General features: G+C 57.3%; 55 protein-coding genes (2 of these 55 running past the window's edge). 14 read left to right on the top strand and 41 right to left on the bottom strand.

Features of this window, described 5'->3' with window-relative positions:
- Together Q672_RS20630 and Q672_RS20625 are read right to left on the bottom strand one after the other, a co-directional pair.
- Positions 1-584, bottom strand: the beginning of a protein-coding gene (locus tag Q672_RS20630; RefSeq protein WP_022984318.1) for a cytochrome c/FTR1 family iron permease. Its footprint begins 1,327 nt before the window's first position; the window shows 584 of its 1,911 coding nt (coding positions 1-584); it begins with the start codon at positions 582-584; the stop codon falls past the left edge of the window.
- A 79-nt stretch (positions 585-663) separates the two neighbouring features.
- The gene (locus tag Q672_RS20625) at positions 664-1,332 is read right to left on the bottom strand and encodes a DNA-3-methyladenine glycosylase I (protein ID WP_022984317.1); all 669 of its coding nucleotides are present in this window, start codon (positions 1,330-1,332) and stop codon (positions 664-666) included.
- Between the two features lie 128 nt (positions 1,333-1,460).
- Here Q672_RS20625 and Q672_RS20620 point away from each other — a divergent pair, with 128 nt between their 5' ends.
- Together Q672_RS20620 and Q672_RS20615 are read left to right on the top strand one after the other, a co-directional pair.
- Positions 1,461-2,690 (top strand): pyridoxal phosphate-dependent aminotransferase, encoded by a 1,230-nt coding sequence (locus Q672_RS20620; RefSeq protein WP_022984316.1) that lies wholly within the window; start codon positions 1,461-1,463, stop codon positions 2,688-2,690.
- A gap of 45 nt (positions 2,691-2,735) precedes the next feature.
- A complete protein-coding gene (locus Q672_RS20615; RefSeq protein ID WP_022984315.1) occupies positions 2,736-3,242 on the top strand; it encodes a hypothetical protein in 507 nt (168 codons plus the stop codon).
- Between the two features lie 79 nt (positions 3,243-3,321).
- On the opposite strand, the gene Q672_RS20610 is transcribed toward Q672_RS20615, so the two are convergent.
- Positions 3,322-4,254, bottom strand: a complete 933-nt coding sequence (locus Q672_RS20610) for a class I SAM-dependent methyltransferase (protein WP_022984314.1) — start codon at positions 4,252-4,254, stop codon at positions 3,322-3,324.
- A 112-nt stretch (positions 4,255-4,366) separates the two neighbouring features.
- Between Q672_RS20610 and htpX the strand changes: the two genes are divergently transcribed.
- Positions 4,367-5,257 (top strand): protease HtpX, encoded by an 891-nt coding sequence (htpX, locus tag Q672_RS20605; RefSeq protein WP_022984313.1) that lies wholly within the window; start codon positions 4,367-4,369, stop codon positions 5,255-5,257.
- Between the two features lie 127 nt (positions 5,258-5,384).
- Here the strand turns inward: htpX and Q672_RS20600 are convergent, their stop codons facing one another.
- Positions 5,385-6,524 carry an ATP-NAD kinase family protein gene (locus Q672_RS20600; RefSeq protein ID WP_031225992.1) on the bottom strand — a complete coding sequence of 380 codons (1,140 nt, stop codon included), beginning with the start codon at positions 6,522-6,524 and terminating at the stop codon, positions 5,385-5,387.
- Here Q672_RS20600 and Q672_RS34445 point away from each other — a divergent pair.
- Positions 6,510-6,797, top strand: coding sequence for a PA1571 family protein (locus Q672_RS34445; RefSeq protein ID WP_442778107.1), 288 nt, complete (start codon positions 6,510-6,512; stop codon positions 6,795-6,797). The genes Q672_RS20600 and Q672_RS34445 overlap by 15 nt on opposite strands.
- Here the strand turns inward: Q672_RS34445 and Q672_RS20595 are convergent.
- A complete protein-coding gene (locus Q672_RS20595) occupies positions 6,766-7,872 on the bottom strand; it encodes a 4-phosphoerythronate dehydrogenase (RefSeq protein WP_022984310.1) in 1,107 nt (368 codons plus the stop codon). The two genes, Q672_RS34445 and Q672_RS20595, sit on opposite strands and share 32 nt — an antisense overlap.
- Before the next feature lie 551 nt (positions 7,873-8,423).
- Here Q672_RS20595 and Q672_RS20590 point away from each other — a divergent pair.
- The 9 genes from Q672_RS20590 to Q672_RS34115 all read left to right on the top strand — a co-directional run bounded on the left by Q672_RS20590 (position 8,424) and on the right by Q672_RS34115 (position 17,772).
- Positions 8,424-8,942: a hypothetical protein gene (locus Q672_RS20590; RefSeq protein WP_022984309.1), complete on the top strand. Its 519-nt coding sequence runs from the start codon at positions 8,424-8,426 to the stop codon at positions 8,940-8,942.
- Entirely contained in the window at positions 8,939-10,855 is a 1,917-nt protein-coding gene (locus Q672_RS20585) for a tetratricopeptide repeat protein (RefSeq protein WP_022984308.1), read from the top strand. The genes Q672_RS20590 and Q672_RS20585 overlap by 4 nt, the downstream gene beginning before the upstream one ends.
- Entirely contained in the window at positions 10,852-13,800 is a 2,949-nt protein-coding gene (locus Q672_RS20580; RefSeq protein ID WP_022984307.1) for a tetratricopeptide repeat protein, read from the top strand. The genes Q672_RS20585 and Q672_RS20580 overlap by 4 nt, the downstream gene beginning before the upstream one ends.
- A complete protein-coding gene (locus Q672_RS20575) occupies positions 13,781-14,539 on the top strand; it encodes a tetratricopeptide repeat protein (protein ID WP_022984306.1) in 759 nt (252 codons plus the stop codon). Before Q672_RS20580 ends, Q672_RS20575 begins: the two co-directional genes overlap by 20 nt.
- Positions 14,539-14,874, top strand: a complete 336-nt coding sequence (locus tag Q672_RS20570; RefSeq protein ID WP_022984305.1) for a hypothetical protein — start codon at positions 14,539-14,541, stop codon at positions 14,872-14,874. Before Q672_RS20575 ends, Q672_RS20570 begins: the two co-directional genes overlap by 1 nt.
- 150 nt (positions 14,875-15,024) lie before the next feature.
- Entirely contained in the window at positions 15,025-15,720 is a 696-nt protein-coding gene (locus Q672_RS20565; RefSeq protein ID WP_022984304.1) for a MotA/TolQ/ExbB proton channel family protein, read from the top strand.
- Between the two features lie 41 nt (positions 15,721-15,761).
- Positions 15,762-16,292 carry an ExbD/TolR family protein gene (locus tag Q672_RS20560; protein WP_022984303.1) on the top strand — a complete coding sequence of 177 codons (531 nt, stop codon included), beginning with the start codon at positions 15,762-15,764 and terminating at the stop codon, positions 16,290-16,292.
- Complete coding sequence (locus Q672_RS20555; RefSeq protein ID WP_022984302.1) at positions 16,289-16,789, top strand: ExbD/TolR family protein; 501 nt, start codon at positions 16,289-16,291, stop codon at positions 16,787-16,789. Before Q672_RS20560 ends, Q672_RS20555 begins: the two co-directional genes overlap by 4 nt.
- On the top strand, positions 16,786-17,772 hold the full coding sequence (locus Q672_RS34115) for an AgmX/PglI C-terminal domain-containing protein (protein ID WP_022984301.1): 987 nt from the start codon (positions 16,786-16,788) through the stop codon (positions 17,770-17,772). Before Q672_RS20555 ends, Q672_RS34115 begins: the two co-directional genes overlap by 4 nt.
- Positions 17,773-17,844: 72 nt before the next feature.
- On the opposite strand, the gene Q672_RS20545 is transcribed toward Q672_RS34115, so the two are convergent.
- From Q672_RS20545 to rpsB, 36 genes are all read right to left on the bottom strand, one after another.
- On the bottom strand, positions 17,845-18,276 hold the full coding sequence (locus Q672_RS20545) for an acyl-CoA thioesterase (RefSeq protein WP_022984300.1): 432 nt from the start codon (positions 18,274-18,276) through the stop codon (positions 17,845-17,847).
- Positions 18,276-19,433, bottom strand: a complete 1,158-nt coding sequence (locus Q672_RS20540) for an iron-containing alcohol dehydrogenase (protein WP_022984299.1) — start codon at positions 19,431-19,433, stop codon at positions 18,276-18,278. Before Q672_RS20540 ends, Q672_RS20545 begins: the two co-directional genes overlap by 1 nt.
- A gap of 382 nt (positions 19,434-19,815) precedes the next feature.
- Positions 19,816-21,414 carry an FAD-dependent oxidoreductase gene (locus Q672_RS20535; protein ID WP_031225986.1) on the bottom strand — a complete coding sequence of 533 codons (1,599 nt, stop codon included), beginning with the start codon at positions 21,412-21,414 and terminating at the stop codon, positions 19,816-19,818.
- An 11-nt stretch (positions 21,415-21,425) separates the two neighbouring features.
- The gene (locus tag Q672_RS20530; protein WP_022984297.1) at positions 21,426-22,022 is read right to left on the bottom strand and encodes a gluconate 2-dehydrogenase subunit 3 family protein; all 597 of its coding nucleotides are present in this window, start codon (positions 22,020-22,022) and stop codon (positions 21,426-21,428) included.
- Positions 22,023-22,177: 155 nt separating this feature from the next.
- Entirely contained in the window at positions 22,178-23,716 is a 1,539-nt protein-coding gene (locus Q672_RS20525) for a GMC family oxidoreductase (RefSeq protein ID WP_022984296.1), read from the bottom strand.
- On the bottom strand, positions 23,713-24,357 hold the full coding sequence (locus tag Q672_RS20520) for a hypothetical protein (protein WP_022984295.1): 645 nt from the start codon (positions 24,355-24,357) through the stop codon (positions 23,713-23,715). The genes Q672_RS20525 and Q672_RS20520 overlap by 4 nt, the downstream gene beginning before the upstream one ends.
- A gap of 129 nt (positions 24,358-24,486) precedes the next feature.
- Positions 24,487-25,392: a cation diffusion facilitator family transporter gene (locus tag Q672_RS20515; protein WP_022984294.1), complete on the bottom strand. Its 906-nt coding sequence runs from the start codon at positions 25,390-25,392 to the stop codon at positions 24,487-24,489.
- A gap of 20 nt (positions 25,393-25,412) precedes the next feature.
- Positions 25,413-26,198 (bottom strand): peptidoglycan DD-metalloendopeptidase family protein, encoded by a 786-nt coding sequence (locus Q672_RS20510; RefSeq protein WP_022984293.1) that lies wholly within the window; start codon positions 26,196-26,198, stop codon positions 25,413-25,415.
- Between the two features lie 19 nt (positions 26,199-26,217).
- The gene (locus Q672_RS20505) at positions 26,218-27,129 is read right to left on the bottom strand and encodes a DUF368 domain-containing protein (RefSeq protein WP_022984292.1); all 912 of its coding nucleotides are present in this window, start codon (positions 27,127-27,129) and stop codon (positions 26,218-26,220) included.
- A 228-nt stretch (positions 27,130-27,357) separates the two neighbouring features.
- Positions 27,358-28,020, bottom strand: a complete 663-nt coding sequence (locus Q672_RS20500) for a protein-L-isoaspartate(D-aspartate) O-methyltransferase (RefSeq protein ID WP_022984291.1) — start codon at positions 28,018-28,020, stop codon at positions 27,358-27,360.
- A gap of 14 nt (positions 28,021-28,034) precedes the next feature.
- A complete protein-coding gene (gene truD, locus Q672_RS20495; protein WP_022984290.1) occupies positions 28,035-29,063 on the bottom strand; it encodes a tRNA pseudouridine(13) synthase TruD in 1,029 nt (342 codons plus the stop codon).
- The gene (ispF, locus tag Q672_RS20490; protein ID WP_031225982.1) at positions 29,060-29,533 is read right to left on the bottom strand and encodes a 2-C-methyl-D-erythritol 2,4-cyclodiphosphate synthase; all 474 of its coding nucleotides are present in this window, start codon (positions 29,531-29,533) and stop codon (positions 29,060-29,062) included. Before ispF ends, truD begins: the two co-directional genes overlap by 4 nt.
- A 5-nt stretch (positions 29,534-29,538) precedes the next feature.
- Positions 29,539-30,246 (bottom strand): 2-C-methyl-D-erythritol 4-phosphate cytidylyltransferase, encoded by a 708-nt coding sequence (gene ispD, locus Q672_RS20485; protein ID WP_031225980.1) that lies wholly within the window; start codon positions 30,244-30,246, stop codon positions 29,539-29,541.
- Positions 30,243-30,605, bottom strand: a complete 363-nt coding sequence (locus tag Q672_RS20480) for an FtsB family cell division protein (protein ID WP_022984287.1) — start codon at positions 30,603-30,605, stop codon at positions 30,243-30,245. The genes ispD and Q672_RS20480 overlap by 4 nt, the downstream gene beginning before the upstream one ends.
- Before the next feature lie 6 nt (positions 30,606-30,611).
- On the bottom strand, positions 30,612-31,904 hold the full coding sequence (eno, locus tag Q672_RS20475; protein ID WP_022984286.1) for a phosphopyruvate hydratase: 1,293 nt from the start codon (positions 31,902-31,904) through the stop codon (positions 30,612-30,614).
- Between the two features lie 20 nt (positions 31,905-31,924).
- Positions 31,925-32,773, bottom strand: coding sequence for a 3-deoxy-8-phosphooctulonate synthase (gene kdsA, locus Q672_RS20470; RefSeq protein ID WP_022984285.1), 849 nt, complete (start codon positions 32,771-32,773; stop codon positions 31,925-31,927).
- A gap of 24 nt (positions 32,774-32,797) precedes the next feature.
- Positions 32,798-34,426: a CTP synthase gene (locus Q672_RS20465; RefSeq protein ID WP_022984284.1), complete on the bottom strand. Its 1,629-nt coding sequence runs from the start codon at positions 34,424-34,426 to the stop codon at positions 32,798-32,800.
- 285 nt (positions 34,427-34,711) lie between these two features.
- The gene (locus Q672_RS20460; protein ID WP_035481696.1) at positions 34,712-36,619 is read right to left on the bottom strand and encodes a RecQ family ATP-dependent DNA helicase; all 1,908 of its coding nucleotides are present in this window, start codon (positions 36,617-36,619) and stop codon (positions 34,712-34,714) included.
- A gap of 109 nt (positions 36,620-36,728) precedes the next feature.
- A complete protein-coding gene (tilS, locus tag Q672_RS20455; RefSeq protein ID WP_022984282.1) occupies positions 36,729-38,021 on the bottom strand; it encodes a tRNA lysidine(34) synthetase TilS in 1,293 nt (430 codons plus the stop codon).
- Between the two features lie 2 nt (positions 38,022-38,023).
- The gene (locus Q672_RS20450; RefSeq protein ID WP_022984281.1) at positions 38,024-38,995 is read right to left on the bottom strand and encodes an acetyl-CoA carboxylase carboxyltransferase subunit alpha; all 972 of its coding nucleotides are present in this window, start codon (positions 38,993-38,995) and stop codon (positions 38,024-38,026) included.
- Between the two features lie 286 nt (positions 38,996-39,281).
- Positions 39,282-42,800 (bottom strand): DNA polymerase III subunit alpha, encoded by a 3,519-nt coding sequence (dnaE, locus tag Q672_RS20445; protein WP_022984280.1) that lies wholly within the window; start codon positions 42,798-42,800, stop codon positions 39,282-39,284.
- Positions 42,797-43,441 carry a ribonuclease HII gene (gene rnhB, locus Q672_RS20440; protein ID WP_022984279.1) on the bottom strand — a complete coding sequence of 215 codons (645 nt, stop codon included), beginning with the start codon at positions 43,439-43,441 and terminating at the stop codon, positions 42,797-42,799. The genes dnaE and rnhB overlap by 4 nt, the downstream gene beginning before the upstream one ends.
- Positions 43,438-44,595: a lipid-A-disaccharide synthase gene (gene lpxB, locus Q672_RS20435; protein ID WP_022984278.1), complete on the bottom strand. Its 1,158-nt coding sequence runs from the start codon at positions 44,593-44,595 to the stop codon at positions 43,438-43,440. The genes rnhB and lpxB overlap by 4 nt, the downstream gene beginning before the upstream one ends.
- A 1-nt stretch (position 44,596) precedes the next feature.
- Entirely contained in the window at positions 44,597-45,364 is a 768-nt protein-coding gene (gene lpxA / locus Q672_RS20430; RefSeq protein ID WP_022984277.1) for an acyl-ACP--UDP-N-acetylglucosamine O-acyltransferase, read from the bottom strand.
- Positions 45,365-45,456: 92 nt separating this feature from the next.
- Complete coding sequence (fabZ, locus tag Q672_RS20425) at positions 45,457-45,897, bottom strand: 3-hydroxyacyl-ACP dehydratase FabZ (protein ID WP_022984276.1); 441 nt, start codon at positions 45,895-45,897, stop codon at positions 45,457-45,459.
- A gap of 36 nt (positions 45,898-45,933) precedes the next feature.
- Entirely contained in the window at positions 45,934-46,947 is a 1,014-nt protein-coding gene (gene lpxD, locus Q672_RS20420; protein WP_022984275.1) for a UDP-3-O-(3-hydroxymyristoyl)glucosamine N-acyltransferase, read from the bottom strand.
- Positions 46,947-47,447, bottom strand: a complete 501-nt coding sequence (locus Q672_RS20415; protein ID WP_022984274.1) for an OmpH family outer membrane protein — start codon at positions 47,445-47,447, stop codon at positions 46,947-46,949. The genes lpxD and Q672_RS20415 overlap by 1 nt, the downstream gene beginning before the upstream one ends.
- Before the next feature lie 10 nt (positions 47,448-47,457).
- Complete coding sequence (gene bamA / locus Q672_RS20410; protein WP_052017466.1) at positions 47,458-49,821, bottom strand: outer membrane protein assembly factor BamA; 2,364 nt, start codon at positions 49,819-49,821, stop codon at positions 47,458-47,460.
- On the bottom strand, positions 49,818-51,125 hold the full coding sequence (rseP, locus tag Q672_RS20405; RefSeq protein WP_022984272.1) for an RIP metalloprotease RseP: 1,308 nt from the start codon (positions 51,123-51,125) through the stop codon (positions 49,818-49,820). Before rseP ends, bamA begins: the two co-directional genes overlap by 4 nt.
- Positions 51,119-52,291, bottom strand: coding sequence for a 1-deoxy-D-xylulose-5-phosphate reductoisomerase (ispC, locus tag Q672_RS20400; RefSeq protein WP_022984271.1), 1,173 nt, complete (start codon positions 52,289-52,291; stop codon positions 51,119-51,121). The genes rseP and ispC overlap by 7 nt, the downstream gene beginning before the upstream one ends.
- Entirely contained in the window at positions 52,288-53,112 is an 825-nt protein-coding gene (locus tag Q672_RS20395; RefSeq protein ID WP_022984270.1) for a phosphatidate cytidylyltransferase, read from the bottom strand. Before Q672_RS20395 ends, ispC begins: the two co-directional genes overlap by 4 nt.
- Positions 53,112-53,894 carry a polyprenyl diphosphate synthase gene (uppS, locus tag Q672_RS20390; protein WP_022984269.1) on the bottom strand — a complete coding sequence of 261 codons (783 nt, stop codon included), beginning with the start codon at positions 53,892-53,894 and terminating at the stop codon, positions 53,112-53,114. Before uppS ends, Q672_RS20395 begins: the two co-directional genes overlap by 1 nt.
- Before the next feature lie 67 nt (positions 53,895-53,961).
- Complete coding sequence (gene frr, locus Q672_RS20385; protein ID WP_022984268.1) at positions 53,962-54,519, bottom strand: ribosome recycling factor; 558 nt, start codon at positions 54,517-54,519, stop codon at positions 53,962-53,964.
- Between the two features lie 31 nt (positions 54,520-54,550).
- Positions 54,551-55,288 carry a UMP kinase gene (gene pyrH / locus Q672_RS20380; protein ID WP_022984267.1) on the bottom strand — a complete coding sequence of 246 codons (738 nt, stop codon included), beginning with the start codon at positions 55,286-55,288 and terminating at the stop codon, positions 54,551-54,553.
- 210 nt (positions 55,289-55,498) lie between these two features.
- Positions 55,499-56,377, bottom strand: coding sequence for a translation elongation factor Ts (gene tsf / locus Q672_RS20375; RefSeq protein WP_031225973.1), 879 nt, complete (start codon positions 56,375-56,377; stop codon positions 55,499-55,501).
- A 62-nt stretch (positions 56,378-56,439) separates the two neighbouring features.
- A complete protein-coding gene (rpsB, locus tag Q672_RS20370; RefSeq protein ID WP_022984265.1) occupies positions 56,440-57,198 on the bottom strand; it encodes a 30S ribosomal protein S2 in 759 nt (252 codons plus the stop codon).
- 286 nt (positions 57,199-57,484) lie between these two features.
- Between rpsB and map the strand changes: the two genes are divergently transcribed.
- On the top strand, positions 57,485-57,671 hold the 5' end (the start) of the coding sequence (map, locus tag Q672_RS20365) for a type I methionyl aminopeptidase (protein ID WP_022984264.1). It continues 590 nt past the right edge of the window; the window shows 187 of its 777 coding nt (coding positions 1-187); its start codon is at positions 57,485-57,487; the stop codon falls past the right edge of the window.

Raw genomic sequence — 57,671 nt, 5'->3', positions numbered from 1 at the left:
GCCATACCGGTCCCTTCCACCCCCTGGGTGATGGTGGTGTGCAGACCCAGCAACGAGCGGCCGTTATAACGGGCGACCTCGGTGAAGTCCGTGGGGGCAGGCTCAAGGGCGGCACCCGCAGGGCCATCGCCCTTGCCCTGCGCCCCATGACAGGCCGCGCAGTGCGTCTGATACAGTGTTGCCGCGCGGGCGAGGTCCGGCGCGGCTTTAGGGGATACGGGGATACCGTAGACCGACACCAGGGTGCCACGGATAGATTGCGCCAGCGCCTTGATCTGCGGCTCAGCAGCCTTGTCCGTCACCGCCTGCTGCAGAGCATCCGCCTGCTGCTGAAGCGCGGCTTTGCCATCAGCCTCCGCAAGCGTCGCCACCCCCTCTGCCAGCAGCTCGGTGAACTCCGCCATTTCGGCATATTCTTCTTCGCTGACCACCTGGCCATCGACAACGGCATTGATGTAATCGGCCCCAACGTACTCGACCAGCTGGACAAGCGCGGTCTGGTTTGAGGCAAAGGCAGGGAGTGACAGTGACACTAAAGCGGCCAGGACGAGAAAAAGGCGCCCCGGGGAGTGTGTATGGGTCATATTGAACCTGATTCACAGTTAGAAAGGCGAGTCATTATCATTAAAGCACCCGCCCGCATCAAGACGCGCCTGCGGGGCATCAACCCACCGTAAACGCCAGCACCTTGCTGATGTGAGCCTGGGGCCAGCCACTTTCTGCCTGCCAGGTATTGAAGGCCGCCTGAGCCGCCCGCTGATCTCGCTGACTGGCCGGCGCCTTATCGAGAATGTTATGGGCTTTCAGCACCGCCACCACATCGTCGGTGGGGTACCAGGTATCCCGCCCGACCATGCGCAGAAAGGCCGCTCCGGAATTGCCGCCCAGTTGCTTGCCGCGTTTTTTGAGCAACTGCCACATACCAACCGTGTCATCCGTGGGCCAGACCGCCAACCACTCCCCTACGCTGCCGTATTCCTGGGCCAGATCGATGACGAACTGGGCATTGTGGCGGATCGCTTTCATCTTGCCCCAGTGCCGGATCAACCGCGTATCCTGCATGCGCTCGTCCAGCATGGGGTCGGGCATAAGCACCAGTTTTTCGGGGTCAAACCCAAAAAAGGCCTCTTCAAATGCGGGCCATTTATTATCGACCAGAGAATGTTTGAGCCCGGCGCGGAACACCCGTCGGGTCATGGCAGACAAATACCAGGCGTCATCACGGCTACGCAGAGTGGCCTGATCAGCTACCTCAGGGAGCTGGCTTTGCACCGCCTTCAGGCTGCCTTTACGGTTAACGGCCAGGGCCAGCAAATCCTTGAATGGGGTCACGCTCTTCTCCGTATTTCGTTTTGGTGCTTGGCGAAGCGACATTGTAGAATTGATCCCTTGCGCAACAGAACCCTGGGCGCTTCTTATTTCACGGCCGACCAACGCCGACACAGACAAACAGGACCGGCATGACCATCGACAGTTATCACGTCAACAAATCCGACAAGCTCAAAGGCGTATGTTATGACATCCGCGGCCCGGTGCTGCGTGAAGCGCATCGACTTGAAGACGAAGGGCACCGTGTGATCAAACTGAACATCGGCAACCCTGCCCCGTTCGGTTTCGAAGCCCCCGAAGAGCTGCTTCAGGACGTGATCAGCAACCTGCCCGAGTCCACTGGCTACTGCCATTCCAAAGGCCTGTTCCCGGCGCGCAAAGCCGTCATGCAATACACCCAGACCAAGGGCATCGAAGGGGTTACCGTTGATGATGTGATCATCGGCAATGGGGTCTCCGAACTGATCGTCATGGCCATGCAGGCACTCCTGAACAGCGGTGACGAGGTTCTGCTGCCCGCCCCTGACTACCCACTGTGGACGGCCTCTGTCCGCCTGTCCGGTGGCACCCCTGTGCACTACCTGTGCGACGAGCAACAGGACTGGCAACCGTCTCTGGAAGATATTCGTGCCAAGGTAAACAAGAACACCAAGGCTCTGGTCATCATCAACCCCAACAACCCGACCGGGGCCAACTACGAGCCGGCCATGCTGCAGGAACTGCTGCAGATAGCCCGCGAAAACAACCTGATCGTGTTCGCCGACGAGATCTACGACAAGATCCTGTACGACGGTGAAGAACACACCTCCATTGCTTCCATGGCCGATGACCTGCTGTTCATCACCTTCAATGGGTTGTCCAAGAATTACCGTGCTGCGGGCTTTCGTGCCGGCTGGATGGTCATTTCCGGCGCCAAACACCGCGCCGAAAGCTATATCGAAGGCCTGGATATGCTGGCCAGCATGCGGCTGTGTGCCAACGTCCCCAGCCAGCACGCCATCCAGACGGCCCTTGGGGGTTACCAGAGCATCAATGATTTGGTGCTGCCCACCGGCAGACTCGGTCGCCAGCGGGATCTGGCCTGGGACATGCTTGAATCCATTCCCGGGGTCAGCTGCGTTAAACCCAAATCCGCCCTGTACCTGTTCCCGAAACTGGACCCGAAAGTCTTCCCGTTCCAGGACGATGAAGCCTTCGCACTGGATCTGCTTCGCGAAGAGAAAGTGCTGATCGTGCAAGGCACCGCCTTCAACTGGCCGGATCCCGATCACTTCCGCGTGGTATTCCTGCCACGAGTGGATGATCTCGAAGATTCCATCGGGCGCATTGCCCGGTATCTGGATCGGGTGCGAAAAAAATAGCGTTTATCGCTGTTAACTATTCACTGTTAACTGTTAGCTGCCTTTATGTCTCATCTGCACATCGACGATTTCAGCCATGATGTGGCCCGCATACTGATGCAGGCCTACATGACCTTCCCTCGCCCCGGCGCGCTGTATGTGGAAGATGTCATCGGCCCGACGGAAGTCGATGATGTGGGCCTGCACAGCGCCCGGCATATGGCCTGCCTTGGAGCGATGCTGTGGCTGGCGGAGGAAGGTTACCTGCGCTATCAAGCCACCATCTTTGAAGAGGGGCTTGAGCAGGCGGTGTTGACCAACAAGGCTTTTGTGCTGCTCACCGCGCTGAGTGAGCTGCGTTTTGACTCTACCGACCCGCAACTGCCTGCCACCGTGCAGCATGAGCGCGCCACCCTGGCCGAACAATTCCTGCGGGCAATACGCAGCCAGGATTCAGTGCGCACCACTGCGGTCGTTCGTTACCTGCTGTCAAGACAACCAAGCCCGGTACAGGCAGAAGAATTCAGTGATCTGATACCCAACTTACCGGCCGACGCACCCTCCCTGCTTTAGCACGAATCGCGAAGATTGCTATAGCCAGCTTGCTTCGAAACTGGGTATTTCACCGTGCTTGACCTTCGCCCAACGCAGATCAGGCTTGATCCAGCTCCACCGGCCGACGATAGCGATAATGCAAGGTTTTCAGTGCCGGCTCTTCGGCTTCGTCGAATCCTGCCGTGCCGGGTAGCCGTGCAATGCGCTCAGCGCCAGGCAGATTCTCTGCAACGCAGTTCTCCAACCAGGCATAATCGAGCCAGGGCGCATTCACACACGCCAGAATCTCGGCATCATGGGCCAGCAATTTGTGCAGCTTACGAAGGACTTTCGGATAGTCCTTCTCCACCATGAAGCTACCCTTCTGGGCGCTGGGCGGGTCGATCACGATAATGTCGTAGCGGCCCAGGCTGTGAAGCTTTTTCCAGCTACGGAAGATGTTGTGTGGCAGGTAATGCACTCTGGCATCCTGGAACCCATTGAGCGCGTGGTTCTGCTTGCCCAGCGTCAGAGCCGCATCTGAGAGGTCGATATTGACCACCGACTCGGCCCCACCCGCCAAGGCCGCCACAGAGAAACTGCAGGTAAAGCTAAACAGGTTCAGTACTTTCTTGCCTTCTGCCCGCCCCCGAATCCAGCGACGCCCTTCAGCCATGTCGGCGAAAAAACCCAGATTCTGACCTCGCTGAAAATCCAGCTTGTAGCGCAGGCCATCTTCTTCTGCCACTGGCAGCTCGGGCAATTCACCACAGACGAGCTCGTTGTCGGCCTTGCCATCGTAGCGGTGCTGTATCACAACGGATGTGCACGCCAGAGAGACCATCACCGTTCGCAGCATATCTCGCAGTTCGCCAAGAACCGTCTCGTCCTGCTCCCGAAACACGGTAGCCACCAGCACCGGGGCAAAGCAATCCACCGTCAGCCATTCCAGTTCTGGTACGGTTTTCCCACGGCCATGGAAATAACGGATTTTCGGCTGGGACGATGGAACCAGATATGAAACAAGCAGGTCAGAGAGAGAGACAGGCATTGGGGGTCATTTCAGTCACATAAACAGGGGGTGCGAAGTATCGCATACCTTGTATCAGGACGCCCCGCCCCCATTGATAGTTTTACCCCTACATTGACGGAGAACCACGACGATGATGCGCATTGCGCTTTATCTGCTGACCAACCTGGCGGTGATCGTAGTCGCCAGCATTACCCTGAGCCTGCTCGGGGTGAACACGTATTTCGCGCAGAGCGGCGGTGGGCTGGACCTGGGCAGTTTGCTGATTTTCAGTGCCGTGTTCGGTTTCGCCGGCTCCCTGATTTCGCTGTTTATCTCCAAGCCCATGGCCAAATGGTCTGCACGGGTCAAGATCATCGAGCAGCCCGACAACCAGGCAGAGCGCTGGTTACTGGATACCGTGAAGGAGCTGTCTGACAAGGCCGGAATCAAAATGCCGGAGGTTGGCATCTTCCCTGCCCAGCAATCCAATGCCTTTGCCACCGGCTGGAACCGCAATGACGCCCTGGTGGCGGTATCCCAGGGGCTGATGCACCGTTTCCGCCCCGAAGAAGTCCGTGCCGTACTGGCGCACGAGATTGGGCACGTGGCCAACGGCGACATGGTTACCCTGAGTCTGATCCAGGGGGTGGTCAACACCTTCGTGATCTTTGCCGCCCGTGTGGTCGGGTCGGTCGTGGACAGCTTCCTTCGCCGCGATGATGGCTCCGGCGGGCTGGGCTTCGGTTACTACATCGTAGTGTTCATCGCGGAAATTATCTTTGGTATTGCTGCCAGCGCCATTGTCATGTGGTTCTCCCGTTTCCGAGAGTACCGCGCCGATGAGGCGGGTGCTGAACTGGCGGACCGAAACAGCATGATCGCTGCGCTTCAGCGACTGAAAGCCGAATCCGAGGTGCCAAACCAGATGCCCGACACCCTGGTGGCCTTCGGCATCAATTCCGGATTCAAGCAGGGCCTGAAGGCCATGTTTTCGTCCCACCCACCGCTGGACGACCGGATTCGCGCGCTGCAGAAGCTGTGAACAATGAATAGTTAACAGCGACGCAACCCAGGCGTGCTGTTCACTCAAACAATGAGGCCGCGCCCATAGTCTGGATGCGGCCTCTTTCGTTTAAACACAGTCCAATTCAAGACCGTGCCACTGTTCACTATTCACTGCCCCCATCCGCCGCTACCCGATACAAGATCTGATCTTCATAACCCGTGGTAACAGGCCACAACCCGCACAATGCCCGATCCAGTAACGGATCGCCGGTATCCACCACAAGCGGGCGCCCTTCCAGGGTTTGTAATTTTGTACGTGTGGCCAGAATCTGGATATTGTCCTTGCCAAGACGGCGAATCAGCGCCGGGCTGAACTGCTGGTTTCCTCGCCCAAACAAGTGCCCCTGCCCCCCAATGACGGTAATGACCGCTTTGGCTGGCTGATCACCAATGAGTGCGAGCAACTCACTGGCACTTGCATCCGACCTGACGACTTCATGATTGTAAACGACATCCACACCCAGCAGCGTGTTCTCCAGCCCCAACTGCTCCATAACGACCGCCACTGTGGACCCGGACCCCATCAGATACCAGGTATCAGCCTCGAGTGAATCAGCCACCCACGCGGCAGCCTCGGTGACCACCAGGTCCTCGACCTCACGCCCTCCACATTTGACCTGCTGCAGATAACGCGCTTCCGCCGGCACCTGTAATTCCCCATAGTGACGGGCACGTACGACCCCGTCCCGGAAAGCGACTTCATCAATATCCCGCACTTCTGCGGGCTGCAACGCCACCAGCTCCCCGGCAGCCAGTTTCGCCAACAGCGCGCCGGCGGCTTCAGGATTGATAGCGTAGACCGCAGAATGCATCTTGCACCCTGCTGGCACACCCAGCACCGGTAGTCGCGTACCCAGGGCATCCACAAGATCCCTTGCTGTGCCGTCACCGCCTGCGAACAGGATCAGTTCTGCGCCTGCCTTCTCAAGGGCCGTTGCCGCATGACAGGTATCCTCGGGGGAACTGGGCATGATCGATTGGCCCACCACCTCACAGGCAACACCCGCTATCTGACAACTGCTTTCCCCCATATCCCCGGCCCAGGTCAGGACGCGAAGTTCGCCTACCTCTTTCAAGGCGCTCAACGCCCGCGCCATGCGCGCCGGCGCCTGGGCAATGGCACCGCGACGCAGCGCTTCCTCTCTGGTCGCTATGCCATCACTCCCTTTCAGCGCCACACTGCCACCCAGTCCGGCATAAGGGTTCACCAGTACTCCCAGACAAAGACCATGCTCAGCTTTCATAAAAGGGTCATATCCCGATACAAAAATGACGTTGCCGGCAGCAGGCTGCCACGTATACATTTTAAGAGATTACGCACCAGGGGATTCGCCATGAACTTGCAACAGCCACACCCTGAAAGCACCTTTAATGGCGCCGCAATCATTGATGATAACGACTGTGAAGTGCCCATCACCGAGGCCATGATCCAGCAGGCTTGCAAACGCCTGGAGCACCTCGGCCATTACCCTGCCGATGATAACCTCAAGCGGTTACAAACAAGCGGGACAAGATAGGCTGCCATTGCGGATCTACCGCGCCGCGAGGCTGCCAGTGATGCAATTCGTGCCGCAACGGATAGTCTTTGCGTAAACGATCGAAGGCTGCCGCGGGATCCGCCTGTTCAAGGCTATCCCCCAGGCGCCGGTGATCTTCGCGCAGGTCGTAGGCAGCCTGAAGCAGAGATAGTAAGTCGTCCTCGCTGCTCACTGGCAGGTCCATAAAAGGCTTTGACAGCACGTTGGCTCGCGCCGCAGGTGCTACCTGCAACCAGTCACAAAGGGCCCCATGAAGCATCTCGGTGCCCTTGAGCTTACCTTCCACGCTGTAACCCGCGATATGCGGTGATCCGTACTGCACTTGTCGATACAGTGCCTCGGGCACAACAGGCTCACTTTCCCAGACATCCAGAATCGTCATGGGACCTTTGCCCTGCTCAAGCAAAGCAAGCAATGCCTGATTATCAACAACGGCACCACGACATGTGTTGATCAACATCTGGTTGTTGCGCATGGCCCTCAGCCGTTTGCTATCCAGCAAATGTACCGTCGCGTCTTCACCCGCTTCTGTAAGGGGGACATGCAACGTGACGACATCACACTCCAGCACCTCGTCGATCGTACCAAGCCCAGCCACACCTTTTCTTGCCAACAGAGGGTCGCAAACCCGTATCGTCATACCCAGTGCGCGAAGCCAGTCGACCACTCGCCCGCCAACATTGCCCATTCCCACAATCCCGGCACTCAGACCCACAGGGCTGCACTGGCGTTTCTTGCACAGTAATAGCACCGATTGGAGCACATACTCTGCTACCGCCCTGGCGTTACAGCCCGGAGCATGGGCAAACATAATGCCTTGAGATGCCAGCCACGCCTGATCAATATGGTCTGTGCCTATCGTGGCTGACCCCACAAAACGCACCCGGGTATCAGATAACAGGGCCTGATCAACACGAGTAACAGATCGAACCAGCAAGACATCCGCATCCACCAGTTGCTCTCGCCGCAGCCGCCTCCCCTCGTGTTGTTCGACACGCCCAAGCGCCTCAAAGGGCTCAAGCCCGGGCATATTGGCATCTGCAATGATCTTCATTGTTTCCCCAAAGCGTCCGTCCCTCTCAAAAGTGCATTGGCATGACGGTCGCGAAACAGTTTGAACTTGGCAAGGACACCTGGACAGGCCTTTGCCCCTCTCGCAGTGAACGACGAAACTCACGAAGAGATAATGGCAACCAGGTAACATCGTAGCGCCGCTGCGCCGCAGCATGATAACAGTCCGTGGCAAACAGCGCCGGCTGCGCACTTTTCGCAACCCGGCTCCTGTGATGCCGAGAACCCCTGTTTCAGTGCCAGCTCCAGCCTGATTAACCATTCTCGGCGCAGCCAGAGGCACCAGGACGATACCCAGCAATTCACCCTGGATATCGAATTTTAAGCTCATTTAGAACCAATATCGCCACATTTAGTCAGGTTTTCGCATCCCCGAGCCCCTCCAGCTTGACAATAGAAGCCAGCAAATATTGCTTGAAGGCCAATAATGACCGACGTTCGTCCTTGATTTAAGCCATTCTTCTGATTACAACTATCGGTATAGCTGCCGAAGAAATCCCGGCTAATAACAACAAATGAAGCGATAGCTATCCCATGAAAGCATTCCTGCCTTTTTGCGGCGCCCTGGTTCTGGGTCTGTCTTCCTTTGCCGTGGCCAATAATGACGAGGGTCTTTCCGAGCAAATCCGCCAGCTCAAAAATGAAGCGCTGGACCTCAATCGGGACCTGACACTACTGGAAAGGGAGCTGGTTTACGCGTCTCCGCAAACCAATATTTTTGTTTCGGTGGATGTGGGCACCCCTATCCGACTGGTCGATATCAATCTCACCATTGATGGTGACCATGTGGGTTACCACTTTTACACGGATCAGGAATTTGAGGCCCTGACTAAAGGCGGCATCCAGCGCCTCTACACCGGCAATCTGGCCAGTGGTCGTCATGTACTGGAAGCCACCATCACCGGCTACGACCCACTCGGCAAGGACTACCAGAAAACCACCAGCTATACCTTCACCAAGGGCGCCGGTCGCAAGATGGTCGAAATGCAGGTGGTGGACGACCTCAACAAGCAGCAACACAAATTTGAATTCCGTGAGTGGAATCAGCAATGATCCCTCGATTTTTGCGTCCCTGCTTGCTGGCTGTTTGCGTTGCTGCCGGCGCCTCGTCTTCCCACGCTGCCAAGGTCGAATTCTTTGACGACATCGACATGGGTCCCATTCCGCTTGGCGTAGAAGAGCATCGCTACCTGGCTTTCGGTGAAGTCATGTTTGATTTCTATCGGCATGCCAACTTTGACGCCATCAACAAGTTGTTGGTCAATCAGCACCAGGAACTGTTCAACGAAGACACCGATTACGCAGAATTGCTACTGGGCGATCTGTACGTGACGTACGGCCTGCCGGGCAACGCCGAAATCATTTTCAACCGTTTGCTCAAGAAAGACATTCTCAGCCGGACCCGCGCTCAGACCTGGCTTCACAAGGCGGCACTCCACTACCGCGAAGGCAATCTTGATGAAGCTGCCATGATCCTTGATGGGGACAACATCAAGGGACTGGAAGCTGCTGACGAAGCCCGCCGCCGACTCATGCTCGCCAACATCCTGATGGCTGAACAGGATTTCATTGGCGCCATGGACTACCTGAACACCGTCCCCGTCGATACGGATGAGGGCCGCTACGCCACTTATAACATGGGCGTCGCGATGATTCGTGCCGGTCATGGTGACGACGGATTGAAGCTACTCAAATCACTCCTCAATGCTGGCGGTAATTCGGATCAGGCGCTGGCCTTGCGTGATCGGGCAGCACTGGCAGCGGGATTGACAGAGATCCGCAACGGCAATCTGGAGAGTGCCCGCAGCGATCTGCGCAAGGTTCGCAGTGATGGCCCCTTCTCTGAAGATGCCTTGCTTGCGCTGGGATTGGCGAATTACCGAGCTGGTGACATAAAAAAGGCGCTCCCGCTGTGGCTAGAGGCGGTGCGAAGAAACAGCAACCACCCCTCCGTGCAAGAGGCCCTGATGCTTGCCCCAAGAGCGTATGAAGAACTTGGCGGCATGCCTCAGGCGCTGGCGGGCTATCAGTACGCGGCCAGCCAGTATCGTGAATCCATGAAAGACATCCAGCGAGCCATCAATCGCATTCAGGAAAGTGGCTGGGCCGAAAATTTGTTGCCTGAAGATGTCAACGAAATGGGCTTTCTGCCGGCCAATAGCGACGACATGGCTGCTGGTGGAGAGTTGTCGTATCTATACAAACTGTTTTCCAGCAACGCGTTCTCTCAACGCTTTGAACATTATCGGCAAATCCACCAGATCAAGAACATGGTCGAGCACTGGCAACGGTCGCTTCCCGCCATGCAGGAAAGCTACGCGATTCAGCAGAGCAGCCTCAACAAATACCTGCCTCACGTCCGCCAGTCTGTTTCTGAACAGATTCGCCGGCAGGAACGACTTTCCGTAGCGACAGACCAACTGGCCAGCGACATTCCCAACTATGTCGACATGAGTGAGCCACAGCATGTTGCCACCCCTGAACAGGCGATCATGTGGAGCAAAGTTGATGGGCTGGCCCGTCAATTCGGGACCATTTCCGGCTCCAGCCACCAAAATGCCCTGCGTCTGCGCCGGGTACGAGGCCTTTTATTGTGGGATATTGCCCACCAGTCGGTAGAACAAAGGGAAAAACAGATTCAAGATGCTGCCACACTCCAAGACCAGAATCAGGTACTTGCAGAGCGCGTCGCTGCCGTCAAACAGCAAATACGGGATGCCACCCTGCGTACCCGTGACGATCTGGGCGCACGCCTGGCGTCACAAAACCAACGGATCGAACGGATCCGTGTAGAAACGATAAAAACGCTCGAGGCACTGGAAAAAAGCATGCAGAACGATGCCCTGAAGTTACTGCAATCCAACCAGAAAAAGCTGGCTGACCAATTAGCCGAAGCGCATCTGTCCATTGCTCGCATCCAGGATACATCTGTCTCTGGCGACAAGAATCAGAGGACTTCATCGTGAACCGTTTTCGTCTGCACGGTCTCGCAGCTGCCATCATCACCCTATCCGGCTGTGCCAGCGCGCCTACAAGCGGCACTCTTGAACAGCAGGCACAGTTCGGCGGAACCACTCTGGGTGATTTGGAAAGCACAGATATCATTATCGAAGAGCAGCAACTCGATAATGCTACCACGCAGGATGCGCTGGACAGCTATCGGCAGGCAGCTGAACTTTTTGACGACCCTGAGCGCCGCGCCAAAACCCTGAGGCGAATGGCTGACCTGGCTCTTTCATCAGCCACGGAGCAGGATCTCCATGCTGCAGAAGAAGAAAATGCTCGCCTAGAACAACAGATAGACCAGATGGTGTATGACAACACCATGGCACAGGTAAACACAACCCAGGACACCGAACGAAAACTGGCCTTGCTTGACGTTGCCGGCAGCATGGCCCCATCGGTTCCTGACGAAAATGTCGATTACAGCACAGCCATCTCCCTGTACCAGGAACTCTTGAGCAACACCAATGATCCAGAGCAACGGGCCGAAGCTTACTACCTTCTCTCCAAAGCCTATGCAATGGACGGAGATCTGGACCGGGCACGGGAAAGTCTTGATTCTCTGGTAAGCCAATACCCGAACAGCGAGTGGGCACTGGAATCCCAGTTCCGTCGTGGTGAATTACTCTTCTCTGAAGGTGATTTCGAATACGCTGAGAAGGCGTATGCCGATGTTATCCGTCGCGGCAAGAACAACGAATTCTACAACCAGGCTCTCTATAAAAACGGCTGGAGCCACTACAAACTTGGCGACTACAAAGACGCACAAAACAGCTTTTTCACCCTGCTGGATAACCTGAATGGTCATGTCGCACTGGACGATGACACCAGTATGGAAGGCAAGCTGTTCAAGGACACCCAGCGAGTCGTCAGCCTGGCCTTCAGCAACCAGGACGGAGCCGAATCGGTACGCAAATGGTTTGCTCGCAACGGCAGCCGGGACTACGAGCCTGAAATCTATCGCACACTGGGTCAGGTATACCTGAATCAGGAGCGTTTCCGCGATGCCGCGGAAACCTTCGATATGTACGTGAATGTCTATCCCGATTCTGAGCTGGCCCCTGAATTTTCCAGCTTGCAGATCGATTCGTACCAAAAGGGGGGGTTCCCCACTCTGGTCCTCCCAGCCAAAGAAAAATACGTTCAGCACTATGGCATCACCAGCGACTACTGGAACCGCCATCCGGACATTCGCGAACAGTATGTTGACTTGCTGAAAGGCCACATTCTCGATCTGGCGCAATACCACCATGTACTGGCACAAAAGGCCGGCAAACCTGATGCCTACCTGGAACCGGCGCAGTGGTACAAACAGTACCTGGAGACTCCGCCCGTCAGCACCAACCAGGGTGACGTGAATCACCGCTATGCCGATGTGCTTTATGCAGCCAACCAGTACCCAGCAGCCATCACCGAGTTTGAACGCACGGCGTACAGCTATCCTGACTATGCCGAATCTGGCAACGCTGCGTTCTCCGCCCTGATCGCCTATCAGCAGATACTGTCCAGTGAGCAGCTTCAGGAAGAAGAAAAAGCGCCATGGCGCCAGCAGAAGATCGCCAGTTCTCAAAAGTTTGGCCAAACCTTCCCTCAGCACCCGGAAGTCCCCAACGTCCTGCAGAACATCGCCGAGGACCAGCTGGCTCTGGGCGATGTTGAAGGCGCCGTCAAAACCGCAGGCATTCTGGTTAGCCGCCAGCCGCCACCTTCCAGTGCTCACCTGATGTATGGCTGGGCCACTATAGCCAACGGCGAGTTTGATCTGGCCAACTACAAGGTATCAGAGCTTGCCTATGGCAAGCTGCTGGCACTGGAACTGACTCCGGAAGACCGAGCCCAATATCGAGAAAAACTGGCGATCAGCATTTATCGTCAGGCGGAACAGGCGCAGCAGGCTGGCAACATGGATCTTGCCGCCGCCACTTTCCTTCGTGTCGGTCAGACTGTCCCTGAAGCCGCAGTGCGAAAGAACGCCGATTTCGATGCTGCCACCGTGTTCATCGCCCAAGGCAAAAGTGCAGATGCGATCCCGGTACTGGAATCGTTCCGTCAACGCTACCCTGGTGACGCGCTGACCGACACCATTCCCGACAAGCTGGCAGTCGCTTATGAGCAGCAGGGTAATTACACCGCCGCCGCAGGTGAGCTGGCACTGATTGCATCGAACTACAAAGCAGAGAATGCTGAACTATCACGCCAGGCACTGTGGAAGGCTGCAGAGATGCAAGACCGCGCCAACCAGCCGGACGCATCCATTGCCCTCTATAAACAGTACCTTCAGGAATGGCCGGAACCCTACGACTTCCGCTCAGAAGCCCAGTTCCGACTGGTTGAGCTGAACCGCAAAACCGGCAACAGCGAGCGGGAAAATTACTGGCTGAGACAACTGATCGCGAGCTATCGCGAGGCCGGCAGCAATGCTTCAGATCGGGTCGCATGGCTCGCCGCTTATGCCAGCTTTACGCTTGCGGAACCAAACTTCCAGAAGTTCAACAACATTAAACTTGAGCAGCCGTTGAAAGCATCGCTTGCTGCCAAGACTGGTGTCATGAAAACCGCCCTGGCAGATTATCAGGCTGTAGCGGACATTGGCGTGGCGGAGTATGCCACTGCCGCCAACTACAAGATCGGTGAAATGTATCGGGTACTGGCCAAGGATCTGATCGAATCTGAACGCCCCAACGGCCTGGATGAACTTGAGCTTGAAGAGTACACCATGCTGTTGGAAGACAAGGCACTACCCTACGAGGATCAGGCCATCGATATTTTGATTGCCAATGCGGATCTGGTCACCGACAAGATCTACGACCAATGGGTGAAGAAAAGTTTTGGCGCCCTCGCCGAACTGATCCCTGGCCGTTATGCGAAGTTTGAACAGGTTGAGGACCATGTGGACATTATTTACTGATCACGGCAAATCACTGCTGACAGCATCAGGGCTGACTGCTGCGCTGTTGCTTTCTGGCTGTGCAACTACCGGCGGTGGTCTGGACGGTGAAACTGCCCAGGGAAATACCAGCAGATATGAAGGCCAAAAAGCCGGTGGTGCCGCTTCGGATAGTGATGCAGTGCATATTCCTCCGGTGCCTCACGATCCTGCCGTGGAAAAAGTCGCTCAGCAAGCCATGGGCGAATATGCACGGGCCCTTCAGACTCGAATGGCGGGTAATGACCAACAGGCGCTGGTGATGTTCCAGTCCCTCGCAGAACGCTACCCACAACTTTCGGGTCCCAGACTGAATGTCGCGCTGATTTACATGCAGAAGGAAGATTGGGAAAAAGCTGACCAGGCCTTCCGTGATTGCCTGACGGTGAATGATGCGAACCCCTACTGCCATAACGGCCTGGGGCTTGCCTTGCGTGAACAGGGAAAGTTTGACGACTCACGAATGCATTATCAGCGAGCGCTGTCCCTGGACCCCAAATACGCCAGGGCACACTTCAATCTCGCCGTACTCGGAGAGCTCTACCTTCAGGATCTGAATCTTGCCCTCACACACTTCCAGGCCTATCAGAATCTGCAAAAGCAACCCGACACCAATGTTGCCAACTGGATTGCGGACCTGAAAAATCGGGCTCCGGACGCCCCTTCCGCTCAACCTGTCGCCGGTAATGGTGCAGGTCAGCACAATGGAGACGTGAACTGATGAAATCAATCATTACAGCTTCTGGTATCCCCAAAGTAGCGGGTTTGGCAGCGCTGTTTGCCGTTGCCAGTTTCAGCACTCTGCCCTCCTATGCTGCCGATGCAAGTGAAAACCAGGGAGCCTCTACCAATGTTATCGGCACCCAGGAAGCACCCACAGTGCTGAACGTCGTGCCGTGGAAAGACCGTGAAGTGAAACTGGAAAAGAAAGATCCCACCTCCAGTTTGCTTAATCGTGTACTGGAACCCCTCGACCAGGAAGTACTGATGCGCGAAATCGAATACCACCAACTCCTGACGCAGGAGCCGGATAATGATGGTCTGTTCCTCGACTAGTCGACACTTCAGCCAAAGTTACCAGATGCAGACAAGCATTTTTTCTGATAAATATTAGCCCTTTGGGGAAGGCGTCAGCACCAACTCTCTGGATACACTGCTGTTCGCCATTTACAACAACACATCCAAGGAACACCGCAGGAGAAGTCCATGCCCACCACTGCCACTGCTGCCGCACAGAATTCTGGCATTATCGAAACCTCCATCCAGTTTATTCAGGATGGTGGCTTTTTCATGTATCCCATCCTGATCGTGCTGGCACTGGGTGTTGCCCTGTCTCTGGAGCGTATCATTTACCTTCAGGCCACCAAGGCCAAGAACCAGAAAACCTGGAAAGACGTTTATCCATTGATTGCCAAAGGTCAGTTCCGTCAGGCGCTGGACGTGGTCAGCAGCAGCAATACCGGTATGGCCAAGGTCATCGGCTATGGCCTGGAGCGCGCCAAAACCGCACGCCGTCATGATGATATCGAGCTGGCCATGGAAGAAGGGCTAATGGAGATCATTCCACGCCTGGAGACCCGCACCCCATATATCGCCACTTTCGCCAACATCGCTACTCTTCTTGGCCTGCTAGGTACCATCCTTGGTCTGATCAGCGCCTTTACCGCCGTCGCCAGTGCCGACCCGGCGCAAAAGGCAGACCTGCTCTCCGCGTCCATTTCCGTTGCCATGAACACCACCGCCTTCGGTCTGATCGCTGCGATCCCGATGCTGCTGGCGTTCGCCTTCATTAACTCCATGACCGGCAAGCTGGTCGACAGCATGGAAATGGCCTCGGTGAAATTCGTTAACGTCTTCCGCCAGGTATCTGCCCAGCAAGAGCGCAAGAACGACGGCCAATAAGCCGAGTTCCTGTATTCGCCAACCTGGTGTAAGGATCTGGTATGCGATTTCGCAGACGACGTTCGCACGACACCGAGGTGGAACTGAACATCACTGCCTTTTTGAACCTGATGGTAGTGCTGATTCCTTTTCTGCTGATCAACGCGGTCTTCGCGCAGGTTTCCATCCTGCAGCTCGACCTGCCCGCGGTGAACGAAAGCAGTACCCCCTCGGAAGACGACGACAAAGACAAGCTGGTACTGGAAGTACTGATTTACGGTGACCGCTATGAAGTGGTAGACCGCAAGAGCAGTGCGGTACTGAAAATCGTGCAAAACAAGGGCGAAGAACATGATGCGTCCGGCCTGCATGACTATCTGGTTCAGCTGAAGAAAAAATTCCCGTCCGAGACGGCCATTACCCTGCTCTGTGAGGATGACACGCCCTACGAGGTGATGATTCACACCATGGATGCAGTGCGGCTATACAACGAAAAAATGAACGGGCAAACCATCAAGAAGGAACTGTTCCCTAGCATCAGCATTGGTTCAGCTCCCGCCGACAAGGCTGGCCAGAAAGGAGGTGACGCGTGAAGAAGTCTGCCCGCGCCCGCCGTATGGCTCGCCATCATGGCAAGCACAAGACGGTCGCAACACTGAACCTGACCTCGTTGATGGATATTTTCACCATCCTGTTGATCTTTTTGCTGGTGAACAATAACAACGCGGCCAAGCTTCCGGACAATCAGGACATCCAGCTCCCGGAGTCCATTGCCCAGGAACTGCCTAGTGAGGTATTGACGATTCAGGTAAGTCCCAACGATGTCATCGTAGAGGGGCAGCGAATCGCTGACACCGAAGCAGTAAAAGCTCAGCAAGAACGCACCGTCAAAACACTGGTTGATGAGCTGAACTTTCGCGCCTCTCAGAGCTTGGGAGCTGGCGCCGACGAAGAACGGGAAGTCATGATTCTGGCTGACCGTGAAGTCCCCTACGCCGTCATCAAGAAGTTGATGCGTAGCTGTATGGAAACCCCCTATACCAAGGTGGCCTTCGCTGTCCTCAAAGTGGCAGAGGAGGAAGATGAATGACGCAGAATAACAAGAACATGCTGCGCATCCTCATTGATGGCACCCTGCCTTGGGACAAACAAGAGGGGGAAAACCGGCGGCTGTACGGCATCGTACTGGTCCTGTTGATTCTGGCCCTGTTCCTGATGATTCTGGTGGAATCTGTCACTATCGAGAAGCCGGATCGTCGCGAGCAGCAGAAGATTCCAGAGCGGCTCGCCCAGTTGGTGATGGAGAAGAAAAAAGAACCACCACCTCCTGAACCTGAGCCCGAACCCGAACCCGAGCCAGAGGAAAAACCGGAAGAACCCGAGCCGGAAGAACCCAAGCCTGAGCCTAAGCCAGAGCCGAAGCCGGAACCCAAACCTGATACCACACCCAAGGAGCGTGATCAGGCCAGGGAAACCGCCCGCGCCAAGCTCGAAGAGGACCTCGGTGACTCCCTCGCCGGCCTGGATGATATTGGCCCTCTGGTTACCACGGGTTCCGACCTCAGAACCGGGGGCGACAGCGAAGCCAAGGCTGAACGCGACTTGATCGGCAAACGTGCCGGCAGTGGCTCTGGGGGCGTTGCCGTGGCCAAAGCCTCGAGCGGTGGTGGCGGTGGCGGCACCTTGTCCTCAGGTACGGTCGGCAGCGGCGCCAAGGTTGACAGCAAGATCGCGCAATCCGGCCAGGTGGCCAGCACTACCCGCAAGGGAAGCGATGGCAAGAGCCGACGTACCCAGGAACAACTGCGCCGGGTATTTGACCGTTATGCGGGCAAATTCAACAGCCAGTACCAGCGCGCCCTACGCAGCAACCCTGCCCTGCAAGGCACCGTGGTACTGCACCTCGTGATTGCGCCGAGTGGTGAAGTTACCGATGTGAAAATAAAATCCAGTCAGCTTAATGACGCGAAATTAGAACGTCGTATTCTGCTGGTCGCCAAAGGCATGGACTTCGGCGCCATGAATGTGGAGGTCTGGAAGGGAGACTACAAGCTCAACTTCTTCCCCAACTGATCCTGCTTTCATGAAAACCAAAACGCCCTGCAATGCAGGGCGTTTTGGTTTGGGTTCAACAACCCGACTGATTCAGCTCAAGGCCGTCAGCGCATCGCGTAACGGTCCAGGAATTGGCACCGGCCTGCCGCTCTCACGGTTTACAAACACGTGAACAACAAAACCGGTGGCCTTTGCCACGCCTTCGTTGCCAAACAGAGCCAATCCATAGCGCACAGAACTGTTGCCCAGTTTGTCCACTTTCAGCCCCACCACCAACGGTTCCGGGTAGGCGGCCGCCTCCAGGTAATCACACCCGGAGCTCACCACGTAAGCGATATGCTCGCCTTGGTGAATATCCAGCCCGCCTTCATCGATCAGATAGCGGTTGATGGTGGAGTCAAAATAGCTGTAATACACCACATTGTTGATGTGTCCATAAATATCGTTATCGCTCCAGCGGGAATCCACCGGACACAGATAGCCATATTCCTCTCGGGCCGGACGTGACTGCTTGTCTGTCATTAATAGACTGCCTTGTAGATAGCGAGGGCATCTGCCTCGGTGACTTCGCGAGGATTATTGACCAGCAAACGTTGCTGCAGCATGGCGTCGGAGGCCAAGGTTTCCAGACTCTCTTCGGTGACCCCGGCATCACGTAGCCGAACCGGCAGCCCGACCGCTGCAATCAACGATTCCAGCGCAGCAATCAGCACCCCTGCCCCGTCTTCATGATCGGCAAATGGCCGATCACTGAGAATTGGCGCCAGCTCTGCATACAGCGGCGCCGCAGTCATGGCGTTGAATTTGAGCACCTCTGGCAACACCAGGGAATTGCTCAAGCCATGGGGAATATGGAAATGCCCACCCAGCGGATAGGCCAGTGCATGCACTGCCGCCACCGGCGCATTGGCAAAGGCCTGCCCGGCCATCATGGCACCCAAAAGGCATGCTTCACGAGCAGGGAGATTGCTGCCATCTTTCACCGCGGTAACCAGATTGGCTCCGAGCAAGCGCAGGGCTTCCCGTGCCAGCATATCGGAATAGGGATTCTTTTTGTGGGCGCTGGTGTAGGCCTCAATGGCATGCACCATGGCATCCACACCGGTGGCAGCGGTCACATGCGGCGGCAGGCCGAGCGTCAGCTCCGCATCCAGTACTGCCAGATCCGGAAGCAGCGAGGGAGCAACCACCCCGGCCTTGGTGGTTTCTCCAGTGGTAACGATGGCCACCGGCGTAACCTCTGAGCCCGTGCCAGCAGTGGTTGGCACCTGAAACAAGGGAAGCCGTGGGCCTGTCGCCAGTCCCACGCCGTAGATGTCTGCCAGCGACTGAGTAGCATCCGGGTGAGCTAACAGGGCCACAAGCTTGGCCACGTCCATGGACGAACCACCGCCAAAGCCGATCACCAGATCGGCGCCATTATCCCGCGCGCAGTCTGTAGCATCCCGCACGATACTATCAGCCGGGTCAGCACTCACCTCATCGTAGATGAACAGCGGCATCCCCGCCCTGGCAAAACTCTCTTCTACCGGGTCTAGCAATGGCGTGCTGCGGATACCGGGATCGGTCACCAGCAGCACGCGGGACGCGCCTTTCTCAGCACACAGTTGTGGCAAACGGCCTGCCGCACCAGCCTCGACAAGAACCCGGTGTGTTGTGGCGAATTCGAAGCCCATCATGACGCATAACTCCCTGAAAGATGGATGCCATATGCTAGCACAGCCCTACGGGGCAAATGTCGCCACCATGGCGGCGGATCACGTCATTTGAGGGAATGGTGACGCTGGTGTCACAGGCATCGCCACCCCCCGTTCGGTTTTGGACATCCGCAAAGAGAATCATCACTGAGATCGCAGAACACACAGCGGTTAAACCGTCTTTTCCTCAATACCCAATGGGGTACGCGCCGCCAGCGACGCTCCTACGGGTTGGTGGAGGGAGAGAAGAGGATCGCGGGTTAGGGGTAGGACGCCGGACAGCCAGCTGCCCCCTAACCCGTGATGAAGCAAAAAAAAAGCGAACCCCACGGTTCGCCTTTTCCAGACAAAACACCAAGACCTGTCAGCCAATAAAATAATTGGCGGCGTTGTCGTTGATCTGGTCACTCACGTATTTCGCCAGAGCCTGAACCGTCCACTGGATTGGTGCACTGATTGACTCCGGAATCAGACTGGAATCGGCCACAAATAGCCCCGGGGTATCATGCAGTTCGCCGGTAGGGGACACCACTGACTGATAGGGGTCTGCCCCCATACGGCAAGTGCCATGGGGGCTAAAGCTATTACTGCGGAAGGTATATAACCCCTTGATCCCGTAATCCACCTCATCCATCTTGGCATCCAGCTCAAACACCGAATTCGCCTCCAGGCTTTGAAAGGTCGGTAAGAAAACTTTTTCCGCCCCCCCGGAAAAGAAAATCCGGGCCGCCAATGCGGCTGAAGCCTTCATGTTTTCGAACTCTTCGCGGCTGGGGTTCCAGTGAATGGTCTTGTCACCGGTGTAAGGGTCACCGTCCCATTGCACGTACCCCTGCCCCAAATCCCGGCTAAAGGCATTCACGCCAGCGTAGTACTTGTAGTCTTTCATGAACTCCATGTGCGCTTTACCCGCCTTCATATCTCCCTGTGCCAACAGGGATTCAGGCTCGGCAAGACCGGAAAAAATGGTATAGCCATCAGTGTGGGTAAATTCATCGACCTGCACCCCTACCAGAGCACCACGGAAACCATAAAGGGGTTCCTTGAACTTGCCCAGCACCTGGGTAAAGGGTTGAATCGCCAGGTTACGGCCCAGCTGGCCACTACGGTCCTTGACCTGACTACGCTGCAAAATCAAAGGGGTATGAATAGCACCGGCTGCGAGCACGACCATGTCGGCATCGACATTCATGGTCGCCACTTCCGCACCACTATCAGGATCCGTAATGCGAGCCTCCACGCCACGGGCGCGACCATCCAGCATCCGTACCCGCACCACTTCGGTATCCGAGAAAATTCTGGCGCCGTAGGCTGCCGCCCAGGGCAGATGAGTCACCAGGGAGCTCATCTTCCGGTCCGAAGGACAGCCAGCGAGGCAATGTCCTGTCAGCGCACATTGTTTGACATTGCGCTGGGCAGGCTTCCAGGAAAACTGCATTTTCTCGCAGCCCTGAATCACCTTGTGGGCGCAGGCATTGATTTCATGAGCTTCGTTGGTATGAATCTGTAACTGATCCGCTACGGTATCAAGATAGGGTCGAAAATTTTTGGCAGACAGGTTTTCAAGCCCGTATTTCTCCGCCCAACCATCCAGAACCTTATCACCCGGTTCTTCCATCACGCAGGCGCCAATCACGGTGGAACCACCGACACAGGCACCCTGTACAAAAATGATATCTGCAGTGGTGTTTACCTGACCGACCTGATCCTGGTAGATCTTGGTCATGGTGTCGCCAAGGTGCTCGGTAAACTGGGAGCTGGGATAGTAACGGCCTGACTCCAGCACCAACACATCCCGACCGGCCTTGGCCATTTCATAAGCCACTGTCGCCCCAGCCGCGCCGGACCCCACAACCACCACATCGGTTTTCAGGGTGAACTGTTTACCAAGGCTGGCATCCAGTGCCACATCTTTTGCCTGGGTAACCGGCACACCATCCCTAGGAACGCGTACAAAAGCCATAAATCCCCCTCTCAGGCTCGCGGCAAGGGCGCATTGCCCAATCGACGAACACCCCACATCTCGGTTACCGGGCCGTGATACTCCAGGCCAGGCCAAGTGCGCTCATCACGCCAGTAGTTCAACGCCACCAGCGCCTTGAGGGTGGTCATCAAGCCACGCTCAAAGAAGGTGCCTTCCTGCATTGCATCGACGTATGCCAGGGCTTTTTCGTCCGACAGAGAAGTGAATTTGCTGAACTTGAAGCTGACCATGGGCCGATTGTTGAACACCCAGATGCCAAGCCCCATCAGGTCCCGGGTCTGCTTGGGTAGACGTTGGGCCATCATGTCGATGTTTTCGACCGTGGGAACCACCGTCGTGCTGGAAGGCAGCCCATAGCTTTCCGCGGGAAGCATGACTTCCGTGAGGCGGGTAATTACCTCGACTTCATCCGGAGTCAGGCTATGGTACTGGAGGGTCTCAGGCGCCTCTCGGCGACCGAACAGGCTGGAACAGCCGCTGGACAAGGCCGCACCGGCAAGCACCGAAGTGCGCAGAAAACCACGACGGCTTAGTGGCTCGAGACCGGCCAGGTAGCCGGGCATACGCGCACGGTTATTGTTCTTCATCAACACCCTCTCCTGGGCAGGCCATCATCCGGGCCCTTGTTGTTATTGGTGGAGCGGTAACAGATTCAGAGTCTATAACAAACCGTAACAAACGCCAAAGCCCGCAATGACGCTACCGCCAACGCGGCAGGTCATTTGGGTCCGGCCTTGAGGAATCAGGCCATATGGCGGGCAATCCGGGTAGCCAGGGCGTATACCGTTATCTGGGGATTGACGATGATCGAGGTCGGCAGCAGGCTGGCATCGGCCACATAGAGCCCTCTCACGTCATGGGTCTCACCGTTGGCCTTGACCACGCTCTGCTCAGGGTCTGCCCCCATCCGACAGGTCCCCTGCGGGTGGTAACTCACCATTCTCAGGTGCTGTGGCAGGTTTTCGAGCCCGCCCACTTCCCTGTCGATATCGCCCTCATTACGAATCACACGTTTGTCGCTGGCCGGCACATAGACTTCCGTGGCGCCGGATGCCAGATGCAGGCGCGCCGCGGCCTTGATAGCACGCTGCATGGACGGAAAGTCCATGTCACTGAGCTGGTAATCAATTTTCTTTTTCTCGCCATCCCATTCGATACGGCCAACATTGTGATCATGAATCAGGGTAACCAAGCCGGCCAGATATTTGGCATTGGCCATGTAATCCATGAATGGCGCCCCACTGCCCGGCTCGGCCAGCATCGACATTTCCACCAGCCCGAAACCACCATCCTCCAGGACAAAGCCCCCCTTGTCAGGGTGCTCAAACTCATCCACATAGACCCCGAGCAAGGCCCCACGCCAGGGGTGGACAGGTTCTGGATAACGGGCAGCGACCAGCAAGGACGGGTGGCAGGCAAAATTTCGTCCCACCATGTCTGAACGGTTGGCCAGCCCGCTCTTGAGCAGCAGGATCGGTGACTGCACAGCCCCCGCCGCCAGTACCACGCGAGGTGCCGTCACCCGCAGGGTGGCAGCCTGACTGCCATCATGACGGGTAATGACCGCCTCCACTCCCGTCGCCTCGCCGCCTTCCGCCAGAATGCGTTCGACCCGGGTATCGGCATAGATCTTCGCACCATGGGCAACCGCCCACGGGAGATAGGTGACCAGCATCGATTGCTTGCGCTCTGTCTTGCAGCCAGACAGGCAATGCCCCGTCAGGCCACACTCGCGAATATTGCGTTTCAACGGTTTGACCGACCAGCCAAGCTTGTTCGCGCCGGCACGGATCAACCAGCCATGGCGGGCTATCTCGTGGGGGCCGTTGTCGTGCACCGACAGATTCTTCTCGACCTCATCGAAATAAGGCGCCAGTTCGTCCCGCGTCAGCTCATCGAGCCCGAAGTCCCGCTGCCAGTCCTCCAGGATGAAATCCGGGGTGCGAAAGCATACGCAACCATTCACCACCGTAGAGCCGCCCACACAGGCACCCTGCAGCACCAACAGGTCACCGCTGCTGTTGGTCTGACCACCATGGTCTTGATAAAGGGTTTCCAGGCTGTTGGTGAATTTTTCAGTAAAGTCCTGTGAGGGCACGTAGGGGCCTGCTTCCAGCACGATGACCTTCTTGCCTTTACGTGCCAGCTCATAGGCGGCCACCGCCCCTCCGGCGCCCGAGCCCACCACCACCACATCGGCCTGTAACTCAAGATGCGATTCCGTCACGTCGCTGGCTTCGTGGACCTTCAGGCCCGAGGCCTGCCACTTCACTTCACTCATGCGTTATCCCCCTCAGACAGCGTTGAGGCCATGTTGGGTGACTCAGGCATAGGCGCATTGCCCAGATAAGGCAGCCCCCAGCGGTCACTGACCGGACCATCGAACTCAACCGGCGCCCAAGTGGCCTCCTCCTGCCAGTAGGCGCTGTAGACCAGCTGTTTGATGACCGTCGCCAGAGTTCGCTGAATGACACTGCCCTCCCCCCAACGGTCGAAAAATTCACAGGCCTGAGCGTCGTCAAGATCCACAAAACGACAGCCATGACTGAACACTGCCGCGTTATCGAAAAGTCCCAGGCCGGTGCCCAGTTCCTTGCGGGTTACAGGATCAAGATAGCTGAGGGTCTGTTGAACGTTCTGCACTACCGGTACCTTGTCGCTGTGAACAAGGGCGGTGCCAGTCACCGGCAGCAAGGCCTGGCGAGCACGTTCGAACAGATGAAATTCGGCAGCGGACAAGCCGGTGGCCCACGGGGGGACTGGCTGGTCGTCCAGGGGAGAACGGCGCAGTAGCGCAAAGCCACCCGCCGCCACAGCAGCCACACCTGCAACCCCGAAAAGACCGAGTTTCAGAAAACGGCGGCGGGCCATTCCCTGCTGCCAGACGGCAGAAATTCGGCGTGACTGAAGGTGACTGTTCATGGCATTTCCCGAGCTGACAGCATTCCGGCCAAGCTAAAGAAAAGCCCACTTGAATACAATATGTTTACCTGACACTGCGAGTTGACCGCACAGCACAACATTCGCACAGAGCGTGTCTACTGCTGTGGATCAGTCCCCTTCCACAGGGACCCGATCCCCTACGGCGACAGGGTCCTGGTGGATAATCACATCAGCATTCGGAAACGCACTGACGATATCGTCCTGTATCTGGCAAACCAGCGTATGGGCCTGCCTCAGGGTCAGGGTTTCATCCAGGTCAACGTGCAGCTGAATAAAACTGGTTCGACCGGACTGCCGGGTACGCAAGTCGTGAAATCCCAATGCCTGCGGATGAGAGGACACAATGGCAGCAATCCGGGTACGGACATCATCGGGCATTTCCCGATCCAGCAATAACTGGCACGCATCCCAGGCGATACGCCATGCGCTGAACAGGATAAAAATCGCGATTACAAGCCCAACCGATCCGTCCAGCCACAACCAGCCAAGCTGGCTCAGGGCCAGCACCGCAATGATCCCCACATTGACCGCCAGGTCTGACAGATAGTGCAGCGAATCTGCCTCAATCGCCGTAGAGCCCGTCTCGCGGACCACATATTTCTGGATCAGCAGAAGCCCGAATGTCAGCACGATGGAGAACACCATCACCGCAATGCCAACGCCGCTCTGTTCTATCGGAGAGGGTTCGAGGAGCTTCAGTACTGATTGATGGATCAGAAACAGCGACGATGCCGCAATAAACAGCGCTTGCCCCAGCCCGGCAAGCGCTTCCGCCTTACCATGACCGAAACGGTGTTCGTTATCCGCAGGCACCAGGGAATAGCGGATCGCAAAGAAATTGATCAAGGACGCCAGCGAGTCCATGACAGAGTCCACCAGTGAGGCCAGCAGACTTACCGAACCTGTCAACAACCAGGCCACCGTTTTCGCAGCAATCAACATCAGTGCGGTCAGCACCGAGGCAGCCGCGGCCATATGCAACAAGCGGTGCTCGCGGGGAGTATCCTTGGCCATTTCCTTGGACTCGGGTCGGGTTATTGTTTTGGAAGATACTGCATGGGATCCACCGGCTTGCCGTCCTTGCGGATTTCGAAATGCAGCTGGGTACGGAAAGTCCCACTGGAGCCCATGGTCGCCACCTGCTGTCCCGCTTTTACCGTATCGCCTTCCTTCACCAGCATCTTGTCGTTGTGTGCATAGGCACTCAACCAGCGCTCACTGTGTTTGATAATCAGCAGATTGCCATAACCGGTCAGGCCACTGCCCCGGTAAACAACACGCCCATCGGCGGCGGCAACCACCGGACTGTTATGGCGTCCTGAAATGGCAATGCCCTTTCGACCGGAGCTGGCATTGGAAAACCGCTCAACGACACTGCCGCTGGCAGGCCAGCGCCAGGTAACCGGGCCAGCCACTGGTGTACCTGAAGATGGCGCCGGGGAAGCCGTCGATGACGGTTTCGGGGCGGGTTTGACCGCCGGAGAAGGCTTGGCAGCCGGTGCGGGCTTGCTGGCTGATGACGGTTTGCTCGACGTCACCGGGGCCGTGGCTGACGATGACGCCAGCGCCAATGAAATACGCTGCCCCGGATAAATGGTATAGGGCGCCGGGATGCGGTTGGCCTTGGCCAGCTCCCGATAATCCCAACCATAGCGCCAGGCAATGGAATACAGGGTCTCACCTTCACGCACATGGTGAGTCCCGGAAGTGACCTTGCGCTGCCTGGCATCCTGCCCATAGATATCGACCACAGGCGCAAAATTCTTCGCGCTGCAGCCGCTCATCAGGACCAGAAACAGGATTGCCGCAATACCACGCATCAGTTCGGGAAGATGTCCTCTATTGCCGACGGGAATCCGCATTGTGCAGCGGTGCCAGCCGGTGCAGTAATGCAACCAGAATGATCGCGATCACTGCGGTACACAACGATAACAGCAGCCGGGCGTCTTCACCGGTCGCTGCCGCATAACCCGCCGGGCTGAACCACTGGTCGTTCAATCCGCTGGCATCCGCGACCCGCCACGGCCACAGCTTTACCAGGGAGCCAGCCATAAAACCCGCCAATAACGCCATCACGGTGTCATGGAAGCGCTGCAGAGTCCATTTGAGCACATGGACAAAACTCAACAAGCCCAGACCACACCCGACAAGGAACGCAGCCAGCAACGCCCACTGCCCATTCTTTACAGCTTCAAGGACCGGCTGGTACATGCCCAGTAAAAGAAGGATAAAACTGCCCGAAATGCCGGGCAGAATCATGGCGCAGATCGCTAACATACCGCTCAAGAAGAACACGGTAGCGCCAGCACCATCGGCCGATACCCCCGGTGCAAGCGCAATCAGCACCGCAATGGCCGTGCCGGCACAAAAGGCCGCAATCTGCACAGGGCCACGTTGCGTTAGCGGGTACAGCACCAGGAAGATACTGGCAACGATCAACCCGCTGAAAAACGCCCATACAGGAACAGGGTGTGCTTCAAGCAACCAGGTAATGACCCGTGCCAACAAGGCAATGCTGGTAAAAATGCCGGCCAGCAGCGTCAGCAAAAACGTGAAATTACCCTGCTGCCAGGCTGCCACGAAGCCTTCCCGTCGCCACACACCCAACAGACGTGGGGTGATTCCCCCCAGGGTATTGATCAGCTCTTCGTAGATGCCAGTGATCAGCGCCAGCGTGCCACCGGATACGCCGGGCACCACATCCGCGGCCCCCATGGCCATGCCACGAAAGAAAATACCGGGTCGAATCATCACTGTCCTCTTACATAACGCGGCATGCTGCAGCGGCTTAACACTGCTTTTTATTGTCAAACGGCTTTGACCTCAACGAGGCGATTTGGTTGAAAGTTCAAAGTTGAAATGCGCATAACACCAATCGTGTTCTGGAACGTCTTATCCGCGCTTCACGGATTCGGACGTTGAGTTAACCTGGCAGGTCACGACAAGCAAACTCGCGCTTTTCAATTTTTAACTTTCAACTCATCTCATCACACCACGCTGGAAGGGGACAAAGCGCACCGCATCCAGTGACTGGCGATGAAACTCGTCGCCGTCACGATCCACGACCGTCAGAATCTGCTTGCGATCGTCCCCGACCGGCATGACCAAACGACCGCCGTCGGCCAGTTGATCGAGTAACTCCCGGGGGATATCGGCCCGTGCACAGGCCGCCAGAATGCCATCAAACGGGGCCTCGCTTTTCCAGCCGAAGCCCCCATCGGCGTGCTTAAGCTGTACCTTGGCAAGCCCCAGTCGCAACAAGCGCTTGCGTGCCTGATCCTGTAAGGGTCGGATACGCTCAACGGAATAAAGTTCATCACAATACGGTGCCAGAACCGCAGTTTGATAACCGCAACCGGTACCGATTTCGAGAATTTTGCGACGTCGATCACCGGCCATCAACAACTCGGTCATCCGTGCGACGACCCAGGGCTGGGAAATGGTTTGCCCGTGGCCAATGGGCAGGGCGGTATCGTCATAAGCCTGATGTGCCAGGGCTTCTTCGATAAAAAGATGGCGGGGTGTATTGCGAATGGTATCCAGAATTCGCTCATCCTGAATACCGGCATCCCGAAGCCGCTGCACCAGACGATCCCGGGTCCGTGCAGAGGTCATACCGATGCCGCTAAGTTGGATATCCATGCTGTACTTCGTTTCTATGCAGTCGGATCCTGTGAGCGGATCAACTCTGCCATGACTGTCGTAGCAAAAGCGCCTGTGGGTAGCACAAAGGCCAACTCCAGGCAGTCTTCCCCTTCCCTTTCCTGCCGCCAGGACCATTGCAAATCCCGTACCGGCAACCGTGTCGCCCGGCGTGCTTCCTCCACGCCTTCGCGACACAACCCCTCAATCACCGACTCGAAGGGCGCTAACACCTGCTGTTCAAGATCGCGACAAGGGCCAGATGATGCCATGCCCGGCACGCCCGGCAAAGGGGCGGTGGGATGCACCTCTGCCTCGGCAACACGGCGCCCCGCATCACTGTCCTCGTCGGCACGGAACAGTCCCCGGCTACCTTCCGGTTGCAACAGATCCCCTTCTAGCACCTGATTCCACACGCCACGTGTCACCCGCTCAGCGAGCACCCGGTTAAACAGGTCACTGCGAACCGCAGACAGCCAAAGGCCGCGCAAGGACTTCTTGCGTGGCGCTTCTCCGCCACTCAGCCATTCACTGCCACGTACCAGATTGCCCGCCCCACGGCCGAAGCGCTGCTCGCCAAAGTAATTAGGGACCCCTGCCGCCATGATGGCCTGCAGCCGCTGCTCAACGGCCGCCCGTTCCCCCGAGAATCTCGTGGCCCTGATCACGAAAGCGTTGGCCCGATGGGTGCCCCGGTTGAGCTTGCGGCGATGCCGGGCGGAATCACACAAACGCAGCCCCTCTGGCCAGCTGAAGGCCGGGTCTGCCTTGCCAGGAAGATGCAGGCTGAACCACTGGCGGGTAATCGCATGCTTGTCCTTCAAGCCACTGTAGCCCACCGACAGGCGATGGACGCCTGCGGATTTCGCCAACCACATGGCCACATCTTCCGTATTCCAGCCGGTTTTCTCGATATGCAGCCACAGGTGCTCGCCGTCACCCTCCGGCTGGACATGCATGACCTCAAAGACCTGAAAATCTGCCGGGATTGCCTTCAGCGTAGCCTCGGCAACAGGGCCGCCATGGGCACAGGGGAGGCTCACCGGGACTCGATCAGCACCGCCGCCTGTACGGCGATGCCTTCCTTGCGACCGGTGAAGCCCAGCTTTTCGGTGGTGGTTGCCTTTACGGAAACCTGATCGATAGTGCAGTCGAGAATGTCAGCAATGCGCTGGCGCATGGGGGTAATGTGCGGCGCCAGCTTCGGGGCCTGGCAGATGATGGTCAGGTCGGCATTACCGAGCTGCCAGCCTGCCTTGAGGAGGTCCGCATAGATCGCCTTTAGCAGCGTGGCCGAATCGGCACCTTTCCATTGCGGATCCGTATCGGGGAAGTAGTGACCAATATCCCCCAGGGCCAATGCCCCCAACAAGGCATCAGCAAGGGCGTGGAGAGCCACATCCCCATCCGAATGGGCTTTCAGCCCCTGATTATGAGGGATGGCAAGCCCGCACAGCATGACATGGTCACCCGGCTCAAAGGCATGAACATCAAAACCCTGACCTATTCGCAATGCCACTACTGTTCTCCGGTTTCAAACTGACGGGCAAGATAGAACCGGGCAAGCGGCAAATCTTCGGGCACGGTGATCTTGATATTGTCACTCTGCCCCGCCACCAGTCGCGGCCGGCCGCCCTGTCGCTCGATGGCTGAGGCCTCATCCGTGACCCCGTCCAGGTCAGCGCTCAAGGCCTCATAAAGCCGGGCAGCAGGAAACAGCTGTGGAGTCAGCGCTCGCCAGATCCGCTCGCGATCCACGGTAGAATCAATGTGCAGGTCCTCTCCAGACTGCTTGATGGTATCCACCACCGGCAAGGCCAGAATCGCCCCCTGTTCGTCACATTGCTCCATCAGCGCCTGAATATCGGAAAGGCGCACCAGGGGACGGGCCATGTCATGCACCAGTACCCAAGCCTCTTCGCCCCCATCCATTAGCGCCTGAGCCACCCCGTTCCGCACCGACTCGGCACGGGTCTTACCCCCTGCAACGGTTGAAACCCGACGGTGAGAGGCGACCGGCAAGGTCGGCCACCAGGGGTCCTGGGAGGACACCGAGACGATGACGCTGTCGATGGGAGAAAACGACAACAAACGCCCCAGGGTATGCTCGGCAAGTGTCTTGCCGGCCAACGTAAGGTACTGCTTGGGAATGCCCGCCTTCATGCGCTCGCCCACGCCTGCAGCGGGCACGACGGCATAGACAGGGCCACGGATAACAGGATTCACTCGCTGCCCCGAGGTTGTTCAAGAATCAGGAAAAAGGTTTCACCGTCGCGGATCATACCCAGATCCTTGCGGGCGATTTCTTCCACCGCTTCCGTGCCTTGCTTGAGATCGTTGACGTCGGCGGCCATCAGGCGGTTTCGTTCTACCAACTTGGCATTGGCCCGTTTCAGGGTGGCGACATCCTTCTCCAGCATGGCCACATGGCGGAGACTGCCCTCACCAAACCACAGCCGCGCCTGCAACCCCAAAAACACCAGGGCCAGCAACGCCAGAGCCACCTGCCGCGCGGGAGACAGTTTGAATGCCTCCCGCTTGCTGGTGCCGCTGGTCTGTGCGTTGCTGGCCCGGGTGCCTGGCATGGTCAGTTAACCGAGGAACTTGAACTCTTTACGGCCATGATAGGCAACACGGCCCAGTTCCTGCTCGATGCGGATCAGGCGGTTGTACTTGGCCACACGATCGGAACGGCACAGGGAACCAGTCTTGATCTGACCAGCGGCAGTCGCCACCGCCAGGTCGGCAATAGTGCTGTCTGCGGTTTCACCACTACGGTGGGAAATCACGGCGGTATAACCCGCATCCTTGGCCATCTTGATGGCTTCCAGAGTCTCGGTCAGAGAGCCGATCTGGTTGAACTTGATCAGGATGGAGTTGGCCACCCCTTCATCGATGCCCTTCTTGAGGATCTTGGTGTTGGTCACAAACAGATCATCACCAACCAGCTGCACCTTGTTGCCCAGCTTCTCGGTCAGGATCTTCCAACCTTCCCAGTCCGACTCGTCCATACCGTCTTCGATAGAGATGATCGGGTAACGGTCACACAGTTCGGCCAGGTAATCCGCAAACTCCGCAGAGGTCATGCTGCGGCCTTCGCCGGCCAGCACGTATTTGCCGTCCTTGTAGAATTCGCTGGAGGCGCAGTCCAGAGCCAGGGTAACGTCTTCACCCGCCTTGTAGCCCGCGATCTCGATGGCTTCCATGATGGCTTCCAGCGCCGCTTCGTTGCTGGGCAGGTCGGGGGCAAAGCCGCCTTCATCGCCAACGGCGGTGTTCAGACCACGCTTCTTCAGTACCCCTTTCAGGGCATGGAAGATTTCTGCGCCGTAACGGATCGCTTCTGCCACCGTGGAGGCACCTACCGGCTGCACCATGAATTCCTGGATATCCACGTTGTTGTCGGCGTGCTCACCACCGTTGATGATGTTCATCATCGGTACCGGCAAGGAATATTCGTTGTCATCATCCTGCAGGTCGGAAATGTACTCGTACAACGGCTTGCCCTGATCCGCTGCCGCGGCCTTGGCCACTGCCAGAGAAACGGCCAGAATAGCGTTGGCGCCCAGCTTGCCTTTGTTCTCGGTGCCATCGGCATCGATCATGGCCTGGTCAATACCTTTCTGGTCAGACGCTTCCTTGCCGATCAGCAGCTCGCGAATGTCGGAATTCACATTGCCAACTGCCTTGGTAACCCCCTTGCCCAGATAACGACTCTTGTCGCCATCACGCAGCTCCAGCGCTTCTCGGGAGCCGGTAGAGGCACCGCTGGGAGCACAGGCACTGCCGCTGGCACCAGACTCAAGGATTACATCGGCTTCAATGGTCGGGTTGCCGCGGGAATCGAGGATTTCGCGGGCTTTGATGTCAACGATCTTGGACATGACAGACAGTCTCTCTTAACTCAGTTGTTTTCAAAGGCAGGCAGTGCCTTGACGGTATTATCCAGGGTTTGCATCTGTGCCAGGAATGGCTCCAGGCGGTCCAGTCGCAGGGCGCAAGGGCCATCGCATTTAGCGTTATCCGGGTCAGGGTGCGCTTCGAGGAACAAGCCTGCAATGCCCTGGCTGATCCCGGCACGACCCAGCTCGGCTACCTGGGCACGCCGACCATCCGCACTGTCAGCACGACCACCCGGTTTTTGCAACGCGTGAGTCACATCGAAAAAGACCGGGTAATTGAACTGCTTCATGATGCCGAAGCCCAGCATGTCAACCACAAGGTTGTTATATCCAAAGCTGGAACCGCGCTCACACAAGATCAGCTGGTCGTTCCCGGCATCTTCACACTTGTGGAGGATATGCCCCATCTCGTGGGGGGCCAGAAACTGCGGTTTCTTGATATTGATGATGGCATTGGTTTTCGCCATGGCCACTACCAGATCTGTTTGCCGTGCCAGAAAAGCTGGCAGCTGGATAATGTCGGCCACTTCCGCCACCGGTGCTGCCTGATAGGGCTCATGCACGTCGGTGATGACCGGGCAGTTGAAGGTCTTTTTCACTTCCTCAAAGATCTTCAACCCTTCTTCCATACCGGGGCCACGGTAGGAACTCAGCGAAGAGCGGTTAGCCTTGTCAAAACTGGCCTTGAATACCCACGCAATCCCCAGCTTGCTGGTGACTTCGGCGTAAGCTTCTGCCACCTGCATAGCCAGATCACGGGATTCCAGCACATTCATGCCACCAAACAGTGCCATGGGTTTATGGTTGGCAAATTCCAGTCCGCCGAGGCGAATAGTTTTCTGATCCGTCACAGGACACGACTCCTTGTGCGCGACTTAATTAGCGGCCTTTTGCGACAAAGCCGCCGCCACATACCCCTTGAACAAACCATGGCCATCACGCGGGGTGGAAGTGAATTCAGGGTGGAACTGACACGCCACAAACCACGGGTGATCCGCCACTTCGATAACTTCTACCAACTCACCGTCGTGAGAACGGCCTACGATCTGCAGTCCTGCCGCCTCCAGCTGCGGCAGATAGTTGTTATTCACCTCATAACGGTGGCGATGGCGCTCGACGATTTCTGTCGTGCCATAACAATTTGCTGCCCGGCTTCCTGCTTCAAGAATACATTCCTGCCCACCCAGACGCATGGTGCCGCCCAGATCAGAGTCGGCAGAGCGCTGTACCTTGTGACCATCTTCTGTGGTCCACTCGGTGATCAGGCCAACCACCGGGTCCGGTGTAGCCGGGTTCAGCTCGGAAGAATGCGCCTTTTCAATACCCGCCACATGACGAGCGTATTCGATGACAGCCAATTGCATGCCAAGACAGATTCCCAGATACGGCACCTTGTTCTCGCGAGCATACCGAATCGCGGCAATCTTGCCCTCCGTACCCCGGTCACCGAAACCGCCGGGCACCAGAATGGCATCCAGGCTATCCAGAACACCGGTGCCGTCACGTTCAATATCCTCTGCATCCAGATACAGGATATTGACCTTGGCACGGTTGCTGATGCCGGCATGGGTCAGAGCCTCGTTGAGAGACTTGTAGGCATCCACCAGCTCGATGTACTTGCCCACCATGCCGATGGTGACTTCCTGTTCGGGATTGAGCTGGGCTTCAACCACACGGTCCCACTCGCCCAGATCCGGCTCAGGAAGATCCAGACCAAACTTGTCCACCACAATCGCATCCAGGCCTTGCTCGTGCATGCCACGGGGGACCTGATAGATGGTCTTGCAGTCTGGAGAGGAGATCACCGCCCGCGCTTCCACATTGGTGAACAGGGCGATCTTCTCACGGGCGCTCTGCGGGATCGGGTCGTCGGCACGACACACCAGAATGTCTGGCTGCAGGCCAATGGAGCGCAGCTCTTTCACTGAGTGCTGGGTGGGTTTGGTCTTGATCTCCCCGGCAGTGGCGATGTACGGCACCAGGGTAAGATGCACCAGCAAGGAATGGCTCGAACCCAGCTCGACACGCATCTGACGTGCCGCCTCCAGGAAAGGCAGGGATTCAATATCCCCGGCGGTGCCACCGATTTCCACGATGGCCACATCGGCATCCCCTGCCCCTTCACGAATCTTGAGCTTGATCTCGTCAGTGATGTGGGGGATCACCTGCACGGTGGCCCCCAGGTATTCGCCGCGGCGTTCCTTATCCAGAACATCCTGATAGACACGCCCCGTGGTGAAACTGTTACGACGGCTCAGGCGAGTCCGGATAAAACGCTCGTAGTGCCCCAGATCCAGGTCGGTTTCAGCACCGTCCTCGGTCACGAACACCTCACCATGCTGATAGGGGCTCATCGTGCCCGGATCCACATTGATGTAGGGATCCATTTTGATCAGGGTGACGTTAAGACCGCGAGCTTCCAGGAGGGTGGCCAGGGACGCAGAGGTGATCCCCTTGCCCAGAGATGACACCACGCCGCCTGTGACAAAGATGAAACGAGACATGCACTCACCAGTGAATAGTGGGTTGGTAACGCCTTCAGCAAGTGTGTACTGGCCCAATAAAAAAAACACCCTGCACGTTCAGCAACGGGCAAGGGCTTTTCTTGGTACGGATTGGCCAGCGACGCAAATGGTGAATGAACACCTGAAAATTCAGGGGCTTGCGCTACATCAGGACGGGAGAAAATATTAACAGAACCGCCCTGCCGCCTCAATCAGGAATCTGCATTACAGAACAATAAATCCTCCCGCCGAGAGTGCCAGCCCGAAACACTGGCCACAGCGAGGTCAGCCACAACACCGCAGCACCTCGACGAACGGCGTATCCACCAAGGCCCCAAAGGCAGGATGCCGCGCCAGCCGGGCACGGCTCGAGCGAGGACTGCTAATACCACACAGGAAACGGGCCAGCTGGCGAGCAGAGAGCAGCGCCTCATGCCCTTCGGCCTGCAGCGTCCTTACCAGGCTGGCATCTGGCTGTCCGACAAGCCGCTTGGGGAGCATCACTGCCTGCCCCTGACACCCGCTACATTGTCCACAGGGCGCCGCCAAGGCCTCACCAAAGTAACGAACCAGGGATTGCTGGTAACACCCGGAACCGCAGACCCACTGACAAACCCGGTGTAGCCGTTGAATATCCCGCTCTTCCCGCGATACAAATTGACTATTCATGCGGGCAATCAGTGAATCCGGTGAGGCGGGTTTGTCCACTATGCGATAACCCTGGCGCACACCGGCAACCCGCAGTTCAACCATTCCCTGCTGCTCCAGATACCCCAGCGCGTTGATAATCCGTGTGCGATCTGCCGCCAGACGGCGGGATGCATCTGCGGGCGTCAGCGTTAACCAGGTTCGCCCCTGTTTTCCAGTGGCAAACAGCTGCTCAAGAAAGGCCGCCCGCTCTTCATTGAAACTCGCCAGAATCTGATCCCGGGGCACCTGAAAGCCCACCTTGTATTCCGTGTAAAACGGCGCCGTTGCCCGAATCACACCCTCAAGCTCCAGATAGGTCAGCAAGGTATTGATCACCAGCGGGCGCACATCGAATTGCCAGGAAAGCTCATGCACAGACAAATCAAAACGGTCGGGTTGTTGCAGCAGCCAACGAATCAGCCCATCCAGAGCCTGCGGGTCAGGGGTATCGCCATAACTGAAATTTTCCAGCACCGTCAGGTCATCGGAGCTGGCCAGCAGCAGGCATCGCGAAGACTTGCCGTCACGCCCGGCTCGTCCAATTTCCTGCATATAGTTTTCCAGGGATTTGGGTAGGTTATAGTGATAGATACCCCGGATATCGGCCTTGTCGATCCCCATCCCGAACGCAATAGTTGCCACAACGACCTTGACGGCCCCCGCCATGAAAGCTTCCTGCACCCCATGGCGGTCCTCATCTTTTAGCCCGGCATGATACGCCTTAGCCACCAGCCCCTGACTCTCCAGAAACGCCGCCACCTTCTCGGCGGTTTTCTGCAAGGTCACATAAACAATGGCAGACTCCTCCCCCCGTGCCCTTAGTGCGTCGAGTAGAGCCTTGTCTCGATCAGCAGCAGGCGTCGGCCTCAACTCGAGTGAGAGATTGGGGCGAAAGAACCCGGTCTGGACATGATCTTCTGGCGCGATGGCAAAGCTGTCTCGAATCTGCTCTGCCACCTGAGGGGTCGCAGTGGCAGTCAGGGCCAGCACCCTCCCCACCTGAAGCGTCGTCGCCAGCTGCGCCAGTTTCAGGTAGTCCGGCCGAAAGTTATGCCCCCATTCCGACACGCAATGGGCTTCATCCACCGCCATCATGCTGATATTCATGCTGCGCAGCCGGGCCAGAAAACGCTCGTTGGCGAGTCGCTCTGGTGCCACATATAAAAGCTTGATATCGCCGCTCTCCAACCCCTGATAAATCGCCTGTAACTGTTCCGCATCGACACTGGAATCCAGCCGCGCCGCAGCAATACCCAGAGCATTGAGTTGATCCACCTGATCTTTCATCAGCGCGATCAGCGGCGACACCACCAGAGTCACACCCTCCAGCATCAGGGCGGGTAACTGGTAACAGAGACTCTTGCCGCCGCCGGTGGGAAATACTGCCAGCGCCGATCGGCCCGCGAGCAATGCCTGAATTACCTCCTGCTGTCCGGGGCGAAAGCCCTGAAGACCAAAGGGGCGCTGCAACAGCGACTGGGGGTCATGCATCGTTATATCCATGGAAGGCGCCAGAATTGAGCAACAGAGTGTGGCAGGACACTTCATCGGATGCGATACGCACAGCGCTCGAGAGGGTGTCAGCCAAAGCAGATCGGCGTTGTAGGCGAACTCAGGGGGACGCCGGAGTCAGAAACCACGGCTGCGCCTGCTCAACAGGCAGGCCATCTGCCAGACCGCAGCCAGGAACGCTCAAGACCGCCCCGTCACGGCACAGCAAAGGCCATTGGCGCCGCTGCCATGGCGGTACGCCAGCCGCCCGCCACAGCTCCTTGATCTGTTGGTGCATGCCGTTGCGGCGCAATGTCATTGCCCCCATGAGCGGCTGCACCGTCAGGTCACCAGGCGGGCGCAGTACGGCAATGGCATGATGGCTCTGCTCTTTCGACCACTGCCAGTTGGGGATATCCGGCGGCACCGCCCCCTCATGCCAGACCGCCTCACCCTGCCAGGGCGCAAAGTGAGAGCGGCGCCCGAAATACAAGGCACCACGATATAGCCGCAAGGCGTTGTCACCCCATTCTACCTTGCCCTGACTATCCTCCAGCGCGGCCTGCAATAGCCGTATTTGTTCCAGCACCGCTGCACTGGGAGCGCCAGCGCCCAAGCCGACTAACCACCAGCGCAACAGGTTACGCTGTCGCGCTGTCGTCAGCGCCGCCAGACCTCTCAGGGGCAACACCACGCCCTGTACGCCCGCCTCCACAGCATCCGCTTTTGCCACTTCTTCCAGGAGTTCTGCCGCTTCAGCCATGTGTTCAGCCGTCCGTGACAGGGTGGCATCCGCCCCGGGCCAGCGTTCGCGTAACGCGGGCACGATACGGTGTCGCAGGTAATTGCGTCGATGGTGTTGATCACCATTACTGGGATCCTCCTGCCACTGAATGCCACTCTCTTCAGCCCAGCTCTCCAGTGTCGCCCGACCGATGGCCAGCAAGGGGCGCCACAGGGGCACGCCCTCTCGCCCGCTTCGCTCCCGCATGGCAGAGAGGCCCTGCACCCCAGCTCCTCGCAGCAATCGGAACAGCAGGGTCTCCGCCTGATCATCACGATGATGGGCAGTGACCAGCGTCGCCTGCCGCGCAGAGGCCATCGGCAACAGCGCTCCGTAACGGGCATCTCGCGCCCCGGCCTCCAGTCCTTCAGCGGGGTCTACACAAACCTGGGCGAGCGCAAAGGGAACGCCGTATTCCTCGACCTGCCGTTGGCAGAATCGGGCCCAATCGCCACTTTGCTCCTGTAACTGGTGGTCGACATGCACTACCGCCAGGCGCGGGGCAAGCCCGGCCTGGACCAGAAGATGAAGAAGAAGGGAGGAATCGAGCCCGCCGCTGAGAGCCAGCAGCAAAGGCCCGGGAGGTGCCTGCTCTGCCAAATGACGGCAGAACGCGGCCTGGTCATTCATGGTTACTCGTCAGCGGACTCACTGGTGAAATTACCGTAGCTCATCAGGCGATCATAGCGGCGCTCGACCAGCGCATCCGTGTCCATGCTGCCCAGGGTTTCCAGCTGGCGCACCAGTGACTTGCGAATGCTTTCGGCAGCCATGTCGTGATCGCGGTGGGCGCCTCCCAGAGGCTCCTTGATCACTTCATCCACAATGCCCAGTTCGTGCAGTCGCCCAGCAGTCAGGCCCATGGCTTCCGCCGCTTCCGGAGCCTTGTCGGCGCTGCGCCACAGGATAGAGGCACAACCTTCCGGCGAAATCACCGAATAGGTAGAGAATTCCAGCATCTGCAGGTGGTCGCAAACGCCAATGGCCAGCGCACCACCGGAGCCCCCCTCACCAATCACCGTGGCAATAATCGGGGTTTTCAGCTGCGACATGACTCGCAGGTTACGGGCAATGGCTTCGGACTGGCCGCGCTCTTCGGCATCAATCCCCGGGAACGCACCCGGGGTATCAATGAACGTCAGGATCGGCATGTGGAAACGCTCGGCCATTTCCATCAGCCGCAGGGCCTTGCGGTAACCCTCCGGCTTGGGCATGCCAAAGTTACGGCGGACCTTTTCCTTTACCTCGCGCCCTTTCTGGTGACCGATCACCATGACGGGCTGATCATTCAGACGCGTGATGCCGCCCACGATCGCCGGATCGTCGGCGAAGGCCCGGTCGCCATGCAGCTCATCAAATTCGCCAAACACCCGCTTGACGTAATCGAGCATGTAGGGACGGCGGGGATGACGGGAGATCTGTGAAATCTGCCAGGACGACAAGTTGCGGAAAATGGATTCCGTCAGCGTGATGCTCTTTTCCTGGAGTTTGGCAACCTCTTCAGAGATGTTGACCTCACTGCCGCTGCCCACCAGCCGCAATTCCTCGATTTTCGCTTCCAGGTCTGCGATAGGTTGTTCAAATTCGAGGAAATTCGGGTTCATAGTCGAGCCTGTATCATAAATGGGTACTGCCGCAGCCTGTTTCCCTGGCTCCGACACCTTTCAGCCTGCACAAGTGTAGCGGCAACCGGCCGAAAAGGTCGAGACGTGGTCGCGGGACGAAGGTTGCAAACTGTTTCAACAGGAGAAGCAGCATGCAGCACGTTATGCAACACGGACAATATCCGCTTTCTTCGCCCTCAGTGCCCCCCTGGAGACATGAGGTCACCATGCCCTCCAGGCATTCGGTGATTCGTCCTTCGTTGTCGCGTGAAGTGGGGCGTGCCCCTCAATACTCCACCCGAACCGCCTGATCCCCGAATTGCAGCCGCAGCTCTTCTACCAGGGAATCATGGGGGCTGATTTTCCACTCATCCCCCAGCCAGAAACTGGCCGCCGCCACCGGATGGTCCAGATCCAGCAGGACCGGGGTACTGCCCCCCTGATACGGAGACAGGGTCTGCTGCAGCCGGTTGGGGGTTTCCTCTGTTACCGGTACCGCCACGCGCAGGCGACGGGCAAACGCTTCCCGGGCCTGACGCATATCCATGACTTCGTCAGCAACCAGATTGAAGCCGCCGGTGTATTCATCGCTGCGTACCCCGCCCTTGAAAATCAGCAGGGCATCTTTCTGGACCAGATCGCCAAATTGAGCAAAGGTCTTGCCAAAGACAGAGACCTCTACCCGCCCGGTTTTATCATCCAGCGTGACAAAAGCCATCCGCTCGCCGCTGCGCTTGCTGCGGGTAATCCTTAATGCGACCACCAGGCCGGCAACCATGGCCGCCTCGCCTTTGGCCGTAGGCTGCAACGAATTCAGACGCGCAGAGACAAACTGCCGTACTTCCGTTTCGTACTGATCGATGGGGTGACCTGTCAGGAACAATCCCAGGGTATCCCGCTCGCCGTTGAGTCGGGTGTCATCGTTCCAGTTGCGGGCCAGCTTCCACTCGACTGCGGTAGCCGGGCTTTCGTCCACCGCCCCAAACATGTCGATCATGCCGGCCGCTTCATTGCGCGCGTCCTGATCGGCCGCCGCAATGGCATCTGGCAGCGTGGCAAGGATGGACGCACGATCATGGAAGCTGTCGCCGTCTTCCGCTGACGAAGGCCCGAGTTTGTCCAGCACACCGGCACGCACCATGGCCTCCAGCGAGCGGCGATTGATTTTCTTCAGGTCGATACGACGGCAGAAATCGAACAGGTCCCTGAATTCCCCCTTGCCGTCATCCCGTGCGGCAACGATGGCATCAATAGGGCCTTCACCCAGGCCCTTGATGGCACCAAGGCCATACACGATGTCGCCCTCCGGGTTCACCGTGAAGCGGTAACCACAGGAGTTCACATCCGGCGGCAACACCTTGAGCCCCATGGTCTTGCACTCATCGATGAAGGTCACCACCTTGTCGGTGTTCTGCATATCCGCAGAGATGGTGGCGGCCATGAATTCCGCAGGATAGTGCACCTTCAGCCAGGCCGTCTGGTAGGCCACCAACGCATAGGCCGCCGAGTGGGATTTGTTAAAACCGTAGCCGGCGAATTTTTCCACCAGATCGAAGATCTTCATCGCCAGGGTCGGGTCCACACCCTGCCCTTTGGCCCCTTCCTCGAAAATGGCCCGCTGTTTGGCCATCTCCTCCGGTTTCTTCTTGCCCATGGCGCGGCGCAGCATGTCGGCGCCCCCGAGGGTATAGCCGGCCAGCACCTGGGCAATCTGCATCACCTGCTCCTGATACAGGATCACCCCGTAGGAGGGTTTCAGGATCGGCTCAAGCCACTCGTGTTGGTATTGAGGGTCAGGGTAAGCCAACGGCTCACGGCCGTGCTTACGGTTAACAAAGTTGTCCACCATTCCTGATTCCAGTGGGCCCGGTCGATACAGGGCCACCAGAGCGATAATGTCTTCAAATACGTCAGGCTTGAGCTTCTTGATCAGCTCTTTCATGCCCTGACTTTCAAGCTGGAAGACCGCCGTGGTATCACCACGCTTGAGCAGGTCAAAGCTGCCACTATCGTCCAGCGGGATATGATCGATGACCAGATCGTCCTGCCCTTCCCGCTGACGCTTCACATTGGCGGCCTTCACGGCCCAGTCGATGATCGTCAGGGTCTTCAGACCCAGGAAGTCGAACTTCACCAGCCCGGCCGCTTCCACATCATCCTTGTCGTACTGGGTCACCAGATTGGTGCCATCTTCTTCACAGTATAACGGTGCGAAATCTGTGAGCTTGCCAGGGGCAATCACCACGCCCCCCGCATGCTTGCCCACGTTACGGGTCAGCCCTTCCAGCTTGCGGGCCATCTCCCAGATTTCGTTGGCAGAGTCCTTATCGGAATTCTCATCGCTTTCGAGAAACTCCCGCAGGGTTTCTTCCTGTTCCAGCGCCTTGGCCAGGGTCATGCCCGGAATGCCGGGGATCATCTTGGAGAGCCGATCCGCGAGGCCGTAGGGCTTGCCTTGTACCCGTGCCACATCGCGCACCACCGCCTTGGCCGCCATGGTGCCGAAGGTAATGATCTGGCTCACCGCATCACGGCCGTATTTGTCGGCCACGTAATTGATGACCCGGTCCCGCTTCTCCATGCAGAAATCCACATCGAAGTCAGGCATCGAGACCCGTTCCGGGTTCAGGAATCGTTCGAAAAGCAGGTCGTAACCAATGGGATCGAGATCGGTAATATTCAGGGCATAGGCCACCAGCGAGCCCGCACCGGAGCCCCGCCCAGGCCCGACCGGGACTTCATTGTCCTTACCCCACTGGATAAAGTCGGCAACGATGAGGAAGTAACCCGGAAACCCCATCTGATTGATGATATCCAGCTCGAACTTGAGGCGGTCATCGTATTCCTTGCGCTTGCTGGCATATTCCGGATCAGTTTCATCCAGCAGCACCTTCAAGCGCGCTTCGAGCCCTTCCCGGGACACCTGCTCGAAGTACTGCTCGATGGTCATGCCATCAGGAATCGGAAAGTCCGGCAGAAAGTTCTCGCCCAGGCGGATATCGAGGGTACAACGCCGGGCAATCTCTACGGAGTTTTCCAGTGCCTCGGGCAAGTCCGAGAACAACGCCAGCATTTCCTCTTCGGATTTCAGGTACTGCTCTTCCGAATACTTCTTCGGTCTGCGTGGGTCATCAAGAGTATTGCCATCGTGGATACAGACCCGGGCTTCATGAGCCTCGAAATCCTCACGGCGGATAAACCGCACATCGTTGGTGGCCACCACGGGAATCCCCAGCTGGCCGGCCAGCGCTACCGTGGCATGGAGACAGTCTTCATCACCGGGCCGAGAGGTTCGCTGAACCTCCAGATAAAAACGGTCACCAAACAGGGACGCCAGCCAGCTGGCCTGCTGGGCAGCAAGATCATTTTTCTCTGCCAGCAGCAACTGGCCGATTTCGCCCTGACTGGCAGCAGAAAGAACAATCAGGCCTTCGCTCAGCTCGGCCAGCCACTCCGCCTTGACCAGGGCCCGTCCCCGATCCTGGTTGGTCTGCCAGGCGCGGCTGATCAGCAAGGTCAGGTTCTGGTATCCCGCTTCGTTCAGGGCAAGAAAAGACAGATAGGCGGGCTCTTCCAGATGGGTGCTCTCAACCCACAGATCCGCCCCCATGATCGGTTTAACACCGGCTCCCATGGCCGCCTTGTAGAATTTGATCAACGCAAACAGGTTGGAATCATCCGTCACTGCCACAGCCGGCATGGACTGGCTACCACAGGCCTTGATCAACTCCTTGACGCGCACCACCCCATCCAGCAGGGAATAATCGGTGTGCAGGCGCAAATGGACAAAACGCGGTTCGCTCAAAACAACTTCCCTTGTGCAATAGCGGCAGACACCGGGCCAAAGGAGCGTCGATGCTCGGCCAGGGCGCCATGTTCGTTCAGGGCGGCAAGGTGCACCTTGGTGGGGTAACCCTTGTGGCGATCGAATCCGTACTGGGGATACTGTTCGTGGAGTTGCTGCATCTCCCGGTCCCGGGCCACCTTGGCCAGAATGGATGCGGCTGAAATCGCAGGGACACGCCCGTCCCCTTTTACCACGGCCTCCGCCGGGCAGCCGAAAACCGGAACCCGGTTACCGTCCACCAGCACTGCGCCGACGTCAAGGGGGAGCGCCGCCACAGCCCGTTGCATGGCCAGCATGGTGGCATGCAGGATATTGATCTGATCAATTTCTGCCGGTTCAGCTCGCCCCAACGCCCAACACAGCGCCTTCGATTTGATCTCATATTCCAGCTGCAAGCGCTTCTTTTCAGTCAGTTTTTTGGAATCCGCCAGACCCTCAATGGGCTGGGCGGGATCCAGAATGACCGCCGCGGTCACCACCGCACCAACCAGTGGCCCCCTGCCGACTTCATCGACACCCGCGACCCGCATTCCCGGCTGCCACTGGAAACGCGATGGGATAAAAGGGTCATCCTGTGCGTATTCAGCAAAGGGGTTCACGGCGTACGCTCCAGCAAGGCGCTGACGGCCTCGGCCGCCTTTTCACTGGCCCCACCACGTAATTGCTGATGAACCGCCTGGAAGCGCGATATCAGCGCCCTCGCCTTGTCAGGATTATCCAGCCAGTGTCCAACCGACGCCACGATGGCATCCGTGGTCAACCCGTCCTGTATCAGTTCCGGGACCATCTCTTCACGGCACAGCAGGTTTGGCAGTGAGACAAATTCGCTTTTCACCAGCCGGCTGGCAATGGCAAAAGTTACCGCGCCAACCCGATACCCCACGACCATGGGTTTGCCGACAAGTAAGCCTTCCAGGGTTGCCGTTCCGGATGCCATCAGGATCACATCCGCTGCGGCCATCACCGTTCGGCTCTCGCCATCAATCACTGTGACCGGTAACCCGGGGTGGCCAGCAAGCAACGCTTCGATCTGCTCCCTGCGCGCCGCATTGGCTGCGGGCACGACAAATTGCAGCGCCGGTCTCTGACGATTCAGCACCACCATGGCGTCGAGGAATGCAGGCATCAGCTGACCGACTTCTCCGCCCCGGCTGCCGGGCAGCACAGCCACCGTGGTCGCATCCGCCTCCAGGCAGAGTTGACGACGAGCCGCCGCAGAGTCGGTTTCCAGTGGTACTCGATCCGCCAGGGGGTGCCCTACAAATGCCACAGGCACCTGGTGTTCTTCGTAGAAACGCGCTTCAAATGGCAGCAGACAGAGCATCAGGTCGATACTCTTTTTAATGCCCTTGATGCGGCCTTGCCGCCAGGCCCAAACCGAAGGGCTCACATAGTGAACCGTCTTGAGCCCCCGGTCATGCAGGCGCCGGGCAATGGGTAAGGTAAAGTCAGGGGAATCAATCCCAATGACCACATCAGGCTTTTCGCGCAGCAGAAATCTGACCAGTTGCTTGCGCAGACGGAGCAGCTCGGGAAGGTGGGAGAGCACCTCGGTGATACCCATCACCGAGAGCTTTTCCATGGGGAACAGGCTTTCGAGACCTGCCGCCGCCATCTCCTGGCCACCCACACCGATAAAGCGGGCACCAGGATAACGAGCCTGCAGGGACTGCATCAGGCCAGCGCCCAGAATATCGCCGGAGGCCTCTCCGGCGATCAGGGCAATCAACGGAGCATCCATGCGCTGGCCCATATCAGCGAGTGATGCCGCGTTCCGAAGCCTTGAGGGAATCGATCAGGATTTGCAGCTCACTGGAAGATGGCAGCGCTTCCAGCTCGGTCAGGGCCTGCTCCAGAGTCAGCCCCTGACGGTACAGCAACTTGTATGCCTGTCGCAGGCTGGCGATCACCTCTTTGGACCAGCCACGGCGCTTCATGCCTTCAAAATTCATGCTACGGGCGGAAGCAGGGTTACCTGACACCATGATGTACGCAGGAATATCCTTGAGCACCAGCGAACAGCCAGAAGTCATGGCGTAAGAGCCGATCTTGCAGAACTGGTGCACCCCCGTCATGCCGCCGAGGATAACGCCATTGCCTACCTGGGCGTGACCCGCGATGGAAGCATTGTTGGCAAAAATACAATCGTCGCCCACGATGCAGTCATGGGCCACGTGCACATACGCCATCAACAGGTTGCGGCTGCCGATTTTGGTCAGGGAATTATCCTGAATGGTGCCACGGTGGATCGTCACCGATTCCCGGATGATGTTGTCATCGCCGATTTCCAGGCGGGTAGGCTCACCCTTGTATTTCTTGTCCTGGCAATCTTCCCCGACAGAGGCAAACTGAAAGATGTGGTTGTTCTTGCCAATGGTGGTCGGTCCCTTGATCACCACATGGGAGGCAATAACGGTACCGGCCCCGATGGTGACATCAGGGCCGATAATGGAATACGGGCCGACCTGCACATCCTCTGCAAGCTCCGCGGCCGGATCAATAATCGCGGTCGGATGAATCATTATGGTTTCACTTGTTCTTGAGGGTTAGTCAGCCAAGTATACGTTACTGGGCCGCTCGAACCGACCGTTAGTTTAACGGCAGGAACCGGCGATCAGGTACGGTGTTCAGCAACCAGCATTTCGGTGCTGGCTACCGTCTTGCCATTCACCTGGGCTTCGCAGACAAACTTCAGAATGTTGCGTTTTGTCGTAACGTGCTCGGCAAACAGATGCAGGGTGTCGCCAGGCAGAACCTGGCGTTTGAAACGCGTCTTGTCGGTGCCTACCAGCAGATAATTGAATCCATCCGCCGGTTTCTTGTTCTCCGTGACAAAGCCGAGGATACCTGCGGCCTGAGCCATGGACTCGATGATCAGTACACCCGGCATGATCGGCTCATGAGGGAAGTGCCCGTTAAAGAACGGCTCGTTGATCGTCACATTCTTGATCGCTTCCACGCGCTTGCCAGGCTCGAGATTCAGCACCCGGTCAACCAGCAAAAAAGGGTAACGGTGGGGCAGGTATTCCCTGACCTCAAGGATATCCATCATCATGATGTGTTCCACACAGAGAGGCTGCCTGGGCAGCCGTTAATCGTCGCTAAAGCGTTCCAGTTTGCGTACGCGGCGGGCGAGTTCATCCAGCTTTCGGAAACGGGCCACATTCTTGCGATAACGGGTCTGTTCATCTGCCGGCAAGGCAGAGCCATAGGTGCCTGGGCGGGTGATCGAACTGGACACCAGTGTCATGCCCAACACCTGCACCTTGTCGCAAATCTCAATATGGCCAGAAACGCCAACAGCTCCACCGAGCATGCAGTAGGAGCCAATCTTCGATGAGCCGGCAATCCCTACCTTGCCGGCGAGGGCGGTATGCTCACCAATCACCACATTATGGGCGACCTGAATCTGATTATCGAGAATAGCGCCATTACCGATCACAGTATCCTCGATGGCACCACGATCGACCGTGGTGCCACTGCCGATTTCCACATCGGCACCAATGCGCACGCCGCCAACCTGATGAATTTTGGTCCAGCCAGCGCCATTGAACGCAAAGCCGAAACCGTCGCCACCAAGTACACAATTAGCGTGTATGATAGTGCGCGGACCCAAGGTCACACCATGGTAAATTGTAACATTTGGCCAGATCCGGCACTGGTCGCCAATCACGGAACCGGCGCCCACAACGCTATTAGCCATGATGATAGCGCCCTTCCCCACCTGGACCTCAGCATCGATCACCACATTGGGTCCAATACTGGCCGATTCATCCACCCGGGCAGAGGGGTCAATCACGGCAGAAGCATGGATTCCTGAAGCAGGACTGGGGGCTTTGTCAAAAAAGGCACTGGCCTGAGCAAAACACAGGTAGGGATCCTTGACGATTAACGCCGCCACCGGACAGAAGGCTTTCTGCTCCTCGGTGATTAATACCGCCGCAGCCCCGGTTTTCTCCATGAAACTACGGTAGCGAGGGTTCGCAAGAAACGTCAGCTGTGAGGCTGTGGCGGACTGGATTGTGCCCAGCCCATCCACTGGCTGATCAGGATCCCCTACCAGCTCGGCACCAAGTTTTTCAGCCAGCTTGCCAAGGGTCAGCATTATTTCATCTTGTTCAGTTGATCACGAACAGCATCGGTTACATCAATAGCATCATCACCGACAAATACCGCAGCTTGAGCATTCAGCACCAGGTCCAGTTTCTGCTTCTTGGCCACTTGTTCAATGGCTTCCTGAAACTTGGGCCCCATCTCTTCCATCACTTCACGCTCAGTCGCTTGGGCGCGGCTCTGCAGTTTACGCTGCAAGGACTGGATCTCGATCATTTTCTGCTGACCTTTGGTACGCAACTCTTCCTGCTGATCGGCAGACATGGTCATACCTTCCTTTTCCAGCTTGCTGCGCAAATCCTGAACTTCCTTGCCCAGCTTTTGGAGTTTGGCTTCATCAGCACCCAACTCATTCTCAAGCGCGGACATGCGCTGCTTGACCAAAGCCGTTTCCTGCAGGGCTTTGAGCGGGTAAACGATACCGATACTGGTTTCGGCGATAGCCAGGGTTGGCAGCAGCATGGCAAAAGCAATCAGGCTTTTTTTCATCATTATTAAACTCCTAGAAAGTCTGTCCCAAAGAAAACTGGAATACTTCTGTGTCATCGCCAGGCTGATCATTCAGCGCCTTCGCCAGGTTGAAGCTCAATGGGCCAATGGCCGTCAACCAGCTCAAGCCGATGCCGGCAGAAGTACGAATGTTTTGCGGCTCGAAGTCCGCGAAAATGTCATCACGTTCGGTTTCAAACACGTTACCCGCGTCAACGAACAGAAAGGTTCTCACACTACGGGATTCGGGGGCAAAAGGCGTTGGGAAAATCAACTCGAGGCTAGCCTCGGTCAACAGGTTACCGCCAATGGGATCCGGATCCGGGTCCTTGGTGCCATTCAGGAAATAGCTAAGCCCTTCCGAGCGGGGACCGAGAGAGCGTGATTCATAGCCGCGCACCGACCCAATACCCCCCGAGTAATAGTTCTCGAAGAAAGGCAACACTTCATCGTCACCGTAGCCATCACCATAGGCAATGTCAGATCGAGCCCGCAGGGTCCAGTTCTGGCTGATCGGGAAGTATTTCTGACCGGTCCAGTTAAGCCGATAGAAACCGTAATCCGAACCCGGAACCGCCACTTCCAGCCCAAGCGTACTTGACCAACCACGGTCCGGCAGGATGCCACGGTTTAGCGTACTGGTTGAAAGAGAGGCATTGAACTTGTATTCATCAAACTGGGTGCCCTCCTTCACAAGGAAATTGTAGATATCCACCGCCACGAAATCTCCAGTGGTGATGTCAGTACGCTCGTAGGTTCCGCCAAAACTCAACCGGGAATACTCGGAGATCGGGTAGCCGAAGGTGACAGAACCGCCCAGCCGATCTGCAGCATAAGACGCGACAGTGGTTTCATCAAAGTCGATTTCCGAATAGAACAGGCTGAAACCTCGACTTACCCCATCAAGCGTGTAGTACGGGTTGTAATGGGAAAAACTATAGGAATCACGGATGTCTGAACGACTAAGGGCGAAAGACACCCGGTTACCGCTACCGCGCCAGTTGTTCTGGGTAACGTTCGCACCAAAAATAAATCCGGATGCATCGGAATAGCCTACATTGGCGCCGATCGACCCTGAAGGTTGCTCTTCAACCTGGTAGTCCACATCAATCAGATCATCAGAATTCGGCACCCGTGGTGTGTCCGCTTGCACAACACTGAAATACCCCAGCCGCTGCAGCCGCTGCCGCGAGAGGTCCACCAGTGATGTATTCGCCGGGGCTTTTTCGAACTGACGCAACTCACGACGCAAGACTTCGTCTTCAGTCTTGGCGTTGCCAGAGAAGTTGATACGACGGACATACACCTTGCGGCCCGGATCGACATAGAAGGTCACATCTACAGTGCGCTTTTCATCATCCGGATTGTGCTCCCTGCCCTTCACCTCAGCGAAGGTGTAGCCCTCGTTACCCAACCGACGCTTGATCAAATCATTGGTATAGGTCAGTAGTTGCTGACTGAAGACCTGACCTTTTTTAACAATAACCAGCGGTTTCAGCTGGTCTTCATCAACGACGAGATCACCAGCAAGATTCACTTCGTTTACTGTGTACTGCTCACCTTCTGCCACATTAACGGTAATAAACACGCTGCGGCGGTCAGGGGTTACCGAAACCTGGGTGGATTCAATCGAGAAGTTGATATAACCACGATCAAGGTAATAGGAAGACAAGCGCTCCAGATCGCCGCTCAGCTTTTCTCTGGAATATTTGTCATCGCCCTTGATGAATGACCAGAAACCCGTGGAATTCAGCTCAAAATCATTGAGTAGCTCTTCATCATCAAATAGCTGATTCCCAACAATGTTGATGTCTCGGATCCGTGCCGCCTTGCCTTCATAGATCTCGATCTTCAGGGCAACCCGATTACGTGGCAGTGCAACGGATTCTGTTTTGATGTCTGCGCCATAGCGCCCTTGGCTGACGTACTGACGCTCAAGCTCCCCGGCGATCGCCTGCAAGGTCGACCGCTGGAAAACTTCGCCTTCAGCAAGTCCAGCCTCTGTAAGACCTTTGCGCAGGTTCTCTTCATCAATGGACTTGTTGCCGGAGAGTTCGATGCGGGCAATACTCGGCCGTTCAGCGACCACCACCACCAAGTCGTCACCATCCCGACCCAGCTGCACATCTTCAAAGTTTCCTGAGGCAAACAGGGCCTGCACTGCATTGACTACGTCATCGCGACCGATTGTGTCACCTGCCTGAATCGGCAGTTCCGAATAGACACGCTCCACCGGTAGACGCTGAAGCCCTTCTATCCGGATATCGTGTACGCGAAACGGCAACTGATCTTGCGCATTCACCCAAGGCGCCATCACCAGGCAGGCCATTACTACCGTCCCTTTAAAGAGACGAATCAGGAGGTCCCCAAATATCATGAAAACTGCTTCACCAAGTCGTTGTAGATCGCCAAAACCATGAAGCTGATCACCAGCGTCAGCCCAACACCCTGTGCGGCCAATAAAAAGCGCTCAGGTAAACTGCGACCGCGAATCATTTCAATGATTCCAAAGAAAATCCAGCCACCATCCAACATTGGCACCGGCAGCAGGTTGATAACACCGAGTGTAATGCTCAGATAAGCCAGTAATGCCAGAAAACTGGCCATGCCGTAAGCCGCACTCTCACCAGCCACTTCCGCAATGGTGATCGGCCCGCCAATATTGTCCAGAGACAGTTTGCCGGTCACCAATTTCACCAGGCTTGCCCAGACCACATCTACCTGCTCCCCAAAACGGGCCAGGGAACCGGGAATCGCCGTTAACAGGCTGAACTCTTCCTGGTAAATGCCGCCAGGACCCACACCAATACGGCCAAAGGTCCGCCCCTGCTCGGTCACAGCCTGAGGCACCACCGTCAACGCGACGACCCGGCCCTCACGCAGCACTTGCAGGGTCAGAGCCTCACCAGGCGCAGACATGATGGTTTCCTGCCAGGGCTTCCAGCCCGTGACAGGCTCACCTTGCAGTGCAAGGACAAGATCGTCGCTGCGCAAGCCTGCCTGATCCGCCGCACCGTCTTCAAGGATCTCCCCTATCAAGACAGCCTGGCGGATACCCAGCGCTTCCAGCGGCGGCGTTTCCAGATCCGCTGTCCAGGGTGAGATATCCAGTTCACGCACCTGTTGCTGCCCTTTCGCCGTCGTCACCGTCACGGCCAGCGGCTCAGGTTCGCCCAGATGCTGAATCATTTCGTAGTAGAACGGCTGCCAGCCGCGCAGAGACACCTCACCCACAGACTCAATGGTGTCCCCCGGCTGGAAACCGGCCTGCTCAGCGACAGAGCCGGGCTCAATAGGGCCGACTACCGCGCGCATGCCACTCTGGCCGTAACTGGCCAACAGTACCCAATAGATCAGAACCGCGAGAATAAAGTTGAAGACCGGCCCGGCCGCATAGGTAATCACGCGTTGCCAGGCAGGCTTGGAAGAAAACTCACCCGCATCCCCCTCGGCGGTTTCATCTTCCCGGGCATCCAGCGGTTTGACGTAACCCCCAAGCGGGATGGCACTAATCACCCACTCGGTGCCCTTCTTGTCGGTAAAACGCAAGATTTTGGGGCCAAAACCCACAGAAAAGGTCAGCACGCGCACACCAAAGGCGCGCATGGCAAGAAAGTGGCCCCACTCATGGAAGGCCACAATAATGACGATGGTGACGACAAAAGCCAGAACCGTCAGCATCCACGCTCCTCAATCAATCGCCCCGCCAACCCACGGGCCTGACGATCAATCTCCATCACCGCATCCACATCCCCGCAAACGGGTGCTGCCTGGCGCTCCAGCGCCTGCTCCACCACCGCGGGAATACCCATAAAATCCAGTTTGCCGGCCAGGAAGGCCGCCACCGCTTCTTCGTTGGCCGCATTCAACACGGCAGTTGCCGTGCCACCGCTCTCCATGGCCGCCCGGGCCAGTGAAAGGCAAGGGAAACGCGCTGTATCTGGCGCTTCAAAATCCAGCCCGGCGAGCCGGGTAAAGTCCAGTCGTTGTGCCCCGGATTCCACCCGCTCAGGCCAGGACAACCCACAGGCAATGGGAGTACGCATATCGGGTGTCCCCATCTGCGCCAGCACGGACCCATCCCGGTAAGCGACCATGGAATGCACCACACTTTGCGGGTGCACTACCACCTCAATCTGTTCAGGCGCGACATCAAACAGCCAGCAAGCCTCGATAAACTCCAGCCCCTTGTTCATCAGGGTAGCGGAATCCACCGAAATCTTCGGCCCCATATCCCAGTTAGGATGCTTGACCGCCATCGCCGGGGTGACTTGCGCCAGCTGCTGCGACGTAAAGGTACGAAAGGGCCCGCCAGAGGCGGTCAGCAACAACCGCTCCACCCCGCCATCCACGCCGCCCTCCGGCAAGCACTGAAAAATGGCGTTGTGCTCGGAGTCCAGCGGTAACAGGGTCGCGCCGTGGCGCTTTACCGCATCCATGAAGAGAGAGCCGGTAACCACCAGGGCTTCCTTGTTGGCCAGCAATACCCGCTTGCCCTTCTCTACCGCCGCAAGAGTGGGCCTGACCCCTGCTGCACCAACAATGGCAGCAACAACAGTATCCGCCTGCTCATGGGCGGCAAGCGCCATCAGGGCTTCTTCGCCGGCCAGCACCTCTGTATCCGACCCGGCTGCCTGTAGATGGTTCCGCAGCAACTCTGCCGCTGCAGGGTCTGTCATGGCCGCATAGCGGGCGCCACTGGCCAGACATTGTTCTGCCAAACGCTGCCAGCGGGTGGCCGCAGTCAAGGCAAAAATACGATAGCGGTCAGGGTGCCGGGCCACTACGTCCAGCGTCTGCTGGCCAATACTGCCCGTGGCACCCAGCACCGTAATCTGCTGTGTCACAAACTGCCTCCCGGCAGCCCGAACCAGTTAAACCCGGCAAGCGCGATCGGCATGGCCGCCGTCACACTGTCGATCCGGTCGAGCATGCCTCCGTGGCCAGGCAGGATGGTGCCACTATCCTTGAAGCCACGCTGACGCTTGACCATGCTTTCAAACAAGTCACCCAGAGCGGACGCCAGCACCGTCATCAGCGCCACCGCCATCAAGGGAACCAGATTGGCCTCCAGCAACCCTGCCGCAAACACCCCTGCAACAACCAGCAACGCCAGAACCACACCACCGATCAAGCCTTCAATGGTCTTGCCCGGGCTCACCAGTGGCGCCAGCTTGTGCTTGCCCATGGCCCGGCCAGCAAAGTAGGCACCGGTATCCGCAGCCCACACCCATAGCAGAATAAACAGTAAGGCATATGGCCCTGCCAACCCTAGTGCGCCGGCGGCCTGTAATTGCACAACTGCGCCCCATGAGGGCACCAGCAGCAGCAAGCCAACAGGTGCCATCAGCCAGGGGCGGTACCAGAACCCTGCGTTGCCCGGGTACCCCACCACCAACACCAGCGCCAATAGCCACCACACCGGCATCGCATTCAGCAACCAGGCCGGCTGCCAAAACTCAGCGGCCGCCATGGCAAGGACCAGAACAACTGTCCACAGTAAACGAAACGCCAGTCCAACCTTGCCCATCAGGGCAGACCATTCCCAGCCCGCGACCGCAAAGAAAAGCCCGGCGACAATAGCAAAGGGGAGCCGGTCGAGACCGAAGACAGCGCCCAGCACGATGGGCAGCAACACCAGCGCGGTGATCACCCGCTGTTTGAGCATTATTGTTCTCCTTTCAGGCTGGCCACTTCCTCACCGGAGCGGCCAAAACGGCGCTGACGGCCGGCATAATCCTGCAGTGCGGCGTCAAAGGCTTGCGCATCAAAATCAGGCCACAACAGCGGTGAAAAACACAGTTCACTATAGGCCAGTTGCCAAAGCAGAAAGTTACTGATGCGCTGGTCACCACCCGTCCGGATCAGCAAATCAGGAAGCGGCAGGTCCGCCATGGAAATATGGGCACCAAGAAGCTCATCTGTGATCGCCTCTGGCTGCAGCTCACCAGCTGCAACCTGTGAGGCCAGCTGTCGAGCCGCGTGGGCAATATCCCACTGCCCGCCATAATTAACCGCGATACACACAGTCATGCGCTGATTGGCTGCGGTTTTCTCTTCAGCTTCAGACATCCCTTCCTGAAGGTCCCCGGAAAAAGCCCTGCGATCACCAATAAAACGAATCCGCACGTCATTGCCGTGCAGCTCGTCCACCCGCCCCCCGAGCGCCTTCAGGAACAGGGCCATCAGATGACTCACCTCGGCCTCGGGTCGACGCCAGTTTTCCGAGCTGAATGCAAACAGTGTCAGGACCTCAACACCCCGGGTTGCCGCCTGGCGGATAATGGTTTGCACCGCCTGCTCGCCAGCCCGATGCCCTTCTTCCCCCGGCAGGCCGCGTTTACGGGCCCAGCGGTTATTGCCGTCCATGATGATCGCCACATGACGGGGAATCACACCCTGATGCGAATCGATATCTGGCGCGCTGGATTGGGGCTGGTCACTGGCCATACTGCATCCAAAATAAAAGCGGGCTGACGCGCAGCCCGCAGGTACAACGGTTATCTGAACCCATGACTCAAACGGTCATCAATTCTTCTTCTTTCTCTTTCAGGACTTTCTCGACTTCCGCCACCATCTTGTCGGTGAGCTGCTGAATTTGCTCTTCGCCACGGCGCTGCTCATCTTCGGAGATCTCCTTCTCTTTGAGCAGTTCTTTCAGGTCGCTGTTGGCGTCACGGCGGATGTTACGAATGGAGACTCTCGCCTGCTCCGCTTCTGCGCGAACCACTTTCACGAGATCCCGGCGGGTTTCCTCGGTCAACGGCGGTAACGGCAGCCGGATCAGATCACCGGAGGTGGACGGGTTAAGCCCCAGATCCGACACCATGATGGCTTTCTCGATCTGTGGAATCAGGGTCTTGTCGAACGGCGACACGGTCAAGGTACGCCCTTCTTCCACAGAAATGTTGCCCAGCTGCTTCAACGGGGTTTCGGCACCATAGTAATCCACCGTAATGTTATCCAGCAGACTGGGGTGCGCACGGCCGGTACGGATACGTTTCATGGCCGTATCCAGGGCGTCCAGGCTCTTCTTCATGCGGGATTCCGCATCTTTGCGAATATCGTCAATCACCGTAGTTCCTCACCTTCTGTACAGGTGCTGCTTATTGTGCAGCTTCTACCAGGGTGCCTTCGTTCTCGCCCAGCATCAGATTGAGCAAGGCACCCTTCTTGTTCATGTCAAACACACGCAGCGGCATGGAGTGGTCACGACACAGGCAAATGGCCGTGAGATCCATGACGCCCAGTTTTTTATCCAGCACTTCGTCGTAGGTCAATACGTCATATTTGACCGCATCCGGGTTCTTGGCCGGATCATCATTATAGACGCCATCTACCTTGGTCGCCTTAAGCACTACATCGGCATTGATTTCGATGCCGCGCAGGCAAGCCGCTGAGTCAGTAGTGAAAAACGGATTGCCCGTACCCGCACAGAAAATCACCACTTCACCATTTTTGAGGTGGCGGTTTGCGTTGCGGTGATCGTAGTGCTCCACCACCCCGCTCATGGGAATCGCGGACATCAGGCGGGTGCGGATGTTCGAGCGCTCAAGCGCATCACGCAGAGCCAGACCGTTCATCACGGTGGCCAGCATCCCCATATGATCACCGGCGACCCGGTCCAGGCCCGCACTCTGCAAGGCCGCGCCGCGGAACAGATTGCCACCTCCGACCACCAGGCCAACCTGCACACCAATGCCAACCAGCTGACCGATTTCCAGCGAAATCGCGTCCAGCACCTTCGGGTCAATCCCGAAACCTTCTTCTCCCGCCAGCGCTTCACCGCTCAGCTTCAGCAAAATACGGTTGTAGCGCGGCGAGCGCTCCTTGTTTGTCGGCATTTCTAACTCTCCGCCACTCATGAAAACCCGCCATCATCCAAATGTGACTGCCGTTACCGGCCTCGTTTTCCACCCTGCTAGCAGGCTACCGCCAAGCACGCTGGTTGCAAGCACTTTCCTCATTTCCCCTGCCCGCACCCGGCCGACAGGCGAAAAAAACGCCCTGCTGGTAATCCAGCAAGGCGTTTTCAGCATCGAATGACGCCAACCTCAGCCTTTGGCCGCAGCCTGAACCTCAGCAGCGAAATCGACTTCTTCTTTCTCGATACCTTCACCCACCACCAGACGCTCAAACGCGGCGATTTCGGCACCAGCACCCTTCACCAGGGCACCAACAGAGGTATTCGGATCCTTAACGAAGGGCTGATCCAGCAGGCTCACTTCCTTCAGGAACTTGTTGATACGACCGCCCAGCATTTTCTCGACGATCTCAGCCGGCTTGCCTTCCATGTCGGGCTGGGCACGGATGATTTCTTTCTCTTTCTCGAGAACCTCAGCCGGTACCTGATCGCCGCTAACCACCATCGGGTTAACCGCAGCCACATGCATGGCGACATCTTTACCCAGCTCGGCGTCACCACCGTTCAGGGAAACCAGAACGCCGATTTTGCCACCGTGAACATAGGCACCAATAGCGCCTTCGGCCTGCAGCTTGGCAGCACGACGAACCTGGATGTTTTCACCGATTTTCTGAACCAGCGCCTGACGAGTCTCTTCGACAGTCGCGCCATCTTCCAGCTTCAGCTCAGCGATCTTGGCCGCATCGGTTTCACCGGCAGCCAGGGCAGCCGCAGCCACTTTGTTGGCAAAGCCAAGAAAGTTGTCGTCACGGGCAACGAAATCGGTTTCGGAGTTGATCTCTACCATTACGGCAGTCTTGTTGTCATCGCTGGTAGCAACAACAACCGCGCCCTCGGCAGCAGTACGACCGGCTTTCTTGGCCGCTTTGGCCTGGCCGGATTTGCGCATCTCTTCGATGGCCAGCTCGATATCACCATCGGCTTCTACCAGCGCCTTCTTGCACTCCATCATGCCAAGACCGGTACGCTCACGAAGCTCTTTAACCATTGCAGCAGTTACAGCAGCCATGATTATCCTCTCAAACCTGTTAGTTTCGGTAAGATGGGCAGGCTCGCGCCTGCCCGGACAGATCAGCCTTCGGCTTTTTCGCCTTCAGCTTCGTCTTCTACCTCGACGAATTCGCTTTCACCGCCACCCTGGGTCTGGGCGTACTGCTTGCCTTCCAGAATGGTGTCAGCTGCCGCTTTCACGTACAGCTGGATGGCGCGGATGGCGTCATCGTTACCCGGGATCACGTAATCAACGCCATCCGGGTTGGAGTTGGTATCGACAACGGCAACAACCGGAATACCCAGTTTGCGGGCTTCCTGCAACGCGATGTCTTCGTGATCAACGTCGATCACGAACAGGGCATCGGGCAGACCGCCCATGTCCTTGATACCGCCGATGGAACGCTCGAGCTTGTCCATCTCACGCTTGCGCATCAGCGCTTCTTTTTTGGTCAGCTTGTCAAAGGTACCGTCCTGGGATTGTGCTTCCAGGTCACGATAACGCTTGATGGACTGACGAATGGTTTTCCAGTTGGTGAGCATGCCGCCCAACCAACGGTGATCGACGTAGGGCATACCGGCACGAAGGGCTTCTTCACGAACCGCCTTCTGCGCGGCACGCTTGGTACCTACGAACAGAATCTTGTTGTTGCTGGCAGCCAGCTTGTTCAGGAACGACATGGCGTCGTTGAACAGAGGCAGGGTCTTTTCCAGGTTGATGATGTGAATCTTGTTACGGGCGCCAAAGATGTAGGTGTTCATCTTCGGGTTCCAGTAACGGGTCTGGTGGCCGAAGTGCACACCGGCCTTCAGCATATCGCGCATAGTTACGCTGGACATTGTTAATACTCCACTTTGGGTTAGGCCTCCACGCCCCCGCATAAACCCAACCTGTTGCTTCCATAGGGAAATTTCAGGCACCCAGGGCTATGTGTCGGGGCATGTGTGATTTCCTTCCCTGATTCCGGCGGTTACAATGCGTGACCGTTACCGCTGGTGCAGGAAAGCGCGCGCTTTATACCACAGCCGCCCCGGTCAGGCAACGCCAAAGGCGCCATTGGGGCCTGAAGGCGCCCCACCGCAAACTGCCCAACACACTGAAAACGCAGGAGTTTCTCCAAGTCTCATGAATGTCGTCATCAAAACCCCCGAACAGATCGCCAAAATGCGCGAAGCGGGCAAGCTGGCCGCTGAAGTCCTTGAAATGATCGGCGAGCACGTCAAACCGGGGGTCACCACCGAGGAACTGGACCGCATCTGCCATGACCATATCGTCAACAAGCAGCATGCCATCCCTGCCTGCCTGGGTTACC

The organism is Alcanivorax sp. P2S70, assembly GCF_000475295.1.
Lineage (GTDB): Bacteria > Pseudomonadota > Gammaproteobacteria > Pseudomonadales > Alcanivoracaceae > Alcanivorax > Alcanivorax profundi.
This window is presented reverse-complemented; position numbering and strand designations above follow the sequence as displayed.

Bases quoted from the DNA above. Each gene is read 5' to 3' on its own strand.
- Q672_RS20460 (WP_035481696.1), bottom strand. From the start codon at position 36,619: ATGGATATAACGATGCATGACCCCCAGTCGCTGTTGCAGCGCCCCTTT.
- Q672_RS20520 (WP_022984295.1), bottom strand. From the start codon at position 24,357: ATGAACAGTCACCTTCAGTCACGCCGAATTTCTGCCGTCTGGCAGCAG.
- Q672_RS20575 (WP_022984306.1), top strand. From the start codon at position 13,781: ATGTGGACATTATTTACTGATCACGGCAAATCACTGCTGACAGCATCA.
- Q672_RS20590 (WP_022984309.1), top strand. From the start codon at position 8,424: ATGAAAGCATTCCTGCCTTTTTGCGGCGCCCTGGTTCTGGGTCTGTCT.
- bamA (WP_052017466.1), bottom strand. From the start codon at position 49,821: ATGATATTTGGGGACCTCCTGATTCGTCTCTTTAAAGGGACGGTAGTA.
- Q672_RS34445 (WP_442778107.1), top strand. From the start codon at position 6,510: ATGCTCAGCTTTCATAAAAGGGTCATATCCCGATACAAAAATGACGTT.
- Q672_RS20465 (WP_022984284.1), bottom strand. From the start codon at position 34,426: ATGTCTCGTTTCATCTTTGTCACAGGCGGCGTGGTGTCATCTCTGGGC.
- Q672_RS20600 (WP_031225992.1), bottom strand. From the start codon at position 6,524: ATGAAAGCTGAGCATGGTCTTTGTCTGGGAGTACTGGTGAACCCTTAT.
- eno (WP_022984286.1), bottom strand. From the start codon at position 31,904: ATGTCCAAGATCGTTGACATCAAAGCCCGCGAAATCCTCGATTCCCGC.
- lpxB (WP_022984278.1), bottom strand. From the start codon at position 44,595: ATGGGCCAGCGCATGGATGCTCCGTTGATTGCCCTGATCGCCGGAGAG.
- rseP (WP_022984272.1), bottom strand. From the start codon at position 51,125: ATGCTGACGGTTCTGGCTTTTGTCGTCACCATCGTCATTATTGTGGCC.
- lpxD (WP_022984275.1), bottom strand. From the start codon at position 46,947: ATGCTGACCCTTGGCAAGCTGGCTGAAAAACTTGGTGCCGAGCTGGTA.
- Q672_RS20560 (WP_022984303.1), top strand. From the start codon at position 15,762: ATGCGATTTCGCAGACGACGTTCGCACGACACCGAGGTGGAACTGAAC.
- Q672_RS20615 (WP_022984315.1), top strand. From the start codon at position 2,736: ATGTCTCATCTGCACATCGACGATTTCAGCCATGATGTGGCCCGCATA.
- Q672_RS20585 (WP_022984308.1), top strand. From the start codon at position 8,939: ATGATCCCTCGATTTTTGCGTCCCTGCTTGCTGGCTGTTTGCGTTGCT.
- Q672_RS20515 (WP_022984294.1), bottom strand. From the start codon at position 25,392: ATGGCCAAGGATACTCCCCGCGAGCACCGCTTGTTGCATATGGCCGCG.
- tilS (WP_022984282.1), bottom strand. From the start codon at position 38,021: ATGAATGACCAGGCCGCGTTCTGCCGTCATTTGGCAGAGCAGGCACCT.
- fabZ (WP_022984276.1), bottom strand. From the start codon at position 45,897: ATGATGATGGATATCCTTGAGGTCAGGGAATACCTGCCCCACCGTTAC.
- Q672_RS34115 (WP_022984301.1), top strand. From the start codon at position 16,786: ATGACGCAGAATAACAAGAACATGCTGCGCATCCTCATTGATGGCACC.
- Q672_RS20500 (WP_022984291.1), bottom strand. From the start codon at position 28,020: ATGGATATCCAACTTAGCGGCATCGGTATGACCTCTGCACGGACCCGG.
- tsf (WP_031225973.1), bottom strand. From the start codon at position 56,377: ATGGCTGCTGTAACTGCTGCAATGGTTAAAGAGCTTCGTGAGCGTACC.
- Q672_RS20395 (WP_022984270.1), bottom strand. From the start codon at position 53,112: ATGCTCAAACAGCGGGTGATCACCGCGCTGGTGTTGCTGCCCATCGTG.
- Q672_RS20510 (WP_022984293.1), bottom strand. From the start codon at position 26,198: ATGCGTGGTATTGCGGCAATCCTGTTTCTGGTCCTGATGAGCGGCTGC.
- Q672_RS20525 (WP_022984296.1), bottom strand. From the start codon at position 23,716: ATGAGTGAAGTGAAGTGGCAGGCCTCGGGCCTGAAGGTCCACGAAGCC.
- htpX (WP_022984313.1), top strand. From the start codon at position 4,367: ATGATGCGCATTGCGCTTTATCTGCTGACCAACCTGGCGGTGATCGTA.
- Q672_RS20610 (WP_022984314.1), bottom strand. From the start codon at position 4,254: ATGCCTGTCTCTCTCTCTGACCTGCTTGTTTCATATCTGGTTCCATCG.
- Q672_RS20415 (WP_022984274.1), bottom strand. From the start codon at position 47,447: ATGATGAAAAAAAGCCTGATTGCTTTTGCCATGCTGCTGCCAACCCTG.
- rpsB (WP_022984265.1), bottom strand. From the start codon at position 57,198: ATGTCCAGCGTAACTATGCGCGATATGCTGAAGGCCGGTGTGCACTTC.
- Q672_RS20595 (WP_022984310.1), bottom strand. From the start codon at position 7,872: ATGAAGATCATTGCAGATGCCAATATGCCCGGGCTTGAGCCCTTTGAG.
- Q672_RS20620 (WP_022984316.1), top strand. From the start codon at position 1,461: ATGACCATCGACAGTTATCACGTCAACAAATCCGACAAGCTCAAAGGC.
- Q672_RS20570 (WP_022984305.1), top strand. From the start codon at position 14,539: ATGAAATCAATCATTACAGCTTCTGGTATCCCCAAAGTAGCGGGTTTG.
- Q672_RS20535 (WP_031225986.1), bottom strand. From the start codon at position 21,414: ATGGCTTTTGTACGCGTTCCTAGGGATGGTGTGCCGGTTACCCAGGCA.
- uppS (WP_022984269.1), bottom strand. From the start codon at position 53,894: ATGGCCAGTGACCAGCCCCAATCCAGCGCGCCAGATATCGATTCGCAT.
- lpxA (WP_022984277.1), bottom strand. From the start codon at position 45,364: ATGATTCATCCGACCGCGATTATTGATCCGGCCGCGGAGCTTGCAGAG.
- Q672_RS20530 (WP_022984297.1), bottom strand. From the start codon at position 22,022: ATGAAGAACAATAACCGTGCGCGTATGCCCGGCTACCTGGCCGGTCTC.
- Q672_RS20545 (WP_022984300.1), bottom strand. From the start codon at position 18,276: ATGACAGACAAGCAGTCACGTCCGGCCCGAGAGGAATATGGCTATCTG.
- Q672_RS20480 (WP_022984287.1), bottom strand. From the start codon at position 30,605: ATGCCAGGCACCCGGGCCAGCAACGCACAGACCAGCGGCACCAGCAAG.
- Q672_RS20565 (WP_022984304.1), top strand. From the start codon at position 15,025: ATGCCCACCACTGCCACTGCTGCCGCACAGAATTCTGGCATTATCGAA.
- Q672_RS20450 (WP_022984281.1), bottom strand. From the start codon at position 38,995: ATGAACCCGAATTTCCTCGAATTTGAACAACCTATCGCAGACCTGGAA.
- Q672_RS20540 (WP_022984299.1), bottom strand. From the start codon at position 19,433: ATGATGGGCTTCGAATTCGCCACAACACACCGGGTTCTTGTCGAGGCT.
- Q672_RS20505 (WP_022984292.1), bottom strand. From the start codon at position 27,129: ATGATTCGACCCGGTATTTTCTTTCGTGGCATGGCCATGGGGGCCGCG.
- pyrH (WP_022984267.1), bottom strand. From the start codon at position 55,288: ATGCCGACAAACAAGGAGCGCTCGCCGCGCTACAACCGTATTTTGCTG.